We start from the raw sequence: 46198 nt of genomic DNA on the forward strand, positions 1-46198 counted from the left end.
TTCTAAAATATAAGTTTTCTAGAGATAAAAAATTTATTTTCCATGAGAATATGTCTTCCATTAATCTCATGTCTCATCTATCAGCAATTTTTTTACTTTCAATATCGATGATATTTTTTTCATAATTGAATGAAAAACATTAAACCTTTTCATTTTTTTTAATCTGGGTTTTTGGATTCTTTGCTTTACTTTCTTTTGATTTATTTATGGAAGGCTTAGTATTTGAGTGGTTAGAATGGAATGGAACAACAAAAAACGATTGGTTTTTTGCTCTATGGTGGGGTTTTGTTGTGGTTTGGTTTATATTTGGAGCAAAAACCTTACATGAAAAAGTTACAAAAAAGTTACAAAGTTAATACAAACTTTTTTGTAAACCTTTTAGATTGTAGGTTTGAGAGTGGTAATCTATTGAGTGGGAATAATTTATAACCTTATAAGTTATTGTTTTCATTGAATATTTTAAGAAAAAGTTACAACAAACTAACAACAAGCTAGTAGTAAGCATAGTTCACAACAAGTAACCCCTAGGAAAAGTTGAATAATTCAACTATTAGATTCTATTTAAATCTTTCTTTTAGAAGCTTTTTCTTCTTCAATTAATCTAAGTCTTTCTTTTTCGGCATCACTAATTTTACGAAATGGTTCTTCTAAATCTTTTAACTTCATTTTTATGAGTTCAAATTCTTCTAGATTGGAGAATTTGCATTGATAGTTCTCTAATTCAGAAATAGTAGTATAAACTTCTCCATCATTATATTCTCTTAGGTAATACTCAAAATAGTGCATATTATCTCTATTCAATTCTCTTTCCCATTTCTCGTAACCCCAAGAACCACTATTGGTATGATTCCATCGATACTTTTCCGGATAAGTATCTATTTCTATACATCCATCTTTTTGCTGGTATGTAGATTTATTAGCTCCTGCCATGAACTGCAAATCCTCTCTGCACATTTCTGTTTTGGTTTTATCAAGCACTAAGAATATAAAATTTAATTCCGGATATGTTTTTATGTAGGGAATTTTTCCTTGAGCTTCTTTTATTATCCTTTTCTCTATTTTCTTAGATAATTTTAATTTTATTTTATCCAGCAAAAGATCGTTTATAGAAAACTTTCCAGGTTTAAATTGTCTCCCTACAAAAGTCCCAATTTTCCCTTGTTCACATGCTAAATAAATAGAGTTAGTATCCAAATCAGAATCCTCAGTCACTATTGCTTGGTTAAAGAATATGAGAAAAAACAAAACTATTGAAAACCTTTTATACATAATTAAATACTATAACAAACTTTGTAGTTAAGACTAGGGCAGAGTCTTTATCTATAAGGTAAACTTAAGAGATGAGGACAAGTAACCTTACTAAGTCACAACAAACTAAATTTAGTGTCCCTCAAACTCATACGCTATAAGGGCTTCTTTAAGGGTTAGTTAGGAGTGGGAATAACTAAACACAATTATTTACGTTTTCTTGAAATTCTAGCCATGGTTGAGGTGCTTATTACGCTTCCATCTTTTTTCAAAGATTCTGCTATTTTGCCTTCGCCTTCAGGAGCATAGATATTAAAGAGAACTAGCGCTCCGTTTGCTCCTCCTTGTTCCATGTGTACATCACCTGGTTCTTTATGCGCAAAATCTCCCACAACTCTTACTCGCTTACCAAGCTCTTTTCCAGTTTCAATATCGATATCGGTGACATGAAGCTCGCCTTCTAGAACCAAAGAACTAATTTCTGCAGTATGCCTATGAAAATGACAATAACAATTTGGTTCCCACTTAACTAATATCTCCAAGCGCCCGTCTTCTCTCGCATCTAGAATAGCGTCAGAGTAATCTATGGGGTAATCAAAGTCTTCCCCCTCGGTGTAGCGCTTCCATTTAAGACTCTTGTCATTTAGCAGATTCATGAGGGCAGTCTAGCTTAGTAAGTGTATAAATGTAAATTCACTACACACCGGCAAAAATTATCATTTTACAATCAATGCTTTGGGCAGAAGCAATTATCAGCACTGCTCTAGTTGCTCCTAATGACTCTGGTTGGTTGTTATTGGCTGTAATAGCAATAATATCAATAGGTACTTTAAAAAAATGGAATCAACTCTATCAAAAATGGGCAAGAGGAGTGATACACTTAGTTACAAAGTAGTTATAAACGAATTAGAGAGAATTTTTAAGCTCTTTGGAAGATTGGCTCATACGAAGATGATTAAACCCATAAGCTATATTTTAATAATCATTTTTACGACAATCATTATATCGAGTTGCGGAGGAGGAGGTGCCAGTAATGATTTAACTCCCCCCAGCAATTTAGCAACAGCATCTATATCAGCAGATCTCACTAATGTATTTTTAGGAAATTCCACGGTAGTCTCATGGAATAGTACTAACTCATCTTCTTGTTCAGCCTCAGGATATTGGTCTGGCGATAAATCAACATCTGGCAGTGAGACTTTTGCTATGACAAATCAAGGAGATCAAGTTTTTACTATTAAATGTGGAGATGCATCCTCTAGTGTGACCGTCTCAGTAAGTTCAGAAGACTTTGAAGGTTCATGTATAAATCCACACAGTGCAAAAATTAAAGAATCATATCTAGGCGATTATGAACTACCTATGCCTGAGAATCAGTTTAGAGAAAATCATCTAAAAGCAGTTGGATTAAAAGATTATGGAGTAGAGTGGATATACAATAATTACGAAAGCAAAGGCGCTAGCTGGATATCAGATTGCACTGAATCTGAATATGTTAAGTTAATGTATCGTACAACTTTACGTCAATTAAAAGAACATGGGGTAGATACTGCATGGGTATATAACTTTGGCTATTGGCAAGATTATCAAGCCGACACTTGGCAAATTAATCATGATCGCAAACACTTAAGTGATTGGGTTATAGAATATATTGCAGAAACTGCACAAGACTTAGGTATGAATATGCATTATGCATGGCAATTCTTAGCATTAGATGATCAAAATAATTTTCTGTTTCCCTTCGATGGTATGGCATATGTTGATATGCCTTTATTAAAAAAGATAATGGATGCACATGAAGTATATATATTAGGTGAAGCAAGTAGACTTCAAGAATTAGATGTAGCATCTATTTCAGCAGACTGGAGTGCTATGTGGTTGTGTTTCTGTGGACTAGAAAATGAGGCAAATCAAAATATCCGGGATGAACTTAAAAGTTATTATATGGAAAGAATGGGATCAATTGTTTCTCAAATTAAGGATAGATTCGACGGTGAAGTTTATGTAGGCGAAGGCATATTATGGAATGACTCACGTGTATTTGATCAAGTTGATGGCATTATTGGCAGCATACCAGGTAACCTGATTCGCGAGGACGAAGTGGCAAATGCTACAGTAGACTTAATAGAAGATCGTGTAGAAGAATACATTAGCCAATTAAATGACACTTGGACATGTAATACACAACAACCATGCTGGGAATATACAACATATCAACAACCTAAAGTTATATGGAATTTATTTGCTCAAAGTCATGCATCATTCTTAAACAAAGGTTGGATAGAAGATGGTTTTTGTACTGCTGGTGAGTATGAAGGAGTCTACTATGATGAATGTTTACAATACTATGTTCCTGCTGACTTTTCAGCGCAAGCAATCTTCATCGAGGGAATATTAAGAGCAATAGATAAGCAATCTTGGTTTGAGACTAAAGGAACCACAGCAAGCACAGCTTATTGGTTATCAGATACAATTATTCCTGAGGATGACCAGTACTCTAGAACAATAGAAGGCTTTCCAAATATCTCACAATCCATTAGAGGGAAACCAGCAGAAAAGATCATTAAATATTGGTATACAGGCGAATACGAAGCATATGACCCCATGTATAATCACTAGATGAGTTGAAGGCTATCTAACTCAGCAAAGATACAATATGTATTTAGGTATTTAAAACTAAGGAAGATAGAAATAGGTTTATGGATGAAATTGCTGGAATGCTTAAAGATTATAGAGAAAAGTATTTCGAGTCTTTTTATACTTATAGGATTACACACCGTGTAACAAGAGAATAGAAGTTTATTGATCTTAAAGACATTCTAAAATTAAATTCTTTAAATTAAACTGCTGGCTTTTCAGCAACAATCCTCCAATTTAAATCTGCAATTTTAGCTTTTTCAGCATCTGTCCATGCTTGTCCACCTGTTTGCAGTAATTCAAGGGATTCTTCTACCCAGGGAGGTAAAATTCTAAATTTCTCAAGTAGTCGAATAACCTTCCTGATTCCAAAAATTAGATTTCTTTTTTGTTCACAGATTGGCCAAGCTGGTTTTTTTGAAGGCGCAGAAGTAAGAATTTTAAACCCTACTCTTTCTAAGGCAGCGCAAACGTCTGCCGGATACATTGACTGTGTAGCTGCTAGAGTTGGCAAGTATGTTTTATGCAAAGCAACATGCTCTTGGTTATTCCAGTCAAAATATGGTGAAAGTAAATATTCTGAACAGGCATATCTAGAGCCGGGTTTCAACACTCTATACATTTCTCTAGCGAAATCATCAAGCTCTTCTTTCTTAAAAAAAGGCCAGACAGCTTGTACTGAAAAACAGCCATCAAATGACTCTGAGTCATAAGCCAAAGGTTCATGATGATCCCCAACTTTAAAATCAAGTCTGTCGCTCATATTCGTTTCTGCAGCCCAGTTAATAGCATTTTCTATTTGATTGGGGTCAATATTGTAACCAGATACTTTTCCGCCTGATAAAGTTGCAAGATAATGCGCTATTCGACCTCTACCACAGCCCATATCTAAAAGATGCGATGATTTTGAATTACGAAGATTTAATTCCTGAAGTAAGGCCTGTTCACAGATGAGTTGATTGTCATATAGGCCTTTAGAATCATTGAACTGAGGTGGAATGTATAGCTTCTCTAAATCAAAAACAGACAGCATATTATTTAAGACTTTATAATATGCAGCAACTGCTTTTGTCTCATCCGCGGTTTTAGTTTCCTCTCCAGCTTGCATGCTTTGAAAAAACTTATATGCATCAATGCAGCCTTGCTTATCTTCATCTGATAAAGTTGCTAGCCTTTTTAAACCTATAAAAGAAGTTTTGATTCTGTACAAGTTCATGCAATAAATCATACACTGAAAAAATAACCGTGTATAAAACTATAAAATTTAAAATGGTCTATATTTTTTGCTTCACTGAGAATAGTTTTAATTTTATCCAAGTCAAGGTGCTTTATATCTATTAAAATGTCATAGCCACAGTATCTAGAGAACTTTTTTATGAATTTAGCTTATCACTCATAGGATTGATGAAAAGATAAATAGATGTAAACTCTCAAATATGGATAGCTAGGAAAAAAACGATATAAAAAAGAAACAGGACGTCTCTATTTCAAAAACATAATCATCAAAAAATTTATAGTTTATTAATTATCTAGCATTGTGCTGTGATTCCACCAAGCTAGATCTGAGAAAGCTCTAAGATCTAATTCATGAGTCCAAGCTGATCTATGTTGATGAGCTAAATGAAAATAAGTTTCCGCAATTTCTTTAGGGAGCAAAAGACCATCGTTTTCCATGCCTTTTGTTTCTCTTAATTTTTGATACATTTCAGGGCCTAGCATTTTACCAAGAGTATCAGGAGCATCTACTGCTCCATCGACTACTATATGGGCGACATGAATACCACTTATGGCAAATTCAGCATTTAAAGATTGGCACAACATTCTTCTTGCTCCCATGGCAGCTGCATGAGAATGTTGAGTAGCGTTTCCTCGCATAGCGGCAGTTGCCGAAGTTACTAAAATAGTGCCTTTCTCCCTTTCTTTCATTAGCGGGCAAAGAACTTTTGCGACCCTAAAGAGGCCCAGGCTAGCCATTCTCCAACCCCACTCAAATTCCTTATGGCTAGTATCTTTTAGGAGTTTCATGCCAGTTTGTGCTCCTAAGTTGTATACTACTACTTCAATAGGCCCTATGTCAGACTCAATGGAATTAATTAATTCTTCCAGCGCGTTATCTTCAATTGCATTAATCAAATATCCATTAGCTGAGCCACCATCATCTTCAATTCCTTTAACTAAACGATCTAAACCTTCTTGATCAGATCTTCTGCACAAGCAAGAGTGATATCCTTCGTTAGCAAACTTCGCAGCTACGGTCCCTCCGATGCCTGCCCCTGCTCCCAAAACTAAACATACTGATTTCATAATTTTCTCCATTACTTATTTTATCTCACTGAGGCGGTCTGTCTACCAGCTGAAATGAATGGAGCAAAGTAGTCACCAATTTGTTATAAGTTGAATAAATATTTCCTTCAGTGCTTGTACTTCTATTGCCTGATTTTATAATCTTGACTTCAATAAGACTTAGTATATTTGATAAACTAGCTGACAAATAATTATGCAAAAAGCAACGGATGTTTTTGGAGAATGGGCTGAAAAGGGCAAAGATAGAGGTATGGAAAGATCTCATGCAATACCCGTTGATGAAATGATAAGTTTTTCACTAAAAGAAAGATCAAATATTAGTAAAAAGTTTAGTTTTTTAGATTTGGGTTGCGGAAATGGCTGGGTAGTTCGTAATGTTATCAGCAATATATTGTGCACTAGGTCAGTAGGCATTGATGGTGCTAAGCAGATGATCGCTAATGCTCAATCAAGAGGCAGTGATGCAGAATATATCCTCGCAAACATTGATTATTATAATTCGCCAGAAAAGTTCGATCTTATCCATTCTATGGAAGTATTATATTATTTAGAAGATCCTTACGAAGTAGTAAAAAGAATCTCAGATTCTTGGCTTAATAAAGATGGTAGATTGATTGTAGGGTTAGATCATTATTTTGAAAATGCAGATTCTCATTCCTGGCAAGAAAAAGTAGGCACTCGAATGCTTATGCTAAAAGAATTAGAATGGGTTGAGATTTTCAAAATGGCTGGATTAAATGAAGTTAAAAGTTGGCGCTCAAACCAAAATAAAGATTGGGAAGGCACTTTAGTTATAACGGGTAAAAAATAATAATAATTTAGGAGAGATAAATAAAGATGAATACCATATCTAATTTTTATGCTTTTCTTCAACTACCTGCTGGGTGGTGGAAAAAGCTCGTTTTATTAGGATTGGCAGTTTTTTTTATCAACGTGGGAGTAGATCATTTTGTTAATCCAGAATTTTATATGTCAATTATGCCTCCAGCTTTTCCATTACATAAAGAGGCTGTTTATATCAGTGGTTTTTTTGAGGTTCTCGGAGGTGTTTGTGTTTTGATTCCACGCCTACGAAAAATAGCAGGCTGGGGATTAGTAGCTCTCCTAGTTGCCGTTTACCCTGCTAATATCTATATGGCAATTACACCCGAGGCATTTCCTGATGTTCCTGTTATTTTTCTCTATGTTCGACTTATATTTCAGTTTTTATTTTTTTATTGGGCTTTCTCAGTAACTAGACCAGCCTATAATGTAGTTGACAAAAAAAAATAACCTCACTTTACATAGAGGCAGTAATTAAAAAAATACAAAAACAAAAGTTTTAAGGATATAGATTAGTCAAAATTAAGTTTAAAAAAACATCAATAATTTAGAGAGGTAAATCCATGATAGAAAATTATCTTCAGTATGGCCAATGGGTAATTCTAGTATTAAGTATTCTGAGTTTATATTTAGTTAGTTCTGTAAAACATGAAACAAGATTAAATGGTTATATACTTACAGGTCTCAGTAGATTCGCTGGTGCTTCAGTATTTATTTTTGTTGATTTATATGCCTTTGTTATTGCTAACTTAATACAAACATATATTGCTTTTATGGGATATTATAAGAATAAAAAGGTAGGTGGAAAGGAGTAATAAATCTCTTTAAGATACTTAGTTATTGAGCGAGAATAATTTTTGATTGTCCCTCATTTCAGCTATTATCGGACAAGGAAAATTTAAGAAATGGGTCAGAAAAATTTTAAATAGGGGAAAGTTATGAAAGTAGGGTTGGCTTTTGCTAGTAGTGTCGCTTTTGATGGAGCAACAACGTTAGAAATTTGTCGAAGAGCTGAGGCAGCAGGCTTTGAGTCTTTATGGTGTGGGGAGCATGTTATTCTTCCTGATGAGATTTATTCAAAATACCCCTACACAGAAGATGGCAAGATTCCTGCTGAACCAGACACTCCTATTCCTGATCCGCTTATTTGGTTAAGCTTTGCAGCAGCAGCTGCTCCAAACCTTCGTCTTGGTACCTGTATTCTAATAGTGCCTCAAAGAAATCCTTTGATTCTTGCGAAGGAGTTAGCAACTTTAGATCAATTATCTGGCGGCCGCTTAGAGTTAGGATTAGGAGTAGGTTGGCTTAAGGAGGAGTTTGAAGCGCTGGGTGTCCCATGGGAAAGAAGGGGTGCAAGAAATGATGAATACATAGAAGCCATGAGAGCGCTATGGAAAGAACCTCATGTAGAATTTCATGGTGATTTTATCGACTTTGGTAAAGTAACATGCAGTCCAAGGCCGGTAAATGGAGAAATTCCTATTATTGTTGGTGGGGACACAGATGCTGCTATAGCTCGTGCTGCCAGGATAGCAGACGCTTATTTTCCTGGAGAAGGAAATATTGATCGTCTGAAGGATTTAATTTCTAGAGTTAAAAAGGCTTGTGAATCAAATGGTAGAGATCCGGAAGCTATTAAGATTAATGCAATTTTTGGAACTCAAATGGCTGATCCCAAAGCAGGTGTCCAAGAAATGATAGAGGCAGGTGTTGACAGAATTATGGTACCGGCATTTTTCTTTGCTGGAGATGGAGGCCTTGATAGACTTAGTGAATTTGGTGAACAAGTCATTCCTATAGCGGAAGGTGAGTAAAGATATTTCTTTTAATAAAATTTTCTTAAAGTTATTTCTGGTTTAGATTCCTGAATATGGCACAAGCCATCAAGGAGTAAATAAATATAAAGGACAAGAGTTATTAGAATAAAATCTGTTGCAATTGAGTGATCAGAGTAGAGAAGAAGTGAAAAGACTAATACTTAGCAGAAAAGGTTTTGATGCTAAAGCAGGAGGAAGCGCTTCTCCAATCCTAGAAGATGGAAGAATTTTTTCTCTACCCATCCCTCAAAATTTTCCATCTCCTAAAAGGTATAAAGATTTAAATTTTGATGGAATATCAGGAGCTCATTTATTAAAAGAAACTCAAACATCTCTTTCTCCTTATGACTATTGCCATTTCGATCCTATGCTTAATGAGGATATAGGTATTTTTGGACAGGCGAGATCATCCCAAACAGAATTAAAAAACAATAGAGTAAGTTCAGGAGATTTATTCTTATTTTTTGGATGGTTTAGAAATTTTCGTAATAAGGGGGATGATTTACATCATCTTTTTGGATGGCTACAAATCGAACAAGTTATTGAGGGCTCAAAAGAAATCAAATCCTTTTTGAAAGAAGCAAATATTGAGCATCCGCATGGATACGGAGATACATCAAGATATAAAAATAATACTATTTATGTTGGAAAAAGAAATCTAGATATCTTTAAGAAAAATAAATTTATTAAAGGGCATGGGTTGTTTAAATATACCCATGAAGATTTGATTCTTACTGAAAAAAGAAAGACAAGATCAAGATGGAAGCTTCCTAAAGAGTATTTTGCAAATTCAGAAAAACTATTTTTAAACAGACTCAAATGGCAAGATGAAGAAGAGTATAGGATTTTCTATAAGGGGTTTGGACAAGAATTTATCTTAAATGCTGAAGAGAATCCAAAAATAGTAGATTGGGCATATTCTCTAATAGAAAAGCATGGATAAATTTCAACAATTAAAGAACTTTACTATTCAAACTGCCATTTATAAGGTTCTTCAATTAGGCTAATATTGGATGGCAATATTAAAGATAAAAATATGAGAATGAAAAGCTATACGATAATAATTATTTTTTCTATGTTTGTATTTGCGTGCTCTAATGATATCAATGAAGAGAGATTAATTTTTGTAAGTTCATTATTTACTGGCGAAGAGCAGTATGAGAATTTCAATAGAGTTTATGAAATTTTTCCTACAAGCAAATTATCTCCTTCAAATAAACCTTTAGTATTTAAAAAAGGAAATCCCTTAGAACTTCCTTCTAATTTTGTATTTAAAGATAAGTTAGTCAACGTAAACGACTATCTCTCTAGAACTGACACCTCTGCACTGGTAATACTTAAGGATGGAAAAATTAGTTATGAGAATTACTGGCTTACAGGAGGGGAAAGGGTGCACTGGCTATCTATGTCTGTTGCGAAGAGTTTTATTTCAGCTCTCATTGGCATTGCTATTGATCAGGGGTATATTAAAAGTATCAATGATGAAGTAACAGATTATGTCCCACAGTTAAAAGAATCTGCTTATGAAAATGTTCAAATAAAAGATATTCTGCAAATGTCCTCAGGAGCTTCATGGAATGAAGATTACAGTGATCCTAATTCAGATATTAATCGCTCTTCCAAAATATTTGCCGTGGGCGGATCTTTAGATGAATTTACAGCAAGTTTAGAAAAAGAATTAAAACCAGGGTCTTTTAATCGATATAACTCCACAGATACTCAAGTATTGGGCATGCTTTTAAGAGAAGCAACTAAGACTTCTATAACAAAGTATATGGAAGAAATGTTATGGCATCCTATGGGAGTCCAGGATAGTGGGTATTGGTTATTAGATTCAAAAAATATGGAGATGGTTTATGCTGGATTTAATGCCACGGCTCGTGATTATGCCAAACTTGGAGAACTCTACAGACTTGGAGGGATCATAAATAGTAAACAGATTATTCCAAGAGATTGGGTAAATGCGTCCATTAAACCAGATGCACCTCATCTCATGCCAGGAAGTAACCCGTTATCAGATTTTCCATTAGGTTATGGATATCAATGGTGGGTACCAGATCTAAGTGGTGATTTTTCTGCAATTGGTGTCTATAACCAGTTCATCTACGTATCTCCAGAATCTAAAATGGTGATAGTTAAGCTATCAGCAAATAGTAATTATGGAACTAGTAAAGATTTAAATGCTGTAAGTGAGTTAGAGACTATAGAATTTTTTAAAACTCTTATTAATTTAGGTAAAAAATGATTTGTATAAAAACAGAAATTCCAAAAGAGCTTTTTAATATCAATGACGAATTAAAAGCAATTTATCATAGTGAAAATACTTTTTGTATTTGGGTTTTTAACAAGAGGGAAGATAGAAATAGATTTATGGATGAGACTGTTGGAATGTTCAAAGACCAGAGGGAAGAGTATTTTGAATCTTTTTATAGTTAAAACATCCTTTAATTTTATTAAATGAAAAACTATGTAACTAATTTAGAATGTTCAGTTACTAGTGAATCTTATCCTGCGGATAAAATTCATGGGCTATCTAGTTGTGGTAAGCCTTTGTTGGTTCGTTATGATCTTGAACAAATTAAGCGCGACTTAAGTAAAGATGAGTGGTGTGTTAGTTCGAAACCTGGTTTTTGGAGATACCAAGCATTATTGCCTGTTTCTCATGAGTCATCCCTAATTTCTCTAGGAGAGGTGATGACTCCATTAATTCCATTGCAAGTTAGCGCCTCATATATTGGTGGCAAGATCGGAAATATTATAGTTAAAGATGAAGGTAGGTTACCAACAGGCTCATTTAAGGCAAGAGGCCTAGCAGTCGCAGTTTCAATGGCTCATCAATTCGGACTCAAGCATCTTGCTATTCCAACAAATGGAAATGCTGGCGCTGCTTTGGCGGCATATGCCAAACAAGCAAAGATGAAGGCAACCGTTTTTTGTCCAGATGATACACCTGAGATCAATATTCGAGAGATTCAACTTCAAGGAGCGGATACCTATTTGGTCAATGGATTAATCAATGATTGTGGAAAAATTGTCCTTGAAGGGAAAGAGAAAGCTGGCTGGTTTGATGTTTCTACACTAAAAGAGCCATACAGGATTGAAGGAAAAAAAACCATGGGATTTGAATTGGTAGAACAAATGAATTGGAAGTTACCAGAAGCTATTATTTATCCAACTGGGGGTGGTACCGGTTTAATAGGTATGTGGAAAGCTTTTCAAGAGTTAAAAGCGTTAGGTTGGCTAACAGGAAGACTGCCAAAGATGATAGCAGTTCAGTCTAATGGATGTGCTCCAATAGTAAGAGCATTTAATGAGGGCCTAGATCATGCTTATTTATGGGAAGATGCTTATACTATTGCTTCAGGTATAAGAGTTCCGGCAGCCATAGGTGATTTTTTAATATTAAAAGCCATTAGGGATTCAAACGGTTCTGCCCTAGGGGTTGACGATGATCACATAATCAAGGTAAGAGATCATATAGCTAAAGAAGATGGGTTACTATTATGTCCTGAGGGAGCGGCTACTGCAGCCGGTTATCAATTAGCAATTGAGAAGAAAATTATTAGTCCTGATGAACAGGTAGTTCTTTTTAATTGCGCTAGCGGACTTAAATATCCAATGCCAACAGTAAGTAAAAATATCAATTTAAATGACCCCATAAATTTTGAGCAATTTGTATAAGGAATTTATAAATTAATAAAATCACAAATAGAAATAATAAGGAGTAAAGAATGAATTCTAAGAAAGTTGTACTAGTTTCAGGAGCTTCATCAGGTATTGGAGAAGTTGCTTCTCAAAAGTTTAAAGATGCGGGTTGGGAAGTTTATTCCGGTGCCAGACGAATAGAAAAAATGAAAGTATTGGAAGCTAGAGGAATCCACGCGTTAAATTTAGATGTTAGGTCTGATGAATCCATGAAAGATGGTGTGGATAAGATCTTATCAAAAGAAGGAAGAATTGATGCTCTAATTAATAATGCAGGTTATGGCTCATACGGTTCTTTAGAAGATGTAGCTATGCAAGAAGCTAGACATCAATTCGAAGTTAATATCTTTGGTTTGGCACGTTTAACTCAACTTGTTCTTAAAAGTATGCGTGAAAGAGGTCAAGGTAAAATTATTAATGTGTCTTCTATTGGCGGTAAGCTCGGTGAACCCCATGGATGTTGGTATCATGCATCAAAATATGCAGTTGAAGGCCTAAGTGACTCTTTACGAATGGAACTAAAACAATTCAATATTGATGTCATTGTTATTCAACCTGGGGCAATTAAAACAGAATGGAGCAAGATAGCTCGTGAAAATATGCTCAAAACTTCTGGTAATACTGCCTATGGAGATCTGGTCAAGAAACATATAGATATGTTAGAGAAGTTTGATGGTAAAGCTTCAGAGCCCTCCCTTGTAGCTGATATTATTTTAAAAGCTTCTCTGTCAGCCAAACCTAAAACCCGATATGTAATAGGTAGTTCATCCAGAGTCATGCTTTTTATGCGCAAAATTTTGTCTGATAAATTATTTGATAAGATGATGCTTAGTTATATAAATTAGCTGTCAGGTTTTAACAAAGAGGATTTTTTAACCTTGATATGAATGTCAACATTGCCAAGGAATAGTACTTTATCTATCTACGCTTTCAGGAGGAATATATATGCTTAAGAATTTTTTTTGCACCAGTGCCTTAATAATTTTATTTTTAGGTTGTGGAAATCAAAGTTCAACATTGAATGAAGAGGATCAAGTTCATGCTGTTTTAATTCCAGGGAGTGGCACTTACAGTCGGAAAATCTCAACAAACAACACTAAGGCCCAAGCCTTTTTTGATCAAGGATTGCGTCTTGCTTGGGGTTTTTATTTTCCAGAATCTATTGCCTCCTATCAAGAAGCTTCACGCTTGGATCCTGATCATCCCATGCCTTTTTGGGGGATGGCGCATGCGATGGGACCAAATCCAAACTCTCGTTATGCAAGAATGCCAGATGATCCTAAAGGAGAGGGTCTTAAAGCGATCAGAAAAGCTTTGGAAAGAATTGAGCTTGCCACGCCACTAGAAGCAAAAATTATTAAAGCGATGTATGTATTCTATGATGCAGAATCTATACAGGATCCAAGAGATCGCGATCAAGCTTACTTATCTGAGATGCGAAAATTAAATAAAGAGTATCCAAATGATCCTGATATAGCAGCATTGTATGCTGGAAGTTATATGTCAATTAGAAGATGGGACTATTGGGATAATAAAGGTAACCCAAAATCTGAGACTATTCCTGTTGCCCAAGCCTTAGAGTATGTTATGTCAAAAGATTTGTCTCACCCAGGTGTACTTCACTTGCATATTCACTTAATTGAAGCCTCTAGTAATCCGGAACGAGCTCTTTTATCTGCTAATTCACTTGAAGAAACAGTTCCAATTGTTGGTCATGTTGTTCATATGCCAGCGCATATTTATGTGCGTGTTGGTCAATATGGAAAAGCTATAGAAAACAATATTCGTTCTCAGGAGGTTGATAGGCAGTTAGCTAAAATATGGGGAGATCTACCTCTGCCAAATATTGGAACCTATCCTTTATCTCATCGTATTCATGCTGGACATGCACTTGATTTCATTCGGTATGCAGCCACCGTACAGGGTAATTATAAAACTGCAATTGAAGCAGCTTGGCAAATGGCCAATAGAATAACAGATGAAAGGGTTATGATAATGCAAGGTCAGAAGCGTGTTTCAGCTCCTTGGCTTGTACTCAAAATATTTGGTAAATGGGGCGAGCTTCTTAACCTAACTCCAGATTATCAAGGTACTCCTTACCTTGATGGAATTTGGTCTTATTCACTAGGCAGTGCTTATTTAGCTATGGGAAATATGGATGCAGCTTTAGAAGAGTTAGATAAATTACAAGCAATTGCTCAAGCTCCTGATGCAGACAAGTATAGGGTTGGCGCAACTCCTGCATCTGCAGTTTTAAGATTGGCAGCTTTTGGTCTTGAAGGAGAAATTCTAATGTCCCAAGGAGATTTACCTGGAGCTATTAAAGCATTTCGTACTGGAATAGAGATTGAAGATAAAAATAATTACACCGAACCTCCAGATTGGGCACAACCAATGCGTCATTATTTAGGAGCTGCCTTATTAAAATCTAATCAACCTGTTCAAGCTGAAGAAATTTATAGGCAAGATTTGCTTTGGAATCAGAATAATGGCTGGTCTCTATTTGGCTTGCATCAATCTTTGGTTGCTCAGAATAAAACAGTTGAGGCTAATAATGTTTTAAAAAAATGGGAAAAGGCCTGGGCTGAAGCTGATATTAGCTTAACTTTCTCTTACGTAGAATAATTAAATATAAATATTAGACCTTTCTGAGATAAAAACACATTGTTTAAAATATTAAAATAAACGAGAATGCGCCTGTGAATTTGTTCAAGAAAAGAAATTTAATTATTTTAGCAGGGTTGATTTTTGTAACTTTTGCAGCCTTGGACCCTATCCACCATGATTACTCTGGTGATCAAAGTTCTAATATTGAATGTCACTTTTGTAATATTGAATTTTCAGAACCAGTTCAATCAAATATATTTGTAGATCAAGTTTTTCATACTAATCTTATAAAGATTAAGATAAGTGAAAATCTTTTTTCGTTTAACTCCAAAAACTTTTATTCTAGAGCACCTCCTAAAATTTAAATTCTTTATATTTTTAAATTTTAAATTTCATAGGAGGTATTATGAAAAACTTAAAATATGCACTTTTAGTAATTAGTGCACTCATTACAAAAAGTATATTCGCAGACGAGATTGAGGAGGTATTGGTGACTTCTTCTTTTATAGATCAAAAATTAAATGAAATAGAGAACCCTTTGCATGTTGTCAAAGGGGAAGAAATTTCTCAATCTATCCAAAGTTTGGGAGAGTCATTAGACAATCTCTTAGGAGTCGCATCAACAGACTATGGGCCAGGAGTGGGACAACCCATCATTAGAGGCATGTCTGGAAATAGAGTAAAAGTTCTCAATAATGGAATGGTAGTTAGAGATGTGTCGGGTCTTGGTGCAGATCATATTAATGATGTTGATTTGAATAATATTCAACAAGTTGAGGTTGTAAGAGGCCCATCTTCGCTTTTATATTCAAAAGGAACTATTGGAGGAATAGTAAATTTAGTTGATAACACAATTGCTAGAAAAGATTTCCTAAGTTCAGATTTAAGGATAGGGCTAGAAGGTCAGTCTGTAAATGATGGCAACTCTCAGAATTTTTCTTATCAAAATAATTTGGGTGGACTTAATATTAGTTTAGCTTATAAAGATTCACAATTTGGAAACTTTGATGTTCCTCATGGAGCTATCCTTCATACTGAAGATGAGCATGAAGAAGACTTGGGATACCTATCTAACTCTGATTATGAATCTACTCCCAAGAGATTTGGAATATCTAAAACCGGAGATTGGGGCTATATAGGAGTTTCTTTCAATAACATTGAAAGTCTTTATGGAATCCCTTTTCATGGAGAAGAACATGAAGAACATGAAGAACACGTAGAGCATGAAGGTGAAGAAGGTCATGAGGAAGAGGAGTATGAAGAGGAAAGGATCTTTTCCACTACAAATTCTGACGTTTTTAATTTAGAAGGTTCTTATATATTTAATAACAGTTCCTTAAAACAAGTGGATTACTACTTCAGAGATAGTGATTATTCCTTAACTGAGCAGCATGCTGAAGGAGAAGAGGAGCACGAAGAAGGACCTACCCTTTTTAAGAATAATGCAAAAGAATACGGCGCTATTTTTGATCTTACCAATGATTCATTTTCACAGAAAGTTGTTATCAATTTTGTAAAAGAAGATATTTTAATAATTGGCGCTGAAGCTTATATGAACCCTTCAAACAATGAAGAAAAAACTTTCGGCTACTATATTAGTAAAAAGCTAGATCTATTCCATTTAGATCTTGGCATAAGACATGACAAATTGAGTAGAAAAGGTTCAGTATCTCATAAAGAAGATAACGAAGAAGAGGGGCATGAAATGGAGTACTTTAATAGAGATATTAATAATACAAGCTTTGCTCTAAGTTTCGGGAAAGATATTAATGATTTCTTAGATATAAATTTAGGTATGTCTATTGTAGAAAGAGCACCTTCGGCAGTTGAGCTCTTTATGAATGGACCTCACCTTACAACAGGAAGATTTGAGATTGGCAATACTAATTTAGAATCTGAGGAATCCAATAATATTGATTTGACCTTTAATTATGAAAATAATGGAATTTTTGGCTCCCTAACTTTTTTTAAGAATGATGTAGATAACTACATTTATCTTTTAGATGAAACGGAAGAGGATCAGGAAGAGCACCATGAAGATGAGCATCATGAAGATTTAATCTTAGCAAATTACCTTCAAAAGAATGCTGAATTTGATGGTTATGAGTTTGAGTTTGGTGTAGTTTTACCATTAGCAGAAGGCGAACTTAGTTTATCTTTTGGCCGTGATTCAGTATCTGGAAAATTTGATGATAGTAACAATATTCCCAGAATCGTACCTGCAAGAAATATCTATTCTGTAAGTTATTCAGAAAATGATCTTGAACTCAAACTTGCTTTGAAGGATGTAGATAAGCAAGAAGATGTTGGTTTAAATGAGACATCAACAGAGGGTTACGAAATGTTAGATCTGAAGTTAAGCAAAGGATTTAGTCTTAGCGCGGGAACTAAATTAGATTTAATAATATTTGGGAATAACCTTTTAGATGAGGTAGCTAGAAACCACACATCTTTTGTAAAGAACGAGGTACCTTTAGCTGGCAGAAATTATGGAGTAAGATTTAATTTAAACTTTTAAGTAAAATCATGAATTTAAATAGTATGACTATAATAAATTGAATATTTTTTATTTAAATCAGGATCCTAAGATAGCCGCTAAAGAGCACAATGATAAACATTGTGTCAAGATGATATTGGAATATGCCCAAATGTTATCTACAGCCCACAGAGAATTGGATGGGGATAAGAGAGCTGATGACTTATCAATGTATAAGAGAGCTCATTTGAACCATCCAAGTACTGTTTGGACTAGAGAAAATAAACCTCATTATGATTGGCTTTACAAATTGTTTGAAGCCTTATCTGATGAATATACTTTTAGGTATTCAAAAATACACACTACTGACAAACAGTTGAGAGATATTTTAAGAGTTCCTCCAACGAATATTCCAAATGATAAGGATTTCAGACAACCACCTCAATGTATGCCTGATGAGTATAAGTGTGAAGATTCAGTAATCGCCTATCAGCAATTCTACATTGGAGAGAAAGCGCATTTTAGTGTATGGAAAAAGAGGGAAGTACCAGTTTGGTATGAAAGAATTAGATCTTGTAAATCTGTAACTAATCTAAAATAATTAAAGAAAGCTTAGATATCATTAAAGTTAGTAAGTAAATTAAGATAATCCTGAATTAATAAGAGCTAAGCAGAAGAAGTAAGAAATTTATTGCTGCTAAGAGTTTCTCCATGCTCCCATTTTTAGAGAGATTACTAGCATTAAGCCAAAGAGAGTCATAGCTGTGGCAGCTGAATAAAACACACCTACAAGACCACTTGATAAGTAGTTTACAGAGACCCATCCACCTATAGCGGCAACTGCAAATCTTGCAGTTGTAGCTAATATAGGCCATCTCATTGCGTTTGCTCCTTGTGAAGCAAAGTAAAGAGATAACCCCAAACCTTGAAATGCAAAGCATAGTCCTACTATCTCAATGTATTGTTTGGTCACTAAATAAGTGGCTTGATCAGTTGCAAAAAAATGTATCCAATGATTAGAAGTCAAAGCAAGAATTAGACCTATTATTCCTGAAAATATTCCAGCAAATGAACCGCCAACCCAGCCTATCTTTTCAGCCCTTTCTATTTTTTTTGCACCTATATTTGTACCTACCATAGTTGTCATAGCAGACCCTATACCGAAAACTAATGGAATCATCAAAAATTCAATTCTTGAGCCTATTCCATATCCGGCAAGCGCTGAATCTCCAAACTGACCAACAAGGCCAGTAAGTACAAGAATTGTTCCTACTGTAAATATAGGTGCCAAAGATGCTGGTAGAGCAACACTAAAAATATCACTAAATAACTCTTTTTTAAAAGATAATTGGGAGAGCCTTAATTGAACTTCACTAGAGGTATGCAAAAGTTTTAAAACCATCAAGAGTGCTGTGAAAGCTCCAGTGAATATTGCAGATAAAGGAGCGCCAACTAAACCCAATTTAGGCATACCAAACCATCCAAGAATTAAACCTCCACCAAGAGTTATCTGGATTCCAGAACCTATTATCATAACCAGAGCAGGAAAACGCATATTTCCCATGCCTCTTAGAGCTGCGCTTAAAGTCCCTGATAACCAAATTAGTACGGCTCCAGATAAAAAGATCAAGCAATAAGAAAGTGATTCTTCTAATAATAACCCTGATCCCCCTAGAACCCCGAGCAAAATTTCTCCTCCAATAAGAAATATTGAGAAAAAGAGCAAACCTCCACAACTTGCTATTACTAATGAATGCCATAATAATTTTTCAGCTTTTTCTTTATCTCTACTTCCTAAACTTCTGGCTAGTGAAGATGTTACTGCTCCACCAAGAGCTCCAAATGCCATCTGCTGAGTTAGCATTATTATTGGAAAGGCTAAAGCTACTGCAGCTAAAGAGGTAGTTCCAAGTTTACTGATAAACCAAACCTCTGTAAGCACAACAATGGCTTGTACAAAAAAAGCAATTGTATTCGGAGCAGACATTCTTACCAGTAAAGGTAATACAGGATCGCTTAAGAACTCTTCCGTCCTAGAATGCATTATTTATTTGTTATTGATTGGGAAGTTGAATATAGCATTAAATGTTGTCAGCGTGAACATAAGTCATAATGACCATCAGCAGAATAAAAGTCTAAAGCAGTAGCTTGTATTAATAGGTAAAATGAATCTAATGAAAAAGAATTTTGATGTCGTTATTCTAGGTGCTGGAGCTGCAGGATTAATGTGTGCAATAACTGCTGCTAAACGAAATAAAAATGTTCTGATATTAGAAAAATCTAACATGCCAGGAAAGAAAATTCTTATGTCCGGTGGTGGCCGCTGTAATTTTACTAACCTTTACGTTGAACCAGAGCATTTCCTTTCAAATAACCCCCATTTTTGTAAAGCAGCATTGAAAAGATTCACCCCTAGTGATTTTATTTCTATGGTTGAAGAGCATGAAATAGCTTATGAAGAAAAAAAGCATCATCAATTATTTTGTATTAATTCTTCTAAGGATATTCTTAACATGTTGCTAAAAGAGTGTGATCAGTTAGGGGTAGAGCTATATACTGATATGGACACAGAAAAAGTAATCCTAAAAGATGAGGAAGGCCTAGATCCATTATATGAAGTAATTTCTAGACCCAATACCAATCCATCAGCTAAGAATATTTGTTTCGAGTGCAAATCTGTAGTTGTTGCAACAGGAGCTCTTTCTATTCCAACTTTGGGAGGGAGCGGTTTTGGATATGACTTAGCTAAGGAATTTCAATTGGATTTAATACCTAGAAGAGCAAGCTTAGTCCCCTTTATGTTCTCTGATAATATTAAAAATTTATGCGAAAGATTATCTGGCTTATCGGCTCCAGTAATAATTACTAGCAATAATAAAAATTTTTCAGAGTCAATGCTATTTACCCATCGCGGTTTGAGTGGTCCAGTTATTCTACAAATTTCAAATTACTGGAATCCAGGAGACCAGATTATTATAAACCTACTTCCTTCAATTAATGCCTCTAAGGTTTTATTAGATGAGAAAGATAAATATCCCAAAACTCTTATTAGGAATATGTTAAATAACTATTTACCAAAGGCATTGGTATTGGAGTTAGAAGAAATATTTTGGTTTGATTACAAAAATCATCCGCTTGCAGAAATTAGTAAAGAGAATATCCGACAAATAGGAAATCTTCTTAATGCATGGAAGTTAAGACCTGCTGCAACCGAAGGCTATAGAACTGCGGAAGTAACATTAGGTGGAATAGATACAGATTTTATTAATTCTAAAACCATGGAAATCAAAGATCATCCAGGATTATTCTTTATAGGTGAGGTAGTTGATGTTACTGGTCATCTAGGAGGCTATAATTTCCAGTGGGCCTGGTCTTCCGGTTATAGCGCTGGACTTGTGGCTTAACTTTGAGTTCATAAAGTAGGCATTTCATCTTTTTTTATTCTAAGAATTAGTTAAGTTAACAGAGTAGAATGCCTGTATAATATACCCCCTATGGGTATAAAGTTTGTTTTTTTTTCAATCTTATTATTGATGTTGAGTCAGCTTGAGGCGCGGCCTATTTCATATTCTGGAGGCTCTACTCTCATGATGATATCTAATCAAATGCAGGATTCCGCTTACTACCACTACTCTCCTAATTATAAATTCTCAATAGGAATACAGAAAGTAAAAGATAAATATTTTAATTCAAGTTATTCGTACCTAAGGTTTACATATTTGCTTAATCGAAAAAATACAAAGGATTCTCAAAGAAACCTATATTTCCAATCTGGAATTTCATCAGATGGCATGGATAATTATTTTTATGGTACTCATGGAGACTGGGAAACAAGGAGGTTGTTTTCAGGATTTGGTTACAAAAAAACTGAAACTAAAAGGCAAGATTATTTTGAACAGTATTTTCAAGTTGGTATCGCACCCTACATTGGAGAATATGGCGACCTTCACACCTGGCTAATGCTAAAATCTAAAAATAACGAGCTAATCGATAATTGGGATACATATCCAGTTTTAAAAATGTTCAAGGGGAACGCTCTCATGGAGATAGGATACAGCGATTCATCAAAATGGGATGTTCATTTAATGTATAGGTTTTAAGGAGAAAGTATGAAAATTTTTTATTTTTTATTTTTAATTATTGTTTCTGTTTCAGCAACTGCTCAGGATCATGCAATGCATGATATGGATGCACACGGTCATGAAGGCCATCTGCATGACACCATGGTTGATGGCAAGCTTTTGGAGGTTGACTCTAAGAGATTTGATACCTTTGTATCAAATCTTAAGGGCAAGCAAGTGGCCATTATTAGCGTTAGTGGAATGGTTTGTGATTTTTGTGCCAGAGGAATTGAGAAAACATTTAGAAGGGACAAGAGTGTTTTAAAAGTGGATGTTGACCTAACTGGAGGCAAGGTTTTAATTGCATACAGCTCAGAAAAGAACATAGATTTTAAAGATATTAAAATGAAAATTATGTCGAATGGACAAAATGCGACTGACCTTCAAATTATTGAATTTTAATTATGAGCAGTAACCAGGTTATTAATGATAAGTCAGCAAATTTTTTCTCATTATTTGCCTCATCATCAACCTTAATATGTTGTGCTTTGCCAGCTCTTTTTGTGGCACTTGGAGCAGGTGCTAGCTTTGCAAGCTTAGTAAGCACTTTTCCATTTTTAATAATTCTATCTCAGTATAAATTTTATATAACTTTTTTTGCTATTCTTATGATTTTTATTGCTGGTTATGTAAATTATAAAACCTATAAAATGCCTTGTCCTTCTGACCCTGAAAGTGGAAAAATCTGCATGCAAACTAGAAAGAGATCTAGAATAATTTATTATTTTTCAGTAGTAATTTTTCTCTTTGCTACAACTTTCACCTACATCATTCCAAATTTTATTTGATATATGAAACATCCTTGCCATAAAAACCAATTAAATAGTTTAAAGCGAATAGAAGGACAAATTCGTGGGATTGAAAAGATGATTGAAGATGGAAAATATTGCATTGAAATATTACATCAAATTAAAGCCGTTAAAAATTCAATAACTTCGGTTGAAGGCAAGATACTTAAGAGGCATCTTAGAGAATGCGTAAAAGAATCTTTAAAAGGGGATAGTTCTTTTGATAGTAAGGTTGATGAGATCGTACAAATTCTTAAAAGATGAGATTTCTTATCCGTTATATTCATAAATATTTGAGTTTCTTTATTTCATTACAGTTATTGTTATGGACTATTTCAGGTATCTTCTTTGCATTTAATAAAATTGAGCTAGTTAGAGGCGAACAATACAGGCTAATTCCTAATTACTCTTTTAATCTCAGCAACTTCGATTTTGAAATTTATGACGCTATAAATGTAAAAGTTATGAAAAGACTAGGAGAAGATATTTTAGTAAGTAAAAGAGAACTAAATACTAAATATCTAGATATTGATGGTAAGTCGATTGCTAAAATTTCTTCAAAAGAAGCAAAAAAGATAGTGCAAGACAGAACAACATTAAATCCTATAAGTGCAGAAGAGATAATAAAACAAAAAAATGGATCAGAATATAGGGGCAGAGAATTACCGCTCTATAAAGTATTGAGCAGTGACATTGATGATAAAGAAATAAATGTTTACCTCAATATGTATTCTGGTGAGATTGTTGCTATTCGGTCTTTTCAATGGAGTGTTTGGGATCTAATGTGGGGATTCCATATTATGGATTGGCAAGAAAGGGATGATATAAATAATTTACTCCTAAAGATATTTTCTATTCTAGCGTTGTTAAGTGCAATAACAGGAATTCTCCTATTTTTTAAAGTTGATATTAATTCTGGAGTATCAACAGAAGAATAGTTAAATTAAATAAGTCTGATAAAGTATTGTTAAGATGTTAATTTAAGGAGATGGCATGGATGCATTATGTAAAAAAAGTGCTACTGAATTAGCTGATTTAATTAGAAACAAAGAAGCGTCCAGTGCAGAAATTATCAGTGCTCACCTTCAAAGAGTAGAAGAGGTTAATCCTGATATCAATGCAATCACCACCGTTTTAGAAGATTCTTCAAGAAAGGCAGCTCAAACAGCAGACAGTGCTAGTAAAGAAGATCGACAAAGACCATTACATGGAGTTCCCTTTACTATTAAAGAAAATATAGATTTTCTTGGAACTCCCACAACCCATGGACTGTCAATGTTAGCCGAATCGATACCTTTAAGAAATGCTCCTATTGTTGATCGTATGTTGTCAGCTGGAGCAATACCTATTGGAAGAACAAATATGCCTGAAATGGGAATGCGTCTTGATACAGATAACCCTTTAAGAGGTAGAACCTTCAACCCTTGGAATAAAGCTTTAACACCAGGAGGATCTAGCGGAGGAGAGGCAGCCGCTATTGCTACCGGGATGAGCCCTTTTGGTCTAGGAAATGATATTGGAGGCTCCCTTAGAAATCCAGCCTATTGTTGCGGTATAGCATCCCTTAACCCTACTCTGGGTCGAATTCCTTATGTGCATTCCATAGAAGGATTTAAAGACTTAGGTATCTCTCGTGCTTTTTTATCAGATGGTCCCATGGCTCGTTCAGTAAAGGATTTACGAACGGGTTTATCAATAATGGCAGGAAGACATATTGATGATCCATGGTCAGTGGATAGCCCTTTAGAAGGGAAAGTTCCCGAAAAGCTAAAGGCTGGTTTGATAAAGGATATTACTAATTTTAATCTGCCTGATGCAACTAAAAAGGAAATAGATAAAGCTGGATCTATATTATCTAATAATGGATGGTCAATAGAAGAAGTGGAAGCACCAGAAGTTGAAAGAGTATATGAAGTTTGGGGATCTATAATAAATAATGGTCTAATGGGTAGTCTTCCTGATGAGGTTTTCAAACCTGAAACAGCTGCTTATTTAAAACGTTTTTCTAAACCCTTTTTATCCAATGGGATCAATCTAGAGGAAGCTTTAATAGAAAGAAATAGACTTACAAAACTATGGTCATCTTTTTTAACTGATTTTCAAGTTTGTATAGGACCTACTTGGTCAAATCTTCCTTGGCCTATTAACACAGACCTTGACCCTCAAAAAGGTGATCAAGCTTTAAAGGATAGTTTTATATTTATAGTACCAGGAAACTGCCTTGGCTTACCATCAATTGCTTTGCCAATGGGCGTATCGGATAGTATTCCTACAGGAGTTCAAATCTATTCTGATTTATACAGAGAAGATCTATGCTTGCTAGCAGCAGAGGTTATTCAAGCTGAATCAGCTTGCCCAACTCCCATTGATCCGATTATTTAATACTCAATTAAAAAATCAAATAGATTAGAAAAATCTATAAATACTAAAAGTCTTTTAGGTTAATAACCTCAGTTTCTGGTAATGGAAAAGTATCTGAATTGACCCACCTTAATGTCATTGTTCCAGACTTATGATGAGCTACATCTAGCCAATTACTTACACCGTGATTTTTAGCGGATACTAAAACTATCAACGAACCATCAGATTCTACCTTGGCACTGGAATTATTAATACAGATATCAAAATAACGAGAATCTAAAGACTCTAGCCAGTGATTATTTAAATGTAAGTTCCAATATTCACATGTTGGAATTTGAGTTTTGATAATGAGGCCTTGACCCTCATCTAGTGTCCAATGTCCATATATATAGTGAATATTAGGATCCCCGCCAGCATTTAAAAACATTGATTGTTCAATAGACGAAAATTGGTTAGGTTGCTCTTTAAATATTTTAGTCCAATTATTAAAAGTATTAGAAGTGCCTTTGACAAAATTAACTGCTTTTTTTAAACCTTGTTCCATATGATGAATGGATAAATTAGGGGGCTTATCTATTCCATTTAAGCACTCAATATTAATGTTAGCTGGAGTCTCAGTTAATTTGTCTAAAAATGTTTGCCTTACTACCACAAAATTTGTACCTAATTCCATTGGCAGCCAATTTTTTTGTTTAGGTTTTTGGCTCAAAAAGATCTCAAAATTTCCGTCATTATCAAAGAGCATATCTTTTGGTTCAAGTTCACCAGTTTTGGTCATGGTTCCATCTTCAGCATATCGGTTCTCATTAGTAATAAAACTTAAATAGTGAACAGTTCCTTTATTCCCCCAAATTCTATAATTTAAGGACCCATCTATGGTGGCAGTTTGGTATAAGTTGTCTGGGTTATCACCGCCAAATTTAGCTGTTTCATGGCATAAAGAATAAAATTCAGGAAAATACTTATCATCCTTTTCCAGAGACATTTCTAATCCTGCCCTTAAGAGCCTTGTTAAGTATCTATAGCCCTCAGCACTATCAAGGAAAGGATCATTGAGTTCTTCAACTTTAATAATGGATCCTGCCTCTTTAAGAGAGTCACAAAATTCATTCCATGAATTCCTTAGACTTAACTCTTCTTTTATTTCATAGGAACTCATTATGATATATTATGCGAAACAGAGGTTTTCGTATATCAAAAATGAAAGTAAATTTTGTTCATTAATATTTGAGTATGAATGCAGTGCAATTTTTTAAATCTTAAATAGGAGATAAATTAAAATGTTTGATTGGCAGAAACCAACAGTTCAAATGCTAGGAAGATGGCAACCATGGCATGATGGTCACCAAGAATTATTTAAAAGAGCTATTGATAAGACTGGTCAAGTAATTATCCAAGTAAGAGATGTTCATGGAGCTTCTGGAGGCGATGGTCAAGAGGATAATCCTTTTGATTGGGATTTTGTTTGTAAAAATATAGAAATTGGTTTAGAAAAAGATGCTTATAGAAGAGGAATTCATTACGAGATTATGCTCGTTCCTAATGTAGTCAACATCACTTATGGAAGAGGAGTAGGTTATGTTTTTGAAGAGGAAGTGTTTGACTTAGAAATAAATGAAATCAGCGCAACGAAGATTAGAAAAAAGATGAGAGATCAAGGTAAATTATAAAACTCAATTATTATGGATCCTTCTATTAAAAATATATTGGCCAGGGCAAGCATTGAAGAGCAGATCTATGCTTATGCAATTGCTTTAGATGACAAAAATTGGGAAGAGTTGAAATTAGTTTTCACTGAAGATGCTGAGACCTCCTATGGATCTAAAGATAGTGATACTCCTTTTAAATGTAAAAATAGAAAGGAAATAATAAAAATGTGTGAAGAAGGTCTATCAGACGTTGGTGTAACTCAGCATCTATTTTCCAATTTAAGAATTAAAGTTATGGGAGATCGTGCAATTAGTGAGTCTTCTGCCTTAATTCAGCATGCTAGTAAAGACTCCAATGAGACTAAATCTTATGAAATGTGGGGAGAGTATACCGATGAATGGGTTCTTATAGATGACACATGGAAGATAAAAAATAGAGAGTTAATTGTTTTAAAAGAATTTGGAAATATTAGTATTGAAGAACTTAATGAGGATTAATCTGATTAGTCAGTTATGAATATATCTACTTTATTTTCTTTAGAAGGGAAAACAGCAATAGTGACAGGAGGCTCAAAAGGAATTGGAGCTATGATTGCTAAAGGTTTCGTTGAAGCAGGCTGTAAAGTTTATATTTCCTCTCGTAGTGAAAAGGAATGCGATCAAACTGCTAAGAAAATCTCTACTGAGCATGTAAAATGTAGTCCACTTCCAGGTGATGTTTCTTCCGTATCGAGTATAAAGGAATTGGTTGATCAATTTTCTAAGAAGGAGACTTCATTAGATATTCTTGTTAATAATGCTGGCATAGTTTGGCAAAACTCTATAGAAGATTTTCCTGAGGAAGGCTGGGATCAGGTATTAAATACTAACTTAAAATCAGTATTTTTTATGACTCAAGCTTTATTACCTTTTTTAAAAGTTCCTGCATCATTAGAAGATCCTTCTAGGATTATAAACATATCATCAATTGCTGCTATCAGGACTAGCGGAATGAAAGATTATTCCTACCGAGTAAGTAAGGCTGGTATAAATCAACTGACACGCGTACTGGCTAAAGATCTTGGCGATTTTAATATCAATGTAAATGCTATCGCAGCTGGTTTCTTTAGCACAGGTCTTGCTATTGCTGCTGAACCGGATCCGGTCAAGAGGGAAATGTTTGCTAAATCAAATCCAATACCTAGAGAAGGGAATGGGGATGATATGGCTGGCATTTCTATATATATGGCTTCAAGAGCTGGTTCCTATATGACTGGAGAGATTGTTACTGTTGATGGTGGAAGAAGCGTATCTTTTTAAAGAAATATGGAAGAATTTAAATATCGCAAAAGTAAGGTATTGAATAAACCTAGGATCCTTATTTATGGTGTTGGTCAATACGGAGTCACTGTTGCGAAAATTGCTCTAAAAAAGGGTTGGCCTATTGTTGGTGCGGTGAATAGAGCAGGAGAAAAAATAGGTCAAGATTTAGGTAAAATCTTGGGTCTTGATAAGGAGTTAGGTATTACTATTCAGGATTGCGAGTTAGCTGATTACCTTAAAATGAAAGCTGATATTGGAATAGTTGCCATCTCAGATTATTTAAAAGATACCTTTCCTGCTTACAGGCATTTACTTAGTGCAGGTATAAATGTTATTTGTCATGGAGCTCAAGCTTCATTTCCTCAAGGGGTAAGTTCTGAAATCGCAGAAAAGATAGATATCTTAGCTAAGAAAAATAAAGTTACATTAACAGGAACTAGTTTATGGGACATGACTCGAGTAGGCGCTGGGTTATTGGTAACTGGACCTTGCACGGATATAAATGCTCTAAGTCATAAAAGTATTACCGATGTATCACAAGGAGGACTCCATGCTATGGATTTTTGTGGAGTTGGCCTTACAGAGAATGAATTTGCAAAAAGAATGAATGGAGAGGAAAGTCCTTTATCTGGTTTTCACACAGGAAATGTTTTGCATGTCCTTTATCAACTTGGATATAAAGTCAGTCAGATTAAGGAGCGGAATGAAGCTATATTTTTTAAGGAATCCATTTATTGTAAAGCCCTTGATAGAACTTTAGATACTAGCACTACAGTAGGGACTCAGATAGTCTCTGAAATTCACACTGAAGAAGGAATTATAGCCACACTACATACAGAGTTACGATTATTATTACCGAATGAGAAAGAGTATGTTGAATGGAACGTTGATGGAATGCCCAATTGCTCGATTAGGGTAGATAGACGTAATTCCGTTTATCACTCAGCATCAACTCTTTTCAATCGGATTCCAGATGTTGTCTCAGCTATGCCAGGCCTTCGGCTATGTTCTGATTTAGGTCCGATGCAACACACAGCTCTCATTCCAAACTTAAGACAAAATACCTAGGAGGTTAAATAATGAATTCTATAAGTCACAATATTCTTGAGGGTGAAGATCTCATGTCGCGCGCGCGCGAATTAACTGGAATTGATCTTATTGACGAAGAAGCAGTAGAACCTATAACTAGATTAGTAAACTCAATAAACGAAGAAGCAGATTTGCATGAGATTGGATGCGCTGCAAAGCAGAAAAAGTTATTGCGCATATTGTCTAACAGGCTAAGAATGCAACGAGATATTGCTAACCATCCAGAAATACTAGATCAAAAAATAAATGCTCCAATATTTATCCATGGCATGCCTAGGACTGGTTCAACTAAATCTCAAAAAATATTGAGTAAATCGGGTGATTTCAATTGGTTGGTTTTATGGATGACTTTAAATCCTTCTCTTATTACAGGTAGTAGAGATGAATCAACAAAACAAAGAATAGATGAGGGATTAGAATTTGAAGATTTTTTTGAACAAAATTCGCCAGAAAATAAAGTAGGGCATCAATTCCTTGCTATGGAACCAGAGGAAGATTCTTTTATCTTAGAGCATAGTCTGGTTACAAATATATTTCCGGCTTTTGCAAAAATGGACGCTTATGTAGAATGGGCTATGAGTAAGGATATTCGGATACAATTTACACATTTACGAGATACTCTGAAATATTTGCAATGGCAAGGTCTTGCTGACGAATCTAAGAGATGGATACTTAAGTGCCCTATGTACTATGGATTAGAGCACGAATTATTGGATATTTTTCCTGATGCCTATTTAGTTATGACTCATCGTGACCCAAAAATAACACTCGCTTCGTCAATGAAACTTTTAACATACTTTTATAAACCATTTAGTAACAGAGATATACAAGATCAAGTTCCAATGTATTTACATGGTCAAGCAGAGAGTATGGAAAGACATTTGGCTATACGTAAAGAGATTCCGGAACTTAAAATTATAGATATTGATTATAAAGAAATGGCAGATTCCGCAGAGACTGCAATTGAAAAAATATATAATTTCTGTGGTATGGATTTACAAGAATCTTCCAAAAATAAAATGTTGGCCTGGGATTCTAGCAACCCAAGACATAAAAAAGGCAAACATGAATACTCCTTAGAAACATATGGCCTTACTGCAGAGATAATGGACGAAGTTTATTCCGAATATCTAAACCACTTTAAAGAAAAGTTTAATTGGTAATTTCAATAAATTATACATAATAAGTTTTCTCTGAATTTGTTTAGGTGGATTATTTAGATATTTCTTCTCTGATTGACTTCCGAATATAGTGCTGCAAACCTTCTATTTCTTTTACAGATAATTCCGGATAAGGAGGCATGCCTCGGTTGAGCAACGTGCCTTTGTGCAGAATTTCAATCATAGCCTCAAGCGATTCTGATATTTGTGAACGCAATAAATTTGGTGCGGCACCATCAGCTAGTAAAGCTGGACCATGACAGGCTAGACAACTTCGATTATAAAGCTCTTCACCCAACGTTACTAAATTTTCATCTATTATAAAATCTGGAATATCTGTAATAGGTAGTCTGAATTTTTCTAATGGAGGTAAAGATTTATCAGCGTCTAAGGCAAAAGTTAGAACTCGACGTTTCTGGGAACGATAATCCCAACGAGGACCTTGACCGGAGTAGATAAAATCCTGCCAACCTACTAGTTGAGTTATATATTGTTTTCCATTTACTTTATAAGTTATTGGTTGGGCATTAATTCCATTTTGTGTATCGAAAGACCAGATTTTATTGCCAGAATCAGCGGTATAAACGCTTAATTCTCCAGTCGCTTGCCCCTGAACTACTAAATTACCTGCTGTGGTCATCGTACCACCATTTTTAGTTCCGACCATATCAACCCTCCAAACCTCCTTTTGGTCGATTGGATCCCAAGCAGATAACCAGCCGTTACTTTTAGGAGGAATAAGATCAGCAGGAGACATCCCCATTCCAGTTTCAAGGTAAAAATGATCTGAATATTTCCAATCTTCTATTTTAGAAGGGCCAACAACAGCTCCTCCTCTATTTCTTACAGGTAGGTAAACAAGTTTTGTATTAGGATTAAAAGACATAGCTGCAACACCGTGTGCTCCTGAAGCATCGGGAGACATCATAAAAGGAGTATTATCCGGATAGCGAGCCATTGGATTTTCAATAGGACGGCCAGAATCAATATCAATCTTTTCGGCCCAATTTACATTAGCAAAAGGTTCTGCGGATATTAACTCTCCATTTTTACGATCTATCACATAGAAAAAACCATTTTTTGGAGCGTGTAAGATAACTTTTCTAGAGATGCCATCTATGGGTATTTCTGCAAGCTCTATATCCATAGCTGCATTATAGTCCCAGGTGTCTCCCGGATTACTCTGATAGTGCCAGATGTAATCACCTGTATCTGCATCCAAGGCTACTATTGAGCTTAAAAATAAGTTATCGCCTCCTCCAGGACTTCTAATTTTTTGATTCCATGGAGCCCCATTCCCTGTGCCAATATAGACATGATTAAATTCAGGATCGTAGGCCATTGCGTGCCATACCGTTCCTCCTCCTCCGTATTTCCACCATTCTCCAGTCCAAGTTTTAGCTGCTAGTCTCATAGCTTCATTTTCAAAACCATTTTTTGGATTTCCAGGAACAGTAAAAAAACGCCACGCTTTCTCTCCGGTCTCTATATTATAAGCAGTGACGTAGCCACGAACGGGTCTAAAGTCAGCTCCCCCATGACCGATTATTACCTTGTCTCCTATTACATAAGGAGGGCCTGTTATATATCTACCATCATTTTTTTCGGTGGTATTAGCAGACCATAATAATGTTCCTTTTTTAGCATCAATCGCTATTAATCTTCCATCAACAGTTCCAGTAAAAACTTTATTATTTGAATAAGCTATACCTCTTACACCCCAAGATCCTCTCAATTCCTCACCAACGACCTCATAAACCTCAGGATCATATCTCCAAAGCAGTTCGCCAGTCACTGCATTCATGGCATGAATTAAACTATGGCCGGTTGCAAAAAAAAGCACGCCATCAACAGCCAAGGGAGCAGCTACTCCGCTACTTGTAGAAGTTGGCAGGTCATAGAACCAAGAAAGTCCAAGCCGTTCTATATTTTCATCATTTATTAAATTCAATGGGCTGAAATGATCTTCTTTATAGGTTCTTCCATATCTTTCCCAATTACTTCCATCATCTTTAGGAGTTTTGTAGCCTTCTTCTTTTTGTGGACTACAAGAAAATAAGATAGTTAGTGAAAGAGTTAGATACGTTAAATAATGTTTATATAATTTCATATTATAAATATTTCAGGAGTTTTTCATTATGAATAATATTTGATATCTGACAAGGTTTATAATAATTTTAGGATTGCACTACTTATGATTTGATGTGGTTTATATTCAAGGCCAGACTTAATATTTAACCATATACAAAGAAGGCAGTTGTCATTTCAAAATGATAAGAGTATAAAGGGGGGAGTAAATTAAAAAAACAATCAAGACTGTTTGTTTTTATAAAGAAATTTTTAAACATTAATTGGGGAAAATTATGATTTTAAAAGAAAGACTTATTTCATCTAGATTTATTTTAGGTGTCAACTGGCTTACAGCTGCTATAGCAGTTTTAATGATATCTGCAATTGTTAAGACAGATATTATTTTCGCAGAAGAATCTACAAAAGTTTTGGAAGAGATCGTCGTAACTGCTACAAAGCGTAATGAGTCAATTCAAGATGTTCCAATAGCTGTTACAGCTATCCAAGGAGAATTGAGGGAATCCAGCGTTCGTCGTATGGACGATATTCAAGGGTTTGCACCTAATATTTACATTAACAGAACACCGGGCATTGCTAGTGGCGCAGCAATTACTATCAGAGGTGTTTCTTCATCTGAAGTAGATAAAAGTTTTGAACCAGCAATTGGCGTTGTCATGGACGGTATGTACCTTGGAACAGCAAGTGGTGTGCTTTTACAGAACTTTGACATTGAACGTATTGAAGTACTTCGTGGTCCACAAGGAACTCTTCACGGTAAAAATACTACAGGTGGGGTCTTGAATATTATTCGAACTCCTGTGAGTATGGAGTATGGAGCTAATCTTAAAGTGACTACTGGTGATAATGGTCGTCAAGATTTCAAAGCAGTGGTTCAACTCCCTCTTATTGAAGATAAATTAGGTATCAAATTATTCGCTGCAAACATTGAGCACGATGGTCATATATATAATACAACTCGTCAAGAAGATGTTGGGGGAGATGATATTAGGAATTATGGTTTTACAACTCTTTGGGAGCCTGATGATAATTTTAGTTTGAAGATTCATCATGAGATTATGGAGGATAAGAGTATCCAAGGAGCTTATACTAATAGAAACCAAGTTGGTGAATTAGCTTGTACTATTCAATTAATAGGTTTTGATCCTGCAGTAGGTTGTGAAAAGGATGCTAATGATGGTCCAGATGTTACTGAATCTGATGGTACAAATTTCAGTGATAATAAATATGAGTCAACTATAGTTACTTCTAATTACAATACTGATAATTTCCTCTATACATATATATTTGCAAACCGAGACATGGATGAACAAAATATGCAGGATTTTGACGGTGCTCCAGCTCATCTTCTAAGAATGAACTACTTCAATGAATGGGAGCAAACTAGTCATGAATTTAGAATAACTTCGCAATTCTCTGAAACATTTGAGTTTGTTGCTGGTATTTATGACTGGAGTGTAGATTATGAACAAGCTTGGGATGTTTTTGATTTATTTTATCAACTGTCACGTTTAATTGGCTGGCAAGGTGGTGGCTGGGGAAGTGATGTTGCAAGCAGTAATGGTCAAGAACAAACAACTGACTCCCAAGCGGTATTCTTTTCAGGAGATTGGCGTATTAATGATTTATGGACTTTAACAGCTGGTTTACGTTGGACTGAAGAGGAAAAAGATTTCCTTGGAGGAAATGCTGGTGTTCCTTATTACCCTCTAAGAGGCGACCCAAGACCTCCTCTTGCTAGTCCAGTGCCGTTTTATGGTAAATGGACTGAAACTACTCCAAAAGTTGGCTTTAAATATCAGCCTAATGACGACATGATGGTCTTTGGTTCTTACAGTGAAGGTTTTAAGAGTGGTGGTTTCTTTGGTCGCCAGGCGAACTTTAATATCGACCCTTCATATAATCCTGAATATGTTAAGAACTTTGAACTTGGTATGAAAAGTTCATGGCTAGAAGGAAGAATGATTTTTAATGCTTCTGCGTTTGTAGCTAAATATGAAGATAAACAGGAATCCATTCTAGTTCCGGTAGACCTAACAAATGTTGCAACAGTTGTGCGTAATGCTGCTTCATTAGATATGAATGGGATAGAGCTAGAGTTAATGTATCAGATTACAGATGCATGGAATGTTATGACGAATTATGGGCTTATGAAATCAGAATTTGATGAATATCTTGCTGATTTGAATGGAGATAATATTATTACTGATAACTCAGGTTTAACACCTCGTAATACTCCCGAAAATACATTTGGTTTAACTACATCCTATACTATCCCAGTAGGAAACGGCGATCTTCAAACTAGATTATCTTATCGCTTCAGAGATAAAATGGAAGCAAATGCTTCCAATGCTGCACTCGGAACCCTTGATAGCATTGATAATCTTAACGCAACTATCACTTACTCTTTTGATAATTATAGTATTTCAGTTTTTGGTCAGAATATAACTGATGAGAGAGAGGAGAGGTGGTCTACTATTGGTGGTTTAACATCGCGTGGATGGTGGAATGAAGGCGCTAGATATGGAATAGAGTTTTCAGCTGAATTTTAATTAAAACTTTATAAAGCTAATTTAAAAAGCGATTCGACTCGGTTAACCCGGTCGAGTCGCTTTTTTATGTTTCGTCTATAAGTTAAACTAGAAATTAACTTAATACATATAAAAGTGAGTATTTGGACTCCCGAAAAAGCATTTAATTGGTACAACAAACAAGATTGGCTTGTGGGGTGTAATTTTTTGCCAAGCTCAGCAATCAATCAATTAGAAATGTTTCAAAAGGAAACATTTGATCTTGAAACAATTAATAGAGAATTAGGATGGGCAAGAGATTTAGGTTTTAATTCTTTAAGAGTATATTTGCATGATTTGCTTTGGGAAGAGAAAGACGGATTTACAGAGCGATTGAATATTTTTCTTGATGTCTGTAGCAATCATCAGATTAAACCCATTTTAGTTTTATTTGATGATTGTCACTATCCATTTCCAAATCTTGGGAAGCAACCCCTCCCTATTCAAGGAGTGCATAATTCTGGCTGGAAACAAAGTCCTGGTCATATGATTGTTAATGAAATCAAAGAATCAACTAATTCATCTCACATACAGAGACTAAAGAAATTCATTCAAGGAGTTTTAGAGATGTATTGTAATGATGAAAGAATTCTAATGTGGGACATTTATAATGAACCAGGTCAGTTTGGAATTGGAGAAAACTCTCTTAGATTATTAGAAAATGTTTGGGATTGGTCGCATGAAGTCAGGCCGTCTCAACCATTAACTTCTTGTCTTGAAGGCTCCATTGGTAAGCAAATCATAGATTTAAATAAAAATAAGTCAGACATAATCACTTTTCATGCTTACGAAGCAAATAAATTTGAGCAAATCATTAAGGATTTGCTTGAAATAGGGAGGCCTGTTATGTGCACTGAATATATGGCACGTGAGTATGGAACCACTTTTGAGTTTAGTTTACCTATATTAAAGAAATATAATATAGGTTCTTATAATTGGGGGTTAGTAGCAGGAAAAAGTCAAACCAACTTTAGCTGGGAAACTATTCTTAAAAGAAAAGAAAAAAAAGATAAGGGAGAATTCATAAAAGAAGGAGAATCATTAGATGAGCCTGATCTTTGGTTTCATGATATTTTAAGGCAAGATGGCACACCTTTTTCTAAAAGAGAAGTTTCTTTTATTAAAAAGATACTTAAGAAGAAATGAAGCAAATTATTAGCTTGTATCAGGTTGATGCTTTTACAAATGAGATATTTAAAGGAAACCCTGCTGCAGTATGTCCGATTGAAGAGTGGTTGCCGGATAGAACAATGCAGCTAATAGCTTCTGAAAATAATTTATCAGAAACTGCATTTGTTAATTTAAATACCTCGCCTTTTTCCATTAGATGGTTTAGTCCTATCTCGGAAGTTGATCTATGTGGGCACGCAACTCTTGCTTCGGCCAGAATTCTTTTTGATGAATATCTTTCCATAGAGGAAAGTCAAATAACATTTGGATCAAAAAGTGGAGAATTGAGAGCATTTAAAAAAGATGAATTAATTTATCTAGATTTTCCAGTTGATAATCCTAAACAGGTAGAAGAGCATCCTTTAATTTTAAAGGCACTTGGCATCAAACCTAAATATTTATTTAAGGGTAGAGATGACTTCTTAGCAATCTTTGAAAATGAAGAAATAATACAGTCAATTTATCCAAATTTTAATGTTGTTTCAGAATTAGATTCAAGAGGCCTGATAATTAGCTCTGTCAGCTCTAATGAAGATTTTATTTCAAGATGTTTTTATCCTAAGTTAGGGGTTGAAGAAGACCCAGTTACTGGTTCGGCGCATACTTTACTTACACCTTATTGGGCAAAAGTATTAAATAAAAGTAAATTAAGTGCTCGCCAATATTCTCTTAGAGGTGGACATTTAGAATGTCAGTTAAAAGGTAATAGAGTTTTACTTGGTGGAGGTTCTGTTAGGTATATGGAAGGAAAAATTGACTTACGATCTTTCCTAAATAATAAACTATGAATATAGATAAGTATAAATACCCTATGGATGAACTGCCTATAGTTATTCAGGAATCATTAAGAGATGAAATATGTAATTTAGAATTTAGTGGATTTAAGGATGTTTATAAGAGTAATAAAGAATCTTCTTTTGCAACAAGAATCTACAGAAATGAAGATGGAGAGTTTCTAGTTACTTGTATTACTGATATGCCTGAGGTAACTCCAAAGATGATTGATTGGTGGTTTGGTTGGCACTTACCTCGAACAGAAAGATATAAATTATGGCATCCTCTAGCTCATGTTTCTTCTATCTTAAAAGAAGATAATTCTATTTATCCAACAGATAAAGAGAAATACATTAATAAGGATTCATATGTTAAGGAATACATAGGCAAAGATCTAAATCACCTTTGCATAAGCTTTGTAGACCCTCAAGAGTTTGGCTTTCCTATTCTAAATTCCGAAGAAGAAACAGCAATTTGTGCCCATGTTCAAGATTTAAAAAAAAGGTTATCTATAGCAAGCCTAACTCATTTAGTTGCTAAATATACTGATGGGTCAAGGATGCAAAGAAGTTTTTGGTTAGGAGCAAATCTTAAGCATAGTAATAGTTTTTTAAACTTTCTATTTAACCGATTATTAAATAATAAAAAAATAAAATCTATTTTGTTGAAAGAAGTAATAACTAAGAATTTACTCTCCCATTGCGCTGAAGAAATGAACCATTTATCTAAATTTCTACCCTCACTTTATCGAGACTTACATAAGTCTTAATAGCTCATAAGGACAGTTCTTAATGTTAGAAATTGAAATTCTTATTATTTTTTCTTTAATCTCTTTTGTTACTTCTTTTATAACTTCCATTGCAAGTTTAGGCGGAGGAATGATCATGTTGGCATCGTTGGCCCAATATTTCCCTCCTTCATCTTTAATTCCAATACATGCTCTTATTCAACTTTCAAATAATATTTCAAGAACTTTTCTTTTCAGAAAAGACATTGTCTTTTCCATCTTTAAGCCAGTTTTATATGGAAGCGTTTTTGGGTCTTTAATAGGAATTGCATTATTTTCTGCCATCTCAGAAGGAATTATTCTTCTATTAATAGGATTATTTATTATATTGATGATTTATTCTCAGAATGTATTGAAAGTTGTCGGTAAGTTTCTTCCAAATTCAATTTGTGGACTCATTTCGGCATGCATCGGCATGCTAGTGGGAGCCAATGGGCCTCTTGTATCTGCATTTTTAGCAACTAAAGACCTAAAACCTAAAGAATTAATAGGGACACATGGCGCAATTATGGTAGCTCAGCATCTTTTTAAAATTATAGCTTTTATTTTGCTATTTAATTTTCTAATAATTCAGTATCTATTGTTGGTTATTTGTACAACTATTACAGGTTTTTTAGGGGCTTGGTTGGCTAAAGTTTATTTAGAAAAAATATCTAAAAATATTTTTGATATATTACTTAAGATCTTACTTGCCGGTTTATCAACTCTGCTAATAATTAAAGGATTACTATTAATCTTTTAGATAATCTCTGAGATTTAGTGTGATTTTTGTTGAATTAGTTTGGCTATGAGTTTATGGTTATTTTGAACAAATAATAAATTGGGGAGGTTTATTATGGGATTACCACAAGAGATAAATCCAGTTAACTCAGAATTAATGGATACTTTAGTCAAGGCATCAAAAATGGATTGGATGCCATATATTGAAGGGGAAGAAAGGGCATTTGTAAAGATCTTGTATATTGGCTCTGAAAGTGGAAATTGGGCTGTATTATTTAGATGGCTTAAAGGGTTTGCGGCTGATCCTCATAAACATCTTTCAGGTTCTCATACTTTTATTCTTTCTGGACAGTTAAAAGTAAGAGAAGGATTACTCAACGCAGGCGATTATGTTTATGAACCAAATGGCATGCTTCATGATGAAACTAAAGCTTTGGAGGACACAGAATATCTTTTCATCAGCAATGGACCAATAATTTTCTTCGATGATGATAAGTTTACTGGTTATATGGGTTGGGAAGAATGGCAAAGGATACAAGATCAGTAGATTCTTAAACTTATAAATTAGAGCAGCCTTCTTAGTTGCTAGAAATATATTTTATTCTTATAATAGACTTCAGCACCGATTTGAATCAGCTTGCGGGTGCTTTATAAATACAGCTAAATAGAGTTCTCTTTGATAAACCTGTTTAGTGAAAGCTGCAGGTTTTTTATTCTAGGGAGAATATACATGATCATTGTCATTCACGAAAACAAGGAATGGATCCCTCCATTCGAAGAAGCCTTCAATGTCCTTAATTTAAAATATGAATTTTGGTATCTTCCTGAAATTAATCTCAATCTTCAGCAGATTCCTGAAGAAGCAGTTTATTATAATAGAATGAGCGCATCTTCTCATACTAGAGATCATAGGTATGAACCGGAATTAGCCATTGGAATTTTAGAATGGTTAGAGAGATATTCAAGAACGGTAGTAAATGGATCAAGGGCGTTAGACCTAGAAATAAGCAAAATTAGACAGTACCAAGAATTAGAAAAATATAAAATTCTCACACCCAAGACTTTTGCTACTGCTAGGATCAGTGAAATTATAAATGGAGCAGACGAAGTAAATTTCCCTTTAATTTCAAAGCATAATAGAGCTGGCAAAGGATTGGGTGTATATAAATTTCATGACAAGGAAACACTTCAAGAATTTACCAACAGCAAATCATTTGAAAGTTCTCCTGATGGTATAAATCTTCTTCAACAATTTATACATGCTCCGTCTAATAAAATTATCAGAATGGAATTTATTAATTCTAAATTTATTTATGCAGTTGAAGTAGATACCTCAGACGGGTTTGAACTATGCCCCGCAGACGAATGTCAGATTGATTCTAATTGCCCTACAGGTTCAGCACCTAAATTTAATATTCTAAAAGATTTTGAATTAAACAATCTGTCAAACTATGAAGCCTTTCTTTCTGATAACAACATAGGCATTGCAGGTATTGAAATTATTTTAGATGAAGATGGAGTGGTTTGGACTTATGATGTTAATACAAATACAAATTATAATTCTGCTGCAGAAGAAAAAGCTAATGAAAGTGCTCCTCTTAAAATAGCTGAGTACCTAATGTCACTTGAGTCTTAAACTGAAGAAATAAATAAACTAACAATTCACGTAGATAGAGTAAATTAAAAAGAGAGTAATATAAGCTAAGCTAAGCATTAGAAATAATTTATGTCAGATAATGAATTTAAAACCACGGATATTAATACTAATAAGGTCTATGATGAGCCATCGGTATTTCAGTCTAAAAATATTTTAAGAGAATCTAGAAGAAAAAATAAAATATAAATAGGAGAGGTACCAAAAGTTTGCATTTTAGATCCAGACGGAAATTTAATAGACCATCTTAAAAATAATCCTAAAGTTATAGGTTGGGCAATAAATTTAATATCTAAATATGGGTAATAGGATTCATAGATACGTTGTTACATATAATGAAGGCTGCGAGTTATTTTAGATTGTTTGTTATTCATGAATTAATCATACCAAAGGAACTTAGACTGAATTTTTTTTTTGATAAAAAATTTAATATTCTGGCGACTTACTATTTATTGTAGTAAGTTAAAATTAAGAATTGCAAACTTAGATAATCAAAAAATGATACTTACTGCAAAAAATAGGATTCAAGATTTTACTAGTAGAGGCTGGTGGGGAAATGACACCCTTTATTCTTTGTTCGAAGCTGCTTTAGCTGAATGCAAAGACCAAGAAGGGCTTGTTGACCCAGAAAACCGATTTAATATTACAGGACATTTACCCAAAAGATTAACCTTTCATCAGATACATGAAACCGTTGAGAAATACGCAAGTGTTTTTTATGAACATGGCTTGAGAAGAGACGATATTGTTATTGTTCAATTACCAAATGTTGTTGAATTACCCATGATTTATTTAGCATTATCAAAACTTGGAATTATTTGTTCTCCCATTCCAATGCAATATGGTGCCTATGAAATTAACAGCATCATCAGCGAGACAGACCCGAAAGCTTTTATCAGCATTCAAACTTTTAATGGAACTAAGCATGCTGAACAATTCTCCTCAGTTTTTTTAAATAATGAGATCAAGTTTTCGCTGGGCGGCGTAAATGATTTCATCGATCTGCATGACTTCCATCCTTCAGAAGAATCATTCAAGGCTCAGCAATCATATTCAAAGGAGAATCCAGTGTCAGCCAATGATGTTTTTACAATCTGCTGGACGTCAGGAACGACTGGAACACCGAAAGGCGTTCCAAGAAGTCATAACCTGTGGCTGCCCATGGCCAAGGCAGCTGCCTTTGTATCAGAGACGGAAGAGGGCGATACTCTATTAAACCCATTTCCAATGATTAACATGGCAAGCATTGGTGGTTTTTTATTTAACTGGTTGCTTTGCAAAGGTAAGCTCATCCAGCATCACCCCTTTGATTTAAATGTTTTTTTAGCCCAAATTGCTAATGAAAAGGTCAATTATACAATCGCACCTCCAGCAATTATGAATATGCTCTTAAATAATCCTGGGATTCTTGATCAGCAGGATTTTAGTAGCTTGAGATCTATTGGATGCGGCGGAGCTCCCTTGTCCGAGTGGATGGTTGAGTCCTTTCAAAACAAATACAACTTAACTGTTCAAAATATCTTTGGCTCTAATGAAGGCGCAACCTTGCTTAGTGCTCGTAACGAGATTGAGGATCCACATTTGAGAGCTAAATATTTCCCACGTTTTGGTGTTAAAAATCTAGATTGGAGCAACCCTGTATCAAAATTAGTTCGAACTAAATTGGTTGATGTGGAAACTCACGAAGAAATTAATGAGTCCAATCAGCCTGGCGAGCTTCTCATTTCAGGTGCAACAGTGTTTGATGGTTATTGGAATGCACCTGAGGCTAATGCTGAAGTTTTTGATGAGGAGGGGTATTTCAGGACAGGAGATTTATTTGAAATTTCTCCTAAAGACACGCAACAGAAATATTATAAATTTTGTGGAAGATGCAAAGATTTAATTATTCGAGGTGGGATGAACATTTCTCCAGAGGAGTTAGACAATCTTTTGAGCTCACATCCTAAATTATTAGAAGTTGCTGTAACGGGTTATGAGGATGAAATACTTGGTGAAAAAGTTGGCGTAGTTGCGGTTTTGGCTGTGGGCGAGACCATTTCTTTAGAAGAAATTATTTATTTTCTTAAAACAAAACAAATCGCCAAATATAAAATGCCTGAAGACCTGAGACTCATAGATGTCTTGCCTAAAAATTCAGTTGGGAAAGTTTTGAGAAGAGAGCTAAAAGATTTATTTAATTAGGCAGTTCCAACCACAAAGCTAACGACTGTCGTTGCGCTTCCACCAATATTAAGCGTGGATATATTTTTAGCATTATCGATCTGGTAGTCGCCTGCATTATTGGTGCACTGCTTGTAACAATCCAATAACATTCTCACACCAGTAGCTCCAACTGGGTGCCCTAATCCAATCAAGCCACCGCTAGCATTAATCGGAATTTTTCCTCGTATTTCAATATCACCAGACTCAATCGCTTTCCAGCTTTCCCCAGGTTTTGTAATACCAAAGTGATCAATTGCCATGTATTCAGTTGAGGTAAAGCAGTCATGCGTTTCAATTCCATCGATATCAGCAACTCCCTGCATGTTTGCTCTTGCAAAAGCATCATCAATGGCTTTTTTTACATGAGGGAAGACGTATTCTTTATTCTGGCTAAAATCTATTTTTTCTTGATAGGTAATTGGGCCTGTTTGATGCCCCCATCCTTTGATGTATGGAATTGATTCAAGTTTAATTGATTTGGCTTCAGCATATTCCTTTGCCTTTTTTTCACTTGCTAAAAAGATAATGGCAGCACCATCAGTGATCTGACCGCAATCCATTTTTCTTGTTCGACCCTCAATTACCGGATTTGAATGGTCTGATCTAGTGAAAGCATCAGATTCAAAGGTCCAGCCCCTTGTTTGGGAATTAGGATTCTTTTTAGCATTAGCAAAGTTGATTTCTGAGATTTTTGAAAGATGATTCTCATCAATGCTATATCTTTTGTCATATTCATTCGTTAACTCGCTAAACATATGCGGCCAAGGGTATTGAACATCTTGGCATTCAAAGCCTGATCGCATTGCAGGGCCGCCAATATTTTGAGCAGCTTGTTCACCTGAAACATTTCTCATTTGCTCGATCCCTAAAACTGCGGCAAGTTCATATCGCCCAGATTCAATTTCAGCACAGGCTGCTAATGCTGCGATGCTCCCTGAAGCACAAGCTGCTTCGTGTCTAGAAGATGGCAAACCAAAGAAATCAGGGTGTGAAGATACAAAAAAACCACCTAAATGACCTTGATTACAAAACAGTTCAGCTGTGAAATTACCAACGTGAGCAACATCCACATCTTTTTGCTCTAAATCAACAGAGTTCAAGCCTTTAGAGATTGTGTCTTTGAAGACATCCAAAAGATCTAATTCATTTCTATGCCAATTTTGGGCAAAGTCAGATTGATAGCCCCCCAGAATGTATACTCGTTCTTGCATAATTTAATTATATGCATGATTCTTCAACATTCAAAAGAATAACCTAGATGAGCAAACGCACCAAAGTTGTAATAAACTTGAAAATATAAGCCTTGAAGCATATGCAAAATAATAAGTTAATAGATCAATTACGATTACCTGTAATTGTGGCACCTATGTTTTTAGTCTCTGGACCAAAATTAGTTATAGCTAGCAGCAAAGCAGGACTGATAGGATCTTTCCCAGGGCCTAATGCAAGAACAACTGAGGAGCTTGAGGAATGGATGCAGCAAATCAATGGCTCTACTTCAAATCCATGGGCATTTAATATGATTGCTCACAAAACCTATGATCGATTTGAGGAGGAATTAGATTTAATTAAAAAATTTAAACCGCAAATTGTAATCACAGCTTTAGGCAGTCCTGAACGAGTAATAGAAGCAGTGCATGCATATGGCGGTTTGGTAATCGCTGATGTTAATAATATTAATTTTGCCCGCCGTTGTGCCGATATGAATGTAGATGGAATGGCCCTAATCTGTCATGGAGCAGGCGGCCATACTGGCCATCTTTCTCCCTTCTCATTTACAGCATATGTAAGAGAGTTTTTTGATGGGTTAATAGTTTTAGCTGGCTCAATTTCCACTGGACAACATATCAGAGCAGCGAAATTATTAGGCGCTGATCTTAGTTACATGGGCACAAGGTTTATTTCGGCCCAAGAGAGCAATGCAGTTGCTGAATATAAATCTATGATTATCCATTCAACTTATGATGATTTAAGAATGACTAATCTTTTTACAGGAGCAGAAGCTTATTATTTGAAAGATAGCATCATTAATAATAATTTAGACCCAGATAATTTAGATTCAAATACAGATGGTTTTAACGTTTCTTCTTCTCAGGATAAGATTAAGGCATGGAAAGATATTTGGTCAGCAGGACAAGGAGTCGGTTTAATTAAAAAGATAGAGAGCGTAGAATCTATAGTAGAGAAACTTGAGTCTGAGTTCTTGCAGGGAGCAGAGCATGGAAACTAAAAAAACAAATACCATTCAATCTTCAATTAAAACTCATGATCATCCATATCTTAAAGACGCATGGGTGCCTAATTACGAGGAGTATGAAGTTACCGATCTAAATGCATTGGGTGATATCCCTGAAGATATTGAAGGCGCTTATTACAGAAACACTGAAAATCAGGTTCATGAACCTATTGGCCGCTTTCATCCCTTTGATGGAGATGGGATGATCCATTCAATTAATTTTGATAATGGCAAAGCAAATTATGTAAATAAATTTATTCGAACTGAAGGGTTTTTAGTTGAACAGGAAATGGGAAAATCTATGTGGGCGGGCCTGATGGAAAGAACAGGCTCATCTTTGCTTCCAGGATGGGGTGCACAAGGCGGAATCAAAGACTCATCCTCTACTGATATTATTGTTCATGGAGGGAAACCACTTTCAACATTCTATCAATGTGGAGAGGGGTATCAGTTAGATCCCTTGACACTAGAAACTCTCAACAAAGCATCCTGGGTGCCTTCAGGCGGCTTATCAGCTCATCCAAAAGTCGATTTAGTAACAGGCGAACTTTTATTTTTTAATTATTCAAAACATGCCCCATTTTTAAATTATGGGGTGGTTGATAAAAATCAGAATCTAAAACATTTTATTCCGGTTGAATTGCCTGGGCCAAGGCTGCCTCATGATATGGCTTTTAGTAAGAATTATTCGATCATCAATGATTTGCCTCTTTTTTGGGATCAGGAGATGCTTAAAAAAGGAATTCATGCAACCAGATTGCATGACTTGCCATCAAGATTTGCGATCATCCCAAGATATGGTAATCCAGAGGATATTAAATGGTTTGAAGCTGATCCAACTTATGTTCTGCATTGGAACAATGCATATGAGGTTGGCGATGAATTGATATTAGAAGGATACTTCCAAGAGCATCCTTGGCCAGAAAATTATGTAGATGCTCCAACGGGACTTGAGCGGATGATGGCTTTTTTAGATTTCTCTTTATTAAAACCCAGATTGCATAGATGGAAATTTAATCTAAAAACTGGAGTAACAACCGAAGAAGATATTTGTAATGAAACAATAGAGTTTGGTGTCATCAACCAGAACATTGCCGGTGCAGAGCACAGATATACTTATAGCATGGTTCCTACTAAGGGGCATTTTACTTTTGATGGAATAACTAAACATGATCATCAAAAAAAATCTTTAAGTAAATATATTTTTCCTGAGCATGTTTTTATTAGTGAAGTTAGTTTTGCACCTAAAACCAGTGCAATTGATGAAGATGACGGTTACTTAGTAACTATCAGCAATGATGTTAATGAAAAAATTTCATCCTGTTTGCTGTTTGATGCGAAAGATATTGAAAAGGGACCAGTTTGTGAGATTCCTATGCCACATCAGATTTGCTCTGGAACGCATGCTACCTGGGCTCAAAAAAGTGATCTAAAATTATAAATCTATGAATCCTGTCTACATTGTTGATTCAATTAGAACACCTAGAGCCAGAGTTAAAAACGGTGGGCTCAACAAATTAAACCCATATGAATTATTGGATGTTCTATATAAAGACATTAGGCAGAAAAATTTTTTAGATTTATGTTCCATTGATGAAGTGATTTTGGGCTGCGTTACTCAATATGGTGAACAGGCTGGTAATATTGCAAAAGCTTCTGCTCTATATTCTAAGTATCCTGATTCAATTTCAGGACTAACTGTGAACAGATTTTGTTCTTCAAGCTTAGATGCAATAAATTTGGGCTATTTAAAAATTCAATCTCAGCAAGCCAATAATGTTATTTCTGGCGGGGTGGAAATGATGTCTAGGATACCAATGCTTTCAGATGATGCTGCAATTTGGAATGATATAGAGATAGCTGGTCAGGCAAAGATTTTTTTAATGGGCAGCGGCGCTGATCTGATAG

The 46198-nt window shown here is 35.0% G+C and carries 47 protein-coding genes; 39 read left to right on the plus strand and 8 right to left on the minus strand.

All coding sequences use genetic code 11. From position 1 onward, the window contains the following. Window positions 1-206 precede the first annotated feature (206 nt). On the plus strand, window positions 207-356 hold the full coding sequence (locus P8J93_08035; GenBank protein ID MDG2061745.1) for a hypothetical protein: 150 nt from the start codon (window positions 207-209) through the stop codon (window positions 354-356). A 205-nt stretch (window positions 357-561) separates the two neighbouring features. On the opposite strand, the gene P8J93_08040 is transcribed toward P8J93_08035, so the two are convergent. Further along, window positions 562-1269 (minus strand): hypothetical protein, encoded by a 708-nt coding sequence (locus P8J93_08040; GenBank protein MDG2061746.1) that lies wholly within the window; start codon window positions 1267-1269, stop codon window positions 562-564. Window positions 1270-1454: 185 nt separating this feature from the next. Continuing rightward, window positions 1455-1904 carry a hypothetical protein gene (locus P8J93_08045; GenBank protein MDG2061747.1) on the minus strand — a complete coding sequence of 150 codons (450 nt, stop codon included), beginning with the start codon at window positions 1902-1904 and terminating at the stop codon, window positions 1455-1457. 74 nt (window positions 1905-1978) lie between these two features. On the opposite strand from P8J93_08045, the gene P8J93_08050 reads away from it, so the two are divergent. Then, window positions 1979-2143, plus strand: a complete 165-nt coding sequence (locus tag P8J93_08050; GenBank protein ID MDG2061748.1) for a hypothetical protein — start codon at window positions 1979-1981, stop codon at window positions 2141-2143. After that, window positions 2086-3867, plus strand: coding sequence for a hypothetical protein (locus P8J93_08055; protein MDG2061749.1), 1782 nt, complete (start codon window positions 2086-2088; stop codon window positions 3865-3867). The genes P8J93_08050 and P8J93_08055 overlap by 58 nt, the downstream gene beginning before the upstream one ends. A 220-nt stretch (window positions 3868-4087) precedes the next feature. Here the strand turns inward: P8J93_08055 and P8J93_08060 are convergent, their stop codons facing one another. Then, the gene (locus P8J93_08060) at window positions 4088-5101 is read right to left on the minus strand and encodes a class I SAM-dependent methyltransferase (protein MDG2061750.1); all 1014 of its coding nucleotides are present in this window, start codon (window positions 5099-5101) and stop codon (window positions 4088-4090) included. 305 nt (window positions 5102-5406) lie between these two features. After that, window positions 5407-6189, minus strand: a complete 783-nt coding sequence (locus P8J93_08065; protein MDG2061751.1) for an SDR family NAD(P)-dependent oxidoreductase — start codon at window positions 6187-6189, stop codon at window positions 5407-5409. A gap of 193 nt (window positions 6190-6382) precedes the next feature. Between P8J93_08065 and P8J93_08070 the strand changes: the two genes are divergently transcribed. The 13 genes from P8J93_08070 to P8J93_08130 all read left to right on the plus strand — a co-directional run bounded on the left by P8J93_08070 (window position 6383) and on the right by P8J93_08130 (window position 18217). After that, window positions 6383-7000 carry a class I SAM-dependent methyltransferase gene (locus P8J93_08070; GenBank protein ID MDG2061752.1) on the plus strand — a complete coding sequence of 206 codons (618 nt, stop codon included), beginning with the start codon at window positions 6383-6385 and terminating at the stop codon, window positions 6998-7000. Window positions 7001-7026: 26 nt separating this feature from the next. Beyond that, complete coding sequence (locus tag P8J93_08075) at window positions 7027-7461, plus strand: DoxX family protein (protein MDG2061753.1); 435 nt, start codon at window positions 7027-7029, stop codon at window positions 7459-7461. Window positions 7462-7574: 113 nt separating this feature from the next. Beyond that, window positions 7575-7826, plus strand: coding sequence for a hypothetical protein (locus P8J93_08080; protein MDG2061754.1), 252 nt, complete (start codon window positions 7575-7577; stop codon window positions 7824-7826). Window positions 7827-7949: 123 nt separating this feature from the next. Beyond that, on the plus strand, window positions 7950-8825 hold the full coding sequence (locus tag P8J93_08085; GenBank protein ID MDG2061755.1) for an LLM class F420-dependent oxidoreductase: 876 nt from the start codon (window positions 7950-7952) through the stop codon (window positions 8823-8825). A 148-nt stretch (window positions 8826-8973) separates the two neighbouring features. Next, complete coding sequence (locus P8J93_08090) at window positions 8974-9771, plus strand: hypothetical protein (GenBank protein ID MDG2061756.1); 798 nt, start codon at window positions 8974-8976, stop codon at window positions 9769-9771. Between the two features lie 93 nt (window positions 9772-9864). Continuing rightward, entirely contained in the window at window positions 9865-11073 is a 1209-nt protein-coding gene (locus P8J93_08095) for a serine hydrolase (protein ID MDG2061757.1), read from the plus strand. Further along, the gene (locus tag P8J93_08100; protein ID MDG2061758.1) at window positions 11070-11264 is read left to right on the plus strand and encodes a hypothetical protein; all 195 of its coding nucleotides are present in this window, start codon (window positions 11070-11072) and stop codon (window positions 11262-11264) included. Before P8J93_08095 ends, P8J93_08100 begins: the two co-directional genes overlap by 4 nt. A 21-nt stretch (window positions 11265-11285) precedes the next feature. Beyond that, complete coding sequence (locus P8J93_08105) at window positions 11286-12509, plus strand: threonine synthase (protein ID MDG2061759.1); 1224 nt, start codon at window positions 11286-11288, stop codon at window positions 12507-12509. 50 nt (window positions 12510-12559) lie between these two features. Continuing rightward, the gene (locus P8J93_08110; protein MDG2061760.1) at window positions 12560-13378 is read left to right on the plus strand and encodes an oxidoreductase; all 819 of its coding nucleotides are present in this window, start codon (window positions 12560-12562) and stop codon (window positions 13376-13378) included. 100 nt (window positions 13379-13478) lie between these two features. After that, window positions 13479-15158 (plus strand): hypothetical protein, encoded by a 1680-nt coding sequence (locus P8J93_08115; protein MDG2061761.1) that lies wholly within the window; start codon window positions 13479-13481, stop codon window positions 15156-15158. Window positions 15159-15232: 74 nt separating this feature from the next. Continuing rightward, window positions 15233-15505 (plus strand): hypothetical protein, encoded by a 273-nt coding sequence (locus tag P8J93_08120; GenBank protein MDG2061762.1) that lies wholly within the window; start codon window positions 15233-15235, stop codon window positions 15503-15505. A 41-nt stretch (window positions 15506-15546) separates the two neighbouring features. Further along, entirely contained in the window at window positions 15547-17658 is a 2112-nt protein-coding gene (locus tag P8J93_08125; GenBank protein MDG2061763.1) for a TonB-dependent receptor, read from the plus strand. Window positions 17659-17695: 37 nt separating this feature from the next. Continuing rightward, window positions 17696-18217, plus strand: coding sequence for a pyrimidine dimer DNA glycosylase/endonuclease V (locus tag P8J93_08130; GenBank protein MDG2061764.1), 522 nt, complete (start codon window positions 17696-17698; stop codon window positions 18215-18217). A 96-nt stretch (window positions 18218-18313) separates the two neighbouring features. On the opposite strand, the gene P8J93_08135 is transcribed toward P8J93_08130, so the two are convergent. Continuing rightward, the gene (locus P8J93_08135; protein MDG2061765.1) at window positions 18314-19660 is read right to left on the minus strand and encodes an MATE family efflux transporter; all 1347 of its coding nucleotides are present in this window, start codon (window positions 19658-19660) and stop codon (window positions 18314-18316) included. A gap of 121 nt (window positions 19661-19781) precedes the next feature. Here P8J93_08135 and P8J93_08140 point away from each other — a divergent pair, with 121 nt between their 5' ends. From P8J93_08140 to P8J93_08170, 7 genes are all read left to right on the plus strand, one after another. Then, entirely contained in the window at window positions 19782-21020 is a 1239-nt protein-coding gene (locus tag P8J93_08140; GenBank protein ID MDG2061766.1) for an NAD(P)/FAD-dependent oxidoreductase, read from the plus strand. A gap of 129 nt (window positions 21021-21149) precedes the next feature. Then, on the plus strand, window positions 21150-21716 hold the full coding sequence (locus P8J93_08145) for a hypothetical protein (protein ID MDG2061767.1): 567 nt from the start codon (window positions 21150-21152) through the stop codon (window positions 21714-21716). A 9-nt stretch (window positions 21717-21725) separates the two neighbouring features. Beyond that, the gene (locus tag P8J93_08150) at window positions 21726-22139 is read left to right on the plus strand and encodes a heavy metal-associated domain-containing protein (GenBank protein MDG2061768.1); all 414 of its coding nucleotides are present in this window, start codon (window positions 21726-21728) and stop codon (window positions 22137-22139) included. A 2-nt stretch (window positions 22140-22141) separates the two neighbouring features. Next, on the plus strand, window positions 22142-22525 hold the full coding sequence (locus tag P8J93_08155) for a hypothetical protein (GenBank protein ID MDG2061769.1): 384 nt from the start codon (window positions 22142-22144) through the stop codon (window positions 22523-22525). 3 nt (window positions 22526-22528) lie between these two features. Further along, window positions 22529-22789 (plus strand): metal-sensitive transcriptional regulator, encoded by a 261-nt coding sequence (locus tag P8J93_08160; GenBank protein ID MDG2061770.1) that lies wholly within the window; start codon window positions 22529-22531, stop codon window positions 22787-22789. Beyond that, complete coding sequence (locus P8J93_08165; protein MDG2061771.1) at window positions 22786-23463, plus strand: PepSY domain-containing protein; 678 nt, start codon at window positions 22786-22788, stop codon at window positions 23461-23463. Before P8J93_08160 ends, P8J93_08165 begins: the two co-directional genes overlap by 4 nt. Before the next feature lie 55 nt (window positions 23464-23518). After that, window positions 23519-24907, plus strand: a complete 1389-nt coding sequence (locus P8J93_08170; protein ID MDG2061772.1) for an amidase family protein — start codon at window positions 23519-23521, stop codon at window positions 24905-24907. Between the two features lie 43 nt (window positions 24908-24950). Here P8J93_08170 and P8J93_08175 read toward each other — a convergent pair whose 3' ends face one another. Further along, a complete protein-coding gene (locus tag P8J93_08175; GenBank protein ID MDG2061773.1) occupies window positions 24951-26045 on the minus strand; it encodes a DUF1214 domain-containing protein in 1095 nt (364 codons plus the stop codon). Between the two features lie 121 nt (window positions 26046-26166). On the opposite strand from P8J93_08175, the gene P8J93_08180 reads away from it, so the two are divergent. The 5 genes from P8J93_08180 to P8J93_08200 are packed head-to-tail and all read left to right on the plus strand — an operon-like array spanning window position 26167 to window position 30089. Continuing rightward, window positions 26167-26556, plus strand: coding sequence for a cytidyltransferase (locus P8J93_08180; protein MDG2061774.1), 390 nt, complete (start codon window positions 26167-26169; stop codon window positions 26554-26556). Between the two features lie 12 nt (window positions 26557-26568). Further along, on the plus strand, window positions 26569-27033 hold the full coding sequence (locus tag P8J93_08185) for a nuclear transport factor 2 family protein (protein ID MDG2061775.1): 465 nt from the start codon (window positions 26569-26571) through the stop codon (window positions 27031-27033). A gap of 15 nt (window positions 27034-27048) precedes the next feature. Beyond that, window positions 27049-27834, plus strand: a complete 786-nt coding sequence (locus tag P8J93_08190) for an SDR family oxidoreductase (GenBank protein MDG2061776.1) — start codon at window positions 27049-27051, stop codon at window positions 27832-27834. A gap of 6 nt (window positions 27835-27840) precedes the next feature. Then, complete coding sequence (locus P8J93_08195) at window positions 27841-28905, plus strand: hypothetical protein (protein ID MDG2061777.1); 1065 nt, start codon at window positions 27841-27843, stop codon at window positions 28903-28905. 11 nt (window positions 28906-28916) lie between these two features. Next, window positions 28917-30089 (plus strand): sulfotransferase, encoded by a 1173-nt coding sequence (locus P8J93_08200; GenBank protein MDG2061778.1) that lies wholly within the window; start codon window positions 28917-28919, stop codon window positions 30087-30089. Window positions 30090-30138: 49 nt separating this feature from the next. Here the strand turns inward: P8J93_08200 and P8J93_08205 are convergent, their stop codons facing one another. Then, on the minus strand, window positions 30139-32196 hold the full coding sequence (locus P8J93_08205) for a PQQ-dependent dehydrogenase, methanol/ethanol family (protein ID MDG2061779.1): 2058 nt from the start codon (window positions 32194-32196) through the stop codon (window positions 30139-30141). Between the two features lie 253 nt (window positions 32197-32449). Here P8J93_08205 and P8J93_08210 point away from each other — a divergent pair, with 253 nt between their 5' ends. From P8J93_08210 to P8J93_08245, 8 genes are all read left to right on the plus strand, one after another. Continuing rightward, window positions 32450-34726 carry a TonB-dependent receptor gene (locus P8J93_08210; protein ID MDG2061780.1) on the plus strand — a complete coding sequence of 759 codons (2277 nt, stop codon included), beginning with the start codon at window positions 32450-32452 and terminating at the stop codon, window positions 34724-34726. Window positions 34727-34840: 114 nt separating this feature from the next. Next, the gene (locus tag P8J93_08215; GenBank protein ID MDG2061781.1) at window positions 34841-35890 is read left to right on the plus strand and encodes a 1,4-beta-xylanase; all 1050 of its coding nucleotides are present in this window, start codon (window positions 34841-34843) and stop codon (window positions 35888-35890) included. Next, window positions 35887-36702: a PhzF family phenazine biosynthesis protein gene (locus P8J93_08220; GenBank protein MDG2061782.1), complete on the plus strand. Its 816-nt coding sequence runs from the start codon at window positions 35887-35889 to the stop codon at window positions 36700-36702. Before P8J93_08215 ends, P8J93_08220 begins: the two co-directional genes overlap by 4 nt. Beyond that, complete coding sequence (locus P8J93_08225) at window positions 36699-37457, plus strand: hypothetical protein (GenBank protein MDG2061783.1); 759 nt, start codon at window positions 36699-36701, stop codon at window positions 37455-37457. Before P8J93_08220 ends, P8J93_08225 begins: the two co-directional genes overlap by 4 nt. Before the next feature lie 22 nt (window positions 37458-37479). Continuing rightward, on the plus strand, window positions 37480-38217 hold the full coding sequence (locus P8J93_08230) for a sulfite exporter TauE/SafE family protein (GenBank protein MDG2061784.1): 738 nt from the start codon (window positions 37480-37482) through the stop codon (window positions 38215-38217). A gap of 93 nt (window positions 38218-38310) precedes the next feature. Beyond that, a complete protein-coding gene (locus P8J93_08235; GenBank protein MDG2061785.1) occupies window positions 38311-38742 on the plus strand; it encodes a cupin domain-containing protein in 432 nt (143 codons plus the stop codon). A 183-nt stretch (window positions 38743-38925) separates the two neighbouring features. Continuing rightward, window positions 38926-39831, plus strand: a complete 906-nt coding sequence (locus P8J93_08240; GenBank protein ID MDG2061786.1) for an alpha-L-glutamate ligase — start codon at window positions 38926-38928, stop codon at window positions 39829-39831. Between the two features lie 516 nt (window positions 39832-40347). Beyond that, window positions 40348-42033, plus strand: a complete 1686-nt coding sequence (locus tag P8J93_08245; GenBank protein MDG2061787.1) for a class I adenylate-forming enzyme family protein — start codon at window positions 40348-40350, stop codon at window positions 42031-42033. Here P8J93_08245 and P8J93_08250 read toward each other — a convergent pair. Then, the gene (locus P8J93_08250) at window positions 42030-43265 is read right to left on the minus strand and encodes an acetyl-CoA acetyltransferase (GenBank protein MDG2061788.1); all 1236 of its coding nucleotides are present in this window, start codon (window positions 43263-43265) and stop codon (window positions 42030-42032) included. The two genes, P8J93_08245 and P8J93_08250, sit on opposite strands and share 4 nt — an antisense overlap. A 101-nt stretch (window positions 43266-43366) precedes the next feature. Here P8J93_08250 and P8J93_08255 point away from each other — a divergent pair, with 101 nt between their 5' ends. The 3 genes from P8J93_08255 to P8J93_08265 form a co-directional block, all read left to right on the plus strand. Continuing rightward, window positions 43367-44284, plus strand: coding sequence for a nitronate monooxygenase (locus P8J93_08255; GenBank protein MDG2061789.1), 918 nt, complete (start codon window positions 43367-43369; stop codon window positions 44282-44284). Continuing rightward, window positions 44274-45731 (plus strand): carotenoid oxygenase family protein, encoded by a 1458-nt coding sequence (locus P8J93_08260; GenBank protein ID MDG2061790.1) that lies wholly within the window; start codon window positions 44274-44276, stop codon window positions 45729-45731. The genes P8J93_08255 and P8J93_08260 overlap by 11 nt, the downstream gene beginning before the upstream one ends. Before the next feature lie 4 nt (window positions 45732-45735). Continuing rightward, a partial coding sequence (locus P8J93_08265; GenBank protein MDG2061791.1) for an acetyl-CoA C-acyltransferase occupies window positions 45736-46198 on the plus strand: 463 nt, incomplete at its 3' end.

This window comes from SAR86 cluster bacterium (assembly GCA_029268615.1).
In the GTDB taxonomy this organism is placed as follows: Bacteria; Pseudomonadota; Gammaproteobacteria; order Magnimaribacterales; family Magnimaribacteraceae; genus JAQWNM01.

Coding starts and splice junctions, on each gene's coding strand:
- P8J93_08035 (MDG2061745.1), top strand. CDS start 207: ATGGAAGGCTTAGTATTTGAGTGGTTAGAATGGAATGGAACAACAAAA.
- P8J93_08040 (MDG2061746.1), bottom strand. CDS start 1,269: ATGTATAAAAGGTTTTCAATAGTTTTGTTTTTTCTCATATTCTTTAAC.
- P8J93_08045 (MDG2061747.1), bottom strand. CDS start 1,904: ATGAATCTGCTAAATGACAAGAGTCTTAAATGGAAGCGCTACACCGAG.
- P8J93_08050 (MDG2061748.1), top strand. CDS start 1,979: ATGCTTTGGGCAGAAGCAATTATCAGCACTGCTCTAGTTGCTCCTAAT.
- P8J93_08055 (MDG2061749.1), top strand. CDS start 2,086: ATGGAATCAACTCTATCAAAAATGGGCAAGAGGAGTGATACACTTAGT.
- P8J93_08060 (MDG2061750.1), bottom strand. CDS start 5,101: ATGAACTTGTACAGAATCAAAACTTCTTTTATAGGTTTAAAAAGGCTA.
- P8J93_08065 (MDG2061751.1), bottom strand. CDS start 6,189: ATGAAATCAGTATGTTTAGTTTTGGGAGCAGGGGCAGGCATCGGAGGG.
- P8J93_08070 (MDG2061752.1), top strand. CDS start 6,383: ATGCAAAAAGCAACGGATGTTTTTGGAGAATGGGCTGAAAAGGGCAAA.
- P8J93_08075 (MDG2061753.1), top strand. CDS start 7,027: ATGAATACCATATCTAATTTTTATGCTTTTCTTCAACTACCTGCTGGG.
- P8J93_08080 (MDG2061754.1), top strand. CDS start 7,575: ATGATAGAAAATTATCTTCAGTATGGCCAATGGGTAATTCTAGTATTA.
- P8J93_08085 (MDG2061755.1), top strand. CDS start 7,950: ATGAAAGTAGGGTTGGCTTTTGCTAGTAGTGTCGCTTTTGATGGAGCA.
- P8J93_08095 (MDG2061757.1), top strand. CDS start 9,865: ATGAGAATGAAAAGCTATACGATAATAATTATTTTTTCTATGTTTGTA.
- P8J93_08100 (MDG2061758.1), top strand. CDS start 11,070: ATGATTTGTATAAAAACAGAAATTCCAAAAGAGCTTTTTAATATCAAT.
- P8J93_08105 (MDG2061759.1), top strand. CDS start 11,286: ATGAAAAACTATGTAACTAATTTAGAATGTTCAGTTACTAGTGAATCT.
- P8J93_08110 (MDG2061760.1), top strand. CDS start 12,560: ATGAATTCTAAGAAAGTTGTACTAGTTTCAGGAGCTTCATCAGGTATT.
- P8J93_08115 (MDG2061761.1), top strand. CDS start 13,479: ATGCTTAAGAATTTTTTTTGCACCAGTGCCTTAATAATTTTATTTTTA.
- P8J93_08125 (MDG2061763.1), top strand. CDS start 15,547: ATGAAAAACTTAAAATATGCACTTTTAGTAATTAGTGCACTCATTACA.
- P8J93_08135 (MDG2061765.1), bottom strand. CDS start 19,660: ATGCATTCTAGGACGGAAGAGTTCTTAAGCGATCCTGTATTACCTTTA.
- P8J93_08140 (MDG2061766.1), top strand. CDS start 19,782: ATGAATCTAATGAAAAAGAATTTTGATGTCGTTATTCTAGGTGCTGGA.
- P8J93_08145 (MDG2061767.1), top strand. CDS start 21,150: ATGTTGAGTCAGCTTGAGGCGCGGCCTATTTCATATTCTGGAGGCTCT.
- P8J93_08150 (MDG2061768.1), top strand. CDS start 21,726: ATGAAAATTTTTTATTTTTTATTTTTAATTATTGTTTCTGTTTCAGCA.
- P8J93_08155 (MDG2061769.1), top strand. CDS start 22,142: ATGAGCAGTAACCAGGTTATTAATGATAAGTCAGCAAATTTTTTCTCA.
- P8J93_08160 (MDG2061770.1), top strand. CDS start 22,529: ATGAAACATCCTTGCCATAAAAACCAATTAAATAGTTTAAAGCGAATA.
- P8J93_08165 (MDG2061771.1), top strand. CDS start 22,786: ATGAGATTTCTTATCCGTTATATTCATAAATATTTGAGTTTCTTTATT.
- P8J93_08170 (MDG2061772.1), top strand. CDS start 23,519: ATGGATGCATTATGTAAAAAAAGTGCTACTGAATTAGCTGATTTAATT.
- P8J93_08175 (MDG2061773.1), bottom strand. CDS start 26,045: ATGAGTTCCTATGAAATAAAAGAAGAGTTAAGTCTAAGGAATTCATGG.
- P8J93_08180 (MDG2061774.1), top strand. CDS start 26,167: ATGTTTGATTGGCAGAAACCAACAGTTCAAATGCTAGGAAGATGGCAA.
- P8J93_08185 (MDG2061775.1), top strand. CDS start 26,569: ATGGATCCTTCTATTAAAAATATATTGGCCAGGGCAAGCATTGAAGAG.
- P8J93_08190 (MDG2061776.1), top strand. CDS start 27,049: ATGAATATATCTACTTTATTTTCTTTAGAAGGGAAAACAGCAATAGTG.
- P8J93_08195 (MDG2061777.1), top strand. CDS start 27,841: ATGGAAGAATTTAAATATCGCAAAAGTAAGGTATTGAATAAACCTAGG.
- P8J93_08200 (MDG2061778.1), top strand. CDS start 28,917: ATGAATTCTATAAGTCACAATATTCTTGAGGGTGAAGATCTCATGTCG.
- P8J93_08205 (MDG2061779.1), bottom strand. CDS start 32,196: ATGAAATTATATAAACATTATTTAACGTATCTAACTCTTTCACTAACT.
- P8J93_08210 (MDG2061780.1), top strand. CDS start 32,450: ATGATTTTAAAAGAAAGACTTATTTCATCTAGATTTATTTTAGGTGTC.
- P8J93_08220 (MDG2061782.1), top strand. CDS start 35,887: ATGAAGCAAATTATTAGCTTGTATCAGGTTGATGCTTTTACAAATGAG.
- P8J93_08225 (MDG2061783.1), top strand. CDS start 36,699: ATGAATATAGATAAGTATAAATACCCTATGGATGAACTGCCTATAGTT.
- P8J93_08230 (MDG2061784.1), top strand. CDS start 37,480: ATGTTAGAAATTGAAATTCTTATTATTTTTTCTTTAATCTCTTTTGTT.
- P8J93_08235 (MDG2061785.1), top strand. CDS start 38,311: ATGGGATTACCACAAGAGATAAATCCAGTTAACTCAGAATTAATGGAT.
- P8J93_08240 (MDG2061786.1), top strand. CDS start 38,926: ATGATCATTGTCATTCACGAAAACAAGGAATGGATCCCTCCATTCGAA.
- P8J93_08245 (MDG2061787.1), top strand. CDS start 40,348: ATGATACTTACTGCAAAAAATAGGATTCAAGATTTTACTAGTAGAGGC.
- P8J93_08250 (MDG2061788.1), bottom strand. CDS start 43,265: ATGCAAGAACGAGTATACATTCTGGGGGGCTATCAATCTGACTTTGCC.
- P8J93_08255 (MDG2061789.1), top strand. CDS start 43,367: ATGCAAAATAATAAGTTAATAGATCAATTACGATTACCTGTAATTGTG.
- P8J93_08260 (MDG2061790.1), top strand. CDS start 44,274: ATGGAAACTAAAAAAACAAATACCATTCAATCTTCAATTAAAACTCAT.